This window comes from Catellatospora tritici (assembly GCF_019083965.1).
GTDB classification, from domain to species: domain Bacteria; phylum Actinomycetota; class Actinomycetes; order Mycobacteriales; family Micromonosporaceae; genus Catellatospora; species Catellatospora tritici.
This window is the reverse complement of record NZ_JAHRCY010000004.1, coordinates 484,419-540,215: the sequence shown is the minus strand read 5'-3', so window position 1 is coordinate 540,215 and position 55,797 is coordinate 484,419. Positions and strand designations below refer to the sequence as shown.

Genomic DNA, 55,797 nt, shown 5'->3' with positions numbered 1-55,797 from the left:
TGCGCGGGCTGGTCATCGCCACCGGGCGCCTCGAGCTGCTGCAGCTGTTCCAGCGCATGTTCGCCGGGCCGCCCGAGGCCGCCCGCCGCCGCGGAGAGGAAGGCTGACCATGGCCGCGCAGGTACGCATCCTCAACGGCAACACCTACGTCGTCAGCGACGAGCGCGGCGACATCGAGGCGACCTCCGCCGACCCGTCCGGTTTGTTCTCCTGGGACACCCGGTTCCTGTCCACCTGGGTGCTCACCGTCGACGGTCAGCGCCTCAGCCCGCTGTCCACCGACGACCTGCAGTACTTCCAGACCACCTATTTCCTCGTGCCGGGGACCGGGACCGTGTACATCGACGCGAAGCTGTCGGTGATCCGGAGCCGTTCGATCGACACTGGGGTCACCGAGTCCATCATGGTGATCAACCACGGCGACGGCCCGACCGACCTCACGATCCGCATCGACGCGGGGTCAGACTTCGCCGACCTCTTCGACGTCAAGAACGACCAGAAGAAGAAGGGAAAGCTCTACCGCAAGGTCGACGGCGACAAGCTCGTCTTCGGCTACCAGCGCGAGACCTTCCACCGCACCACCACCATCAGCGCCCAGCCCCGGGCCGACCTCGACGAGCACGGCCTGACCTGGACCGTCCGGCTGCAGCCGCAGCAGAACTGGTCCACCACGATCCGGGTCACCCCGACCGTGGTCGGCGCCAACGGAAAGCCCGCCAACCTGGCCCTGGCGGAGCCGCCCGACCTGGCCGGCGACCTGGACCGGTGGCTGGCCGAGGCGCCGCGGCTGGAGTGCGACTGGGAGCCGCTGCGCAGCACCTACCGCCGCAGCCTCATCGACCTGGCCGCGCTGCGCTTCTCGCCGTTGACCTCCGGTGGGCGAGCTCTGCCCGCCGCCGGGCTGCCGTGGTTCATGACCATGTTCGGGCGGGACAGCATCTTCACCAGCCTGCAGGCCCTGCCGTTCGCACCCGACCTGGCCGCCACCACCCTGCGCGAGCTCGCCGAACGCCAGGGGACCCGGTTCGACGACTTCCGCGACGAGGACCCCGGCCGCATCCTGCACGAGATCCGCTACGGCGAGACCGCGGCGTTCCTGGAGCAGCCGCACACCCCTTATTACGGCAACGCCGACGCCACCGCCCTGTTCGTGGTGCTGCTCGACGAGTACGAGCGCTGGACAGGGGACAAGCGACTCGTGCAGGACCTGGAGATCGAGGCGCGCGCCGCGCTGCGCTGGGTGCACGAGTACGCCGACCTGCTCGGCAACGGCTACGTCTGGTACCGCCGCCGCAACGAGAAGACCGGCCTGGAGAACCAGTGCTGGAAGGACTCCTGGGACTCCATCTCCTACCGCGACGGCCGCCTGCCGGGCTTCCCGCGCGCCACCTGCGAGCTGCAGGGCTACGCCTACGACGCCCGGGTGCGCGGCGCGCGGCTGGCCCGCGAGATCTGGCGCGACCCCGACTACGCCCAGGAGCTGGAGCGGCAGGCCGCCGACCTGAAGAAGCGGTTCAACCGCGACTTCTGGGTCGCCGACGGGCAGTACTACGCCCTGGCGCTGGACGCCGAGGGCGGGCAGGTCGACGCGTTGTCGTCCAACATCGGCCACCTGCTGTGGAGCGGCATCGTCGACAAGCCCCGGGCCAGGGCGCTGGCCAAGCACCTGCTCGGGCCGCGCCTGTTCTCCGGCTGGGGCGTGCGCACGCTGGCCGAGGGGGAGCGGCGGTACAACCCGATCGGCTACCACGTGGGCACGGTGTGGCCGTACGACAACTCGTTCATCGCCTGGGGGCTGCGCCGGTACGGCTTCAAGCGGGAGGCGGCGCAGATCGCCGCGGGCATCCTCGACGCGGCCGAGTACTTCGACGGACGGCTGCCGGAGGCGTTCGGTGGCTATCCGCGCGAGGCGACCCGCTATCCGGTGCAGTATCCGACGGCGTGCAGCCCACAGGCGTGGTCGACCGGGGCGCCGCTGCTGCTGCTGCGTACCATGCTCGGCCTGCAGCCGCTGGGCGACAGCCTGGTCGTCGATGCGGCTCTGCCCGAGGGCATCGGCCGGATCGAGCTGCTGGACATCCCCGGCCGGTGGGGACGGGTGGACGCGTTCGGGCGCGGCCGGTTCAAGGTCGAGACGCCCAGCCACCTGCGCCGGGAGCTCGGCACCTTCCGCCGCTGACCGTGCTGACCGAATCGCCGGTGGCACCGCCGCCGCGGACCTACGATGCAGATACGCGGCGGCGTGAGCGCGCCGGACGCCACGGGGGGCGAGATGAAAGACATCGAGGAGATGGGCCCGGTCGACTACCTGGTCCTGGAGTTTCCCGGCAACAGGATGACCGGCGAGGGGATCCCGCTGCTGCTGGACCTGGTCGACCGCGGCATCGTCCGCATCCTCGACCTGGCCTTCATCCGCAAGGAGACCGACGGCACGATCACCGCGGTCAAGGTCGAGGATATGGACGCCGCGGGCGCCAAGGACTTCGAGGTGTTCGTCGGCGCCTCCTCGGGGCTGCTCGGTCAGGAGGAGTTCCGGGAGGCGGCCGAGGTCATCGAGCCGGGCAACTCGGCGGGCATCCTGATCTACGAGAACACGTGGGCCGCGCCGCTGGCCGTGGCCTGGCGCAAGGGAGGCGCGCAGGTCATCGCGAACGGGCGGATCCCGGTGCAGGCCCTGGTCGCCGCGGCCGAATCCGGGACCGGGATCGGCACCTGAGCCAATCGAGACGGGGAGTGATCATGGGACTTCTACGGGGAGTCGCGCGCACCGCGGTCATCGCGGGCACCGCGACGGCGGTCTCCAACCGCGTGTCGCGCCGCCAGGCGGGCCGGTGGGCCGAGCAGGAGCAGGCGGAGGCCTACCAGCAGGAACAGCAGGCGCAGCAGCAGGCCGCGTACGCGGCACCGCCGCCGCCCCCGGCCGCCGCACCGGCTGCCGGCGGGGACCCGATGACGGCCAAGCTGGACCAGCTGAAGACCCTCGGCGACCTCAAAGCGCAGGGCATCCTGACCGAGGCCGAGTTCGAGCAGCAGAAGAACGCGATCCTGGCGAGCTGATCCGTACCTGACGACGGGAGCGGCGGGCCGGTGCCAACGGCCCGCCGCTCCCGTCGTGTACGCCCGGACCCGGGCAGTGACCGATCGCAGCTGTCGGTTTGCGGTGGGTCTTCGCATATCCACTACGGGTGTTAGGTGCCAGGAATATGTTGTTCTAACCGGTACACCGTCTAAGACTGTCTAGTCAGATTTGCCGTTATTGTCAGCCCACGGGCGGTCCGGTCACCAGAAAGCGAGCGGCCATGGAGCTGGACCGGGAGGCCGGTGCGGGAAACCTGGCGCTGTGGTACAGCCGTGGCGCCGCGGACGTCGCCCAGTCGTTCGAGGTCCAGCCTGAGCGCGGCCTCACCGCCGCGCAGGCCGCCGAGCGGCTCGCCGAGCACGGGCCGAACCGCCTCGCGGGCGGCAAGAAGGAGTCGGCGTTCGCCGCCTTCATCCGCCAGTACCGCGACTTCATGCAGATCGTGCTGCTCGCGGCGGCCGTGGTCAACCAACTCGTGACCCGCGAGTGGGGCACCACCCTGGTGCTGGTCGGGCTGACCGTCTTCAACGCCGTGGTGGGCCTGCGCCAGGAGGCCAAGGCCGAGGAGAGCGTCCGCGCGCTGGCGCAGATGCTCAAGACCGTCGCCCGGGTACGCCGCGACGGCCAGGCTGTCGAAATCGACGCCGAGCAGCTGGTCCCCGGTGACATCGTGCTCATGGAGGCCGGCAACCGCGTCCCCGCCGACGGCCGCATCACCGTCGCCGCCACCCTGGAGATCGAGGAAGCCGCTTTGACCGGGGAGAGCCTGCCGGTGGCCAAGAGCGCCGACCCGGTCCCCGGCGGCGACGTGCCGCTGGGCGACCGGACCAGCGTGGCGTACATGAACACCTCGGTCACCCGCGGCCGCGGCGAGATGATCGTGACCGCGACCGGCATGGGTACCGAGATCGGCCACATCGCGCATCTGCTCGCCGGGACCGAGGCCGACAAGACGCCGCTGCAGAAGCAGCTCGACAGCCTCTCGAAGATCATCGCGACGATCGCCGGCATCGCGCTGGTGCTGGTCATCCTGATCGGCCTGGCCCGCGGCGAGTCGTTCGACACCCTGTTCATCACCGGTGTCGCGCTGGCTGTGGCGGCGATCCCGACCGGCCTGCCCGCCGTGGTCACCGCGCTGCTGTCCATCGGCACCCGCGAGATCGCCCGCCGCAACGCCATCGTCAAGCGGCTGCCCGCCGTGGAGACCCTGGGCTCGACGTCGGTGATCTGCTCCGACAAGACCGGCACGCTGACGCTGAACAAGATGACCGCCCGGGAACTGGCCATCCCCGGCAAGCACCGGTTCACCGTCACGGGCGAGGGCTACCGCACCGAGGGCGAGATCAAGCACGTCGGCGGGCTGCGGATCGACCTGGACCCGTACCTGCTGCCGATGGTGCTCTGCGCCGACGCGGTGCTGGACGGGGAGAGCCTGATCGGCGACCCGACCGAGGGTGCCCTGATCGTGCTCGGCGCCAAGGGCGGCCTGGACCTGGACGACACCCGCGCCGCGTACCCGCGCATCGCCGAGGTGCCGTTCGACTCCGACTACAAGTTCATGGCCACGTTCCACCGGATGACCGGCGACGGCGGGCAGCCGGTGATCCGCTGCTACGTCAAGGGCGCTCCGGACGTGCTCATCTCGCGCAGCGGCTCGTACCGCGACCCCGACGGCACGATCGTGCCGGTCACCGACGACAACCGGCAACTCGCCCTGGACGCCAACGACCGCATCGCCGCCGCGGGCGAGCGCGTGATGGTGGTGGCCCAGCGCGACTTCGACCCGGCGGCGTTCGACCCGGCGGCGAACCTGATCGAGCAGGTGCGCGAGCTGACCCTGCTCGCCATGGTCGGCATCGTCGACCCGCCGCGCCCGGAGGCGAAGACCGCGATCGGGCAGTGCCGCAAGGCGGGCATCCGGGTCCGGATGATCACCGGCGACCATGCCACCACCGCCGCCGCGATCGCCACGGAGCTGGGCATCGAGGGACGCGCGGTGACCGGCACCCAGTTCGCGGCGATGAGCGACGAGGAGCTGCTGGCCCAGCTGCCGCAGATCGGCGTCATCGCGCGGGTGGCGCCAGAGGACAAGCTGCGCCTGGTCCGGCTGCTCAAGGCCAGCGGCAACGTGGTGGCGATGACCGGCGACGGCGTCAACGACGCACCCGCGCTCAAGGCCGCCGACATGGGTGTGGCCATGGGCATCACCGGGACGGAGGTCTCCAAGGAGGCCGCCGTCATGATCCTCACCGACGACAACTTCGCCACCATCGTCAGTGCCGTCGAGTACGGCCGCTCCCTCTACGACAACCTGCTCAAGTACCTGCGGTTCCAGATGTCGACGCTGGTCGCCTACATTGCGATCTTCATCGGGGCGGGCATCCTGAACATCGCCGCCGGGGCGCCGCTGAACCCGCTGCAGATCCTGTGGCTGAACATGGTCATCGACATCCCGATCGCGATCGCGCTCGGCTTCGACAACCCGACCGGCGGGCTGATGGACCGCCCACCGCGGCCGGTCGGTGCCCCGGTGCTGTCGGCGGCGAACTGGGTGCGGCTGTGCATCCAGGGTGCGGTGATGACGGTCGGGTCGCTGGCGGCGTACCAGATCGGGCACGGCCACGGCGGGCCGGTCGTCGGCGCGACCATGCTGCTGACCACCCTGTCGTTGTTCCACCTGGTCGGCGGGCTGCTCTCCCGCGACCAGGTCAACACGATCTTCGACCGGGACGCGGTCCCGGGCATCGCGCAGCTGCGCCGCTACGGCTTCGCCCTGCTGGCGATCATCGCGGTCACCGCGCTGGAACCGCTCCGCAGGATCTTCGGCACCAGCTGGCTCAACCTCAACCAGTGGCTGATCTGCATCGCCATCGCGCTGACGCTGCTGGTCGTCGAGGAGCTCATCAAGCTGGTGCTGCGGCGGCGCGGCGCCCACCACACGCTGCCGGTCCCGGTCGAGCCGGCGCAGGCACCGGCCTAGCCGGTCGAGGAGGCACTCGCCATGGCGTTCAACCTGCGCAACCGCAGCTTTCTCAAGGAACTGGACTTCACCCCGGCCGAACTGCGCTATCTGCTCCAGCTGTCGGCCGAGCTGAAGGCGGCCAAGCGCGGCGGCTATGAGCAGCCCCGGCTGCGCGGCCGGGAGATCGCACTGATCTTCGAGAAGACCTCCACCCGCACCCGCACCGCGTTCGAGACCGCCGCCCACGATCAGGGCGCCCAGGTCACCTACCTGGAGCCGACCGGTTCGCAGATCGGCCACAAGGAGTCGATGAAGGACACCGCCCGGGTGCTCGGGCGCACCTTCGACGGCATCGAATACCGGGGCTCAGCCCAGGAGCACGTGGAGACCCTGGCCGCGTACGCGGGGGTGCCGGTCTACAACGGGCTCACCGACGAGTTCCACCCGACCCAGATCCTGGCCGACATGCTCACCATGACCGAGCACAGCGACAAGCCGCTGCACGACGTCGGGTTCTGCTACCTGGGCGACGCCCGCAACAACATGGGCAACTCGCTCATGGTCGGCGGCTGCAAGTTCGGCATGGACGTGCGGCTGTGCGCGCCCGAGCACCTGTGGCCGCGCGAGGACCTGGTCAAGACCTGCCACGAGATCGCCGCCGAGACCGGCGCCCGGCTGACCCTCACCGCCGACGTCGACGAGGGCGTGCGCGGCGTCGACTACCTCTACACCGACGTGTGGGTGTCGATGGGCGAGGACCCCGGGGTGTGGGGTGAGCGGATCGAGCTGCTCAAGCCGTACCAGATCAACATGGACGTGATCGGCCGGACCGGCAACCCGAACGTGCGGTTCATGCACTGCCTGCCCGCGTTCCACAACCGCGACACCAAGGTTGGCGAGCAGATCTACCAGCAGTTCGGCCTCGACGCGCTGGAGGTCACCGACGAGGTGTTCGAGTCCCGGCACTCGATCGTGTTCGACCAGGCCGAGAACCGGCTGCACACCATCAAGGCCGTGCTCGTGGCCACGCTGGGCGACTGATCATGCGGATCGTGGTGGCCCTGGGCGGCAACGCGCTGCTGCGCCGGGGTGAGCCGATGACCGCCGACGCGCAGCGGGCCAACGTCCGCGCCGCCGCACCGATGCTGGCCGCACTCGCTCGCGAGCACCAACTCGTGCTGACCCACGGCAACGGCCCGCAGGTCGGGCTGTTGGCCCTGCAGGGCGCCGCGTACGCCGGGGGCGAGCCGTTCCCGTTGGACGTGCTCGGCGCGCAGACCGAAGGCATGATCGGGTACGTCATCGAGCAGGAGCTCGGCAACCTGCTGCCCGAGCAGACGCCGCTGGCCACGATTCTCACCATGATCGAGGTAGACCCGGCCGACCCGGCGTTCGGCGACCCGACCAAGTTCGTCGGTCCCGTCTACGACCTGGACCAGGCCAAGCAGCTTGCCGCCGACAAGGGCTGGACCGTCAAACCCGACGGCGACCGGTGGCGGCGCGTCGTGCCATCCCCCGAACCGAAGCGGATCTTCGAGATCCGGCCGATCCGGTGGCTGATCGAACGCGACGTGGTGGTCATCTGCGGCGGCGGCGGTGGGGTGCCGACCATGTATGCCCCTGGCGGCCGCACCCTCACCGGCGTCGAGGCTGTCATCGACAAGGACTTCGCCGGGGAGCTGCTGGCCCGCGAGGTCGACGCCGACCTGTTCGTCATGGCCACCGACGTCGACGCCGTCTACCTCGACTGGGGCACCGACCGGCAGCGCCGCCTCGGCCAGGTCACCCCCGGTGAGCTGTCCCCACAGGCGTTCGCCGCCGGGTCGATGGGCCCGAAGGTCGCGGCGGCGGTGCGGTTCGTGGAGCACACCGGCAGGCGCGCGGCGATCGGCAGCCTGGCGCGGATCGAGGACGTCGTGCACGGCCGGGCGGGCACCCAGGTGGTCGCCGCGGGCACGGCCACGGAAGGAGCGGGGTGAGCATGGAAGGCTTCGGAGTCCACTCAGAGGTCGGCACGCTGCGCAAGGTCCTGGTGCACCGGCCGGACCTGAGCCTGCGGCGGCTGACCCCGTCCAACCATGACGACCTGCTCTTCGACGACGTGCTGTGGGTCGAGCGGGCGCAGTACGAGCATGACCAGTTCGTCGCCCGCCTGCGCGAGCGCGGTGTCGAGGTCTTCCACCTGCAGGACCTGCTCGGCGAGACCCTGGCCGCCAGCGAACCGGCCCGGCAGCGGATGATCGAGCTGTCGGCGTCGGAGTACACCGTCGGCCTGTCGCTGGTCGACGCGGTCCGCGCCGCCCTGGACGCGCTGCCACCACAGGAGCTGGCCCGGCACCTCATCGGCGGCCTCACCGTCGGTGAGGCTCAGCTCGACCTGAGCCTGTTCCGCGGCACCTCGCTCGGGGCGGCCGCCGCCGAGGACGACAGCGCGTTCATCCTGCCGCCGCTGCCGAACACCCTGTTCACCCGCGACTCGTCGTGCTGGATCTACGGCGGGGTGTCGGTCAACCCGATGTACTGGCCCGCCCGGCGCCCGGAGGCGTACAACGTCGCCGCGGTCTACCGGGCGCACCCGATGTTCGCCGACGCCAAGTTCGACTACTGGTATCCGGAGCTGGGCGACGACGGCCGGTTCAACGTGGTCGACTTCGGCCGCGCCACCCTCGAAGGCGGCGACGTGCAGCCGATCGGCAACGGTACGGTCCTCATCGGTATGAGCGAACGCACCCAGGCCCGCATGATCGAGGAGCTGGCGCGGGCGCTGTTCGCCCGGCGCGCCGCCGACCGGATCATCGCGGTGGTCATGAGCAAGGACCGGGCGCACATGCACCTGGACACCGTCATGACGATGCTCGACCGCGACGCCGTCACCGTCTACCCGAAGGTCGTCGAGACCGTACGGGCGATCAGCCTGCGGCCCGGCCGCCGCCCCGGCAGCTTCCATGTCACCGAGGAGCCGGACCTGCTCACGGCGATGGCCGACGCGCTCGGCGTCGGGCGGCTGCGTGTGGTCGAGACCGGCGGTGACGTCTACCAGCAGGAACGCGAGCAATGGGACGACGGCAACAACGTGGTGGCGCTGTCACCGGGCGTGGTCGTGGCCTACGAACGCAACACCCACACCATCGCCAAGATGCGCGCGTTCGGCATCGAGGTGATCACCATCGAGGGCTTCGAGCTGGGCAAGGGCCGCGGCGGGGGGCACTGCATGACCTGCCCGCTGCTGCGCGACCCCCTGTGAGGAGCGCCGCGATGCCCGACTTCCGGCGCGTGTTGCTGATCATCGTCGCGATCCTGGCGATCTTCATGCTGATGGCGTACGCCCGCGGCATCGCCCACCACCACGGCTGGCAGATCAACGGCCGGCTGAGCCAGCCCACCGCGACGGACTCCCACCATGGTTGACGGTCCCGAGGCGGCGCTGCCGCACCGGCCGATCCGGCCGCCGACCCTGCTCGACGCGCTCGCCCCGGTCGTGGTCCTGATCGCGCTGCTGGCCACCACGATCGTGCTGTTCGGCGTCGGCGCGACCGACGGACCGCTCCAGGTGGCGCTGCTGTTGGCCGCCGCGTTCGCGAGCCTGGTCGCCTTCAAGAACGGCCACACCGTCGCCGCGGTCGCCGACGCCGCCGTCGGCGGGGTCACCTCCGCCATCGGGGCGGTGTTCATCCTGCTCGCGGTCGGGGCGCTGATCGGCACCTGGAACATGGCCGGGACCATCCCGACCGTCGTCGACTACGGCATCAAGCTGGTCAACCCGGCCTGGTTCTTCTTCACCACCGCGCTGGTCTGCGCCGTGGTCGGTATGGTCACCGGCAGTTCCTGGACCACGACGGGCACGCTCGGGGTCGCGTTCGTCATCATCGGGCTGCGGACCCGGCCCGAGACCGCCGCCGGCACCGCCGCCGCCGAGGACGCGCTGGAACGCTCGTACCGAGTCTCCGTGATCTGCCTGCTGCCCCTGGCTTTGCTGGTCTACTTCGCGGTACGCCGCTACCCGCCGTTCCTGGCCATCCTCGGCTCGGCCCTGTTCGCGGGCGTGCTCGCCCCGTTCACTCAGCCCGCGGCGGTGCGGGCGTTCGTCGACGACCCGTCGCTGGGCACAGTCGCGACCGGCGTCAAGGCCGTCTTCGGCGCCATGGCCACCGGCTTCGTCAGCAACACCGGCGCCCCCAAGGTCGACCAGCTGTTCTCGCGCGGCGGCATGGCCAGCATGCTCACCACCGTCTGGCTCATCCTCGGTGCCCTGTCCTTCGCCGCGATCATGGAGCACGCGGGGTTCCTGCAACGGCTGACGGCACCGGTCGTGGCGCGGGCGCGCCATCGCGGCTCGCTGATCCTGGCGGCCAACGCCAGCGGCGTCGGCCTCAACGTCATCGCCGGCGACCAGTACGTCGCCGACGTGCTGCCCAGCCGCATGTTCCGCGACGAGTTCGCCCGGCGGGGGCTGGCCCCGCAGGTGCTGTCGCGGGCCGTGGAGGACTCCGGCACGGTCACCTCGGTGCTGGTGCCGTGGAACACCTGCGGGGCGTACATCTCCGGTGTGCTCGGCGTGCCGACGGCGGCGTACCTGCCGTTCTGCTTCTTCAACATCCTCAGCCCGCTGCTGGACATCGCGTACGGGTTCCTCGGCTTCAAGGTGCCGACCGCCGACCCGGAACCGGTTCCGGCACCGTCCGGCGGCGCGCTCGGCACGGCTCCGGCGGGAGGCGGCGATGACGACACAGAGCACTGACCCGGCCGTACCGGCGGGCAGGCGACGTAAATTCACCCTGCCCTCGGCGTACACGATCCTGTTCGCGCTGATCGTGCTGATGGCGGTCGCGACCTGGCTGGTGCCCGCGGGCACCTACGACCTGGACCCCGACGGCAATCCCATCCCCGGCACCTATCACCCGGTCCCGGCCAGCCCGCAGCGGATCATCGTCGACTCGCTGACCGCGCCCATCAACGGCCTCTACGGCATCGAGGACGCCGCCGGGAAGATCAGCTACTACCACTCCGGCGTGCTGTTCGGCGCGATCGACGTGGCGCTGTTCATCATCGTCATCGGCGGCTTCCTCGGCGTAACGATGCGGACCGGCGCCATCCAGGCGGGCATCGGCCGGCTGGTGCAGCGGCTGCACGGCCGCGAACGGTGGATGATCCCGATCCTGATGGCGGTGTTCGCCCTCGGCGGCACCACCTTCGGCATGGCCGAGGAGAGCCTGGCGTTCTACACCCTGGTCATCGCGGTGCTGGTCGCCGCGGGCTACGACACCCTCACCGGCGCGGCAGTGCTGCTGCTCGGCTGCGGGATCGGGGTGCTCGGCTCCACCATCAACCCGTTCGCCACCGGCATCGCGTCGGGCTTCGCGGGCATCCCGATCAGCCAGGGCTTCCTACTACGGCTGATCATCCTGCTGGTGTGCCTGGCCGTCGGCACCGTGTTCGTGCTGCGCTATGCCGACAAGGTCAAACGCGACCCCGCCGCCTCGGCCGTGTACGACATGAAGGCCGACAACGACGCCCACTTCCACCTGTCCGACGAGGCGTCCACCGCCGCGCTGACCGGCCGCCACAAGCTGATCCTCGGCGTGTTCGCGCTGGCCTTCATCGTGATGATGTACGGCGTCATCCCCTGGTCGGATCTGGGCATTCCGTTGCCGACCCTGTGGTGGTGGTTCCCGGAGATGACCGCGTCGTTCCTGCTGTTCGCGATCCTGATCGGGCTGCTGGGCCGGATGCGGGAGGGGGAACTGACCGAGGCCTTCGTCGACGGCGGCCGCGACCTGCTCGGCGTGGCCCTGATCATCGGCATCGCCCGCGGCATCACCGTGATCATGAACAACGGCCAGATCACCGACACCGTGCTGCACTGGGCGGAACTGGCGCTGGGCGACGTCGGCGAGGCTGCCTTCTCGATCGTCATGTACCTGCTGTTCCTGCCGCTGTCGTTCCTCATCCCCTCGTCGTCGGGGTTGGCCACGGTCGCGATGCCGATCATGGCGCCGCTGGCGTCGTTCCTGGGTGTCCCACAGGACCTGGTCGTCACCGCGTACCAGAGCGCCTCCGGGCTGATGAACCTGTTCATCCCCACCTCGGCGGTGGTCATGGGAGGGCTCGCGATCGCGCGGGTGCCGTACGGCCGCTACCTGCGCTGGGTGTGGCCGTTACTGGCGGTCCTGGCCGGGATCACGGTCGTGCTGCTGGCCCTGGCGGCCCTGCTGACCTGACCGGGCCGAGTTCCCAGCGCTGCGCGATCGGCGCCGCCGACAGCCCGTGCGCCAGGACGCTCAGCAGCACCGTCGCCGTGATCAGCACGGCCGTGAGCGTCGCGGCGGGCCCACGCAGCTGCTCCACCGCCAGCAGCGTGAAGATCACGCTGGGCAGGCCGCACGGGCCGAGCCAGCCCAATAGCAGCACCTCTCGCCGTGGCCGGTGCGACCCGACCAGGCTGGCCGCCACCGGCAGCATCCGCACGACGGTCAGGCTCAACAGCGCGTACCCCACCACCCGCCAGTCCAGCGCCGACAGCGACCGCCACACCAACGACCCGAACACGAACCACACCCCGGCCGACAGCAGCGTCACCACGTCGTGGACGGTCTGCAGACGCACTGCGGGCAGGTCCCGATCCACGGCCCGCACCGCCAGGCCCGCCACGAACCCGGCCACGATGCCGTTGCCGTGCAGCGCGTGCACCGCCTCGAACGCGAGCACCCCCACCGCCAGGTACGCCAGCCGCTCGGCGGTCACCGTCGACCACGCCCGCTTGCGCGCCCACCGCAGCAGGTGCCCGGCGCCTACCCCCACGGCCACACCCACCACCAGCGCGATCGCCAGTTCCCGCAGCGTGTGCGACAGCAGCGGTGCCGTGCCCTCGTCGTGCCCGGCGGCCAGCGCCCCGGACAGGAAGAACAGGACCAGCGGCGCCGCCAGGCCGTCGTTGCACCCGCTCTCGACCTTGACCGCCAGCCGCACGTCGTGCGGGATCCGCTCGTCGTGCACCGCCGCCTCGGCCAGGCTGGCGTCGGTGGCCGCCACCGCCGCGGCCACCAGGGCGATCACCCAACCGCTCGCGGCCGGGAACAGCAGCGCCCCGACGGCGTACCCGAGCAGGACGGTCAACGGGAACGCCACCAGCAGCAGTCGCAGCGGCAGGTGCCCGGCCCGGCGCAGCCGCCCCAGCGTGATCCCGGTGCCGTCGGCGAACAGGATCAGCGCCAGCGTCGCCTGCAGCGGGTGCTGCAACGCGGTCGAGCTGGTGTCCAGCGACACCAGCGGCGCGGAGCCGCCCGCCAGCAGGTGCCCGGCCAGCATCAGTGCGATCGGGACGGTGATGCTGAACTGGGCCGCCCGCCCGGACACCGCGGCCCAGGCGATCAGGACCACGCTCAGCCCGATCAGCTCATACACGGCTCAGCCCGGACCAGGGCCGCGGCTCATCACACCGTCGATTGTGTCACCGGACAAGCAGCGCACATCGGAAACCAGCGCCACCTCACCTGGCCGCCGCGTCCAGCGCCGCCTGCAGCGACGTCAGATACGCCTGGCTGGTGACGGTCGCCCCCGTCACCGTGTCCACCTCGGCGCTCTGCGCCGCCAGCACCGCGTCGTGCAGCAGCGGCAACGCGTAGTCGTTGAGTTCGAGGGAGTGGCCGTGGATGTCGTGCACCTTCAGCGGCACCACGTCGACCAGGCGCGGGCCGTCGAGCACCACTCTGACCTGTACCGTGCCGAACTCCGTGGTGATGACCGGGCCATCGACGTCATGCGCGCCCGGCGGCCACGACGGCAGCGGGGACGCCGACGGCGATCCGGACGGGCCGGGGGAGGGCGGCGCCGTGGCGGCCGGAACCGGCAGCGCCTCGCCGCGGCTGGTGCGGTAGCTGACCAGCGCGACCAGCCCGGCGACCGTTCCGATCAGGAAGAACGCGATCTTACGCATGGGTCACCACCCGAACCGCTCGCTGTGCACGCGGCGGGCGGGCACCCCCGCCGTACGCAGCGCCGCCCGGGCCGCGTCCATCCACGGTGGCGGCCCGCACAGGAACACGTCCCGCTCGGCCAGCCCCGGCACCAGGTCGGCCAGCACCTCGTGGTCGGCCCGCCGCGCCGCCAGTTCGGCGGTCAGCCAGGACACCCGACCCGGCGGGGGAGAGCCGGGCAGGTACACGATCGCCGCGCCGCGCCGGGCCGCGATCTCGTCCAGCTCCGCGCGCAGCACCAGCTCCTGTTCCGTGCGGGCCCGGTAGATCAGCGTCAGCTCACCGTCGACTGTCATGCCCTCCAACAGCGCCCGCATCGGCGTGATGCCGATTCCGGCGGCCATCAGCAGCACGCCGCCGCCGTGGCGCCGGTCCTCGGTCAGCCTCCCGAACGGCCCTTCCACCAGCACCGCCGTGCCCGGCTTCGCGGCGGCCAGCCGTGCCCCGTCGTCGCCGCCGGACCGGAACGTGAACCGCAGCCGGTCCGCCCGGGGCGCCTCCGACAGTGAGAACGGGTGCGCCCGGGTCCAGCCCCGGCCGGTGCGCAGCCGCCACAGCAGGAACTGCCCCGGCCTGGCCGCGAGCCGGTCCAGGCGCCGCCCGGACAGGTACACCGAGTACACGTCGGAGGCCTCGTGCACGACCCGGTCGACCCGCAGCCGGTGCCGGTGGCTGCGCCACCAGGGCAGCGCCAGCCGGAACAACAGCACCGAACCGGCCGCCGCCAGGTACAGCGTCCACCAGTACGCGCGGGCGGCCGGGCTGGTCACGAACTCGGTGCCGTTCCACAGCTGGTGCGGCAGGGCCAGGCCGATGCCGAGGTAGGCGTACAGGTGCAGCAGGTGCCAGTTCTCGTACCGCAGCCGCCGCCGCGCCGCCCGCACCGACAGCACCACCACCGCCAGCAGCAGTCCCGCTCCGGTCGCCGCCAACAGCATCCCCGGATAGGTCAGCACCAGCTCCACGAACCGGTCCACCGGACCGACGGTGGCCGTCACCGCGTATCCGACGCTGATCAGCACCAGGTGCGCCAGGAGCAGCCACACCGAGGCGAACCCGGTCAGCCGGTGCCAGCGCGCCAGCCGGTCCTGCCCCCAGGCGCGTTCCAGCCACGGCACCCGCGCCATCGTGAACACCTGGAGCAGCAGGAGATCCGCGGCCAGCAACCCGGTCAACCGACCGGTCGAGACGTACGGCTGCCCGGCCAGTTCGCCGAGGCCGCCCCGGGCGAGCCACAGCGCGGCGGCGGCGCCGACGGTGGCCGCGCCCATGAGGGCGGTCAGGCCGCGCGCGAGCGCGGCGGGGGAGTGGGGTCGAGTCACGCCCCACACGAGTCCTGGCTGTCGGGTGAGGTTCCGGGGAACTTTCCAGATTCCTAGGACGCTGTAGCTGTGGTGACCGCGCCGCCATAACCGTCCGATTCGCGCTCGGCGACCGTATCGTGACGATATGGCGCAACCGGCGGTGGCACCGTCCCCAGAAGACCTGGTCCGGCGCCCCGACTACCTGCGACTGATCGCGCTGGCGGGAGTGCTCGGCGTGCCGGTGTCGCTGGCCGCGTTCGGGTTTCTGGCCGCCATACACCAGTTGGAGCACTGGGCCTGGGAGACGCTGCCGCACGCGTTGACCGGCGGGAACCCCTGGTGGTGGCCGGTTCCGTTGCTGCTGGTCGCGGGTCTGGCCGTCGGTGCGGTGGTGCGGTTCCTGCCGGGCCACGGCGGCCACGTGCCCGCCGACGGCATGGGCGCCGGGGTCTGCCCACCCGTCGAACTGCCCGGGGTGCTGCTCGCGGCGTTCGCGAGCCTGCCGCTGGGCGCGGTGCTCGGACCCGAGGCGCCGCTGATGGCGCTGGGCAGCGGCCTGGCCGCCTGGGTGGCGGGCGGCCTCGGCATGGGGCAGCGGCGGGCGACCGTGATCGGAGTCTCCGGAGCCGCCGCCGCTATCGCGACGGTGTTCGGCAGCCCCGTCGTCGCGGCCATCCTGTTGATGGAGATGGTGCAGCTCAGTGGACTGGCGCTGTCATTGGTGATCCTGCCGTGCCTGATGGCGGCGGGCATCGGCGCGGTCGTCTTCACCGGTCTGGGCGCCTGGACCGGGCTGCCGATCGCTCACCTGAGCCTGCCGCTGCCGCCGGGCGCGATCCGCCCCGATCCGGCGGATCTGCTGTGGAGCGTCCCGATCGCCCTGGTCGCGGCGTTGGGTGTCCGCTGGGTACACGGCCTGGCCCGTGCCGTCGCCCCGGCGGTCGCCGCCCGGCCCCTGACCCGCACCCCGCTCGCCGCGCTGGCGGTCGCCGCCTGCGCCTGCGCTTACGCGCTGCTCACTGGACGCGACCCGGCCGAGGTCGCCTCCTCGGGCCAGCAGACCCTGGCCGCCGTCGCCGCCGCGCCGCAGAGCTGGACCACGGCCGCGCTGGTGCTCCTGCTGCTGACCAAGGGCCTCGGCTACGCCCTGTCGCTGGCGTCGCTGCGCGGCGGTCCGGTGTTCCCGGCGATCTGTCTCGGTGGGGTGCTCGGGGTGCTGGCGGCTCCGCTGCCGGGACTGGGCCTGGTCGGCGGTCTGGCGGCGGGGATGGCCGCGGCGACCGTCGCCGCGCTGCCCGCCCCGGTCAGCGCGACCGTGCTGGTCCTGCTGCTGCTCGGCGGCTACGCCGTAGGCATGGCACCGGTGGTGCTGGTCGCGGTCGTGGTCGCGTTCGTCGCCGAGCACATCTTCACCAACGGCCTGAACCGTGATCCGCTGCCGGACAGCAGGTGAGGCGTCCGGGTCAGGAGTTCCAGCGGAGCAGGACCGGCGTCTCCCGCTCGTAGCCGAGCACGCTGACCGTGCCGGTCTCCAGCCGGAACAGCGCGCCGTCGGCCGGTGGCAGGCCGAGCCAGCGGGCGGTGAGCACACGCAACTGGTGCCCGTGCCCGACCAGCGCGACGTCCCCGGTGGCCAGCATGGTCCGGGCCCGGTCCAGGACACGGTCGGCACGGGCGCCCACCTGCGTGGCGGTCTCGCCGCCGAGGCAGCCGTGCTGCCACAGCGTCCACTCGGGCCGCTCCTGCCGGATCTCCACCGTGGTCCGGCCCTCGTAGGCGCCGTAGTTCCACTCCAGCAGGTCGTCGTCGGTGGCGGTGATGTCCAACCCGGCCAGCCCCGCGGTGCGTACGGCGCGCTGCAGGGGAGAGCAGAGCACAGCCGCGAACGCCCGCCCGGCCAGCTGCGACGCCAGTTTCCCGGCCTGCCGCTCGCCCTCGGCGGTCAACGGCAGGTCGGTGAAGGAAGTATGGCGCCCGTTGGCGCTCCACTCGGTCTGCCCGTGCCTGATCAGCACGATCTCACGCATGAGCACACGTTAGCGGCGTTCGGCACCGAGCGGGCGTTATCGGCCGTCGAGTTCAATTCCTAGCGTCCTAGGATTGCCTAGCGGATGGGCTCCGCCTCACAAGACTCAATGAGGACGCCCTTCGGGCGACGACATACCGGAAGGGCCGGGTCAGGTCGGCCGGTGCGCTCACAGAATGGAGCTGTGACCGACGAGCCGCTCATCCCGCACTACGCCGGGGTGGACCGCAGCCCGGCGGAGGTGAGGGCACGGTTGGCGGCGTATCTGGAGTCGGCGGCGGCGCATCCGACGATCGCGCGTATCCGCGAGGTGGCCGCCGACGCGATGCGGCTCGCGCCCGGTCAGCGCGTACTCGATGGCGGGTGCGGGCTGGGGGAGGCGGCTTACCCGCTGGCGTTGCGGGTCGGGCCGGAAGGCTCGGTCGACGGGGTCGACAAGTCGCAGAGCATGCTCGCCTTGGCCGACCGGCGGTACGCGGTGTGGCTGCGGGCCCATCCGGGGGCGGCGGCAGTGCGGTTCACGGCCGGTGACCTGACAGGGCTGGATTTCGCCTCGGGCAGCTTCGACGCGGTGCGGTGCGAGCGGACGTTGCAGCATCTGGACGACGCGGAGTCGGTGATCGCGGAGCTGGTGCGGGTGACCCGGCCGGGTGGCCGGGTGTGCCTGGTGGACACCGACTGGGAGTCGCTGGCGTTCGAGGGGATCGCCTACGAGGTGTTGACGCCGATGTTGTGGCGGATGCGGCAGCGGACGGTGATGAGCAACCCGGCGATGGGGCGTACGCTGCGCAACCGGCTGCGGCAGGCGGGGGTGGTGGGGGTCGAGTGCCATCCGGTGACGGTGCACTTCACCGACCCGGAGGAGGCCCAGCATGTGGTGCCGTACTTCAAGCGGGACCTGCTGCTGCAGATCGTGGGGCCGGGCGGGGGCAACGACGAGATGGTGCAACGGTGGCTGGCGGCGGTGGCCGACGCGGCCGAGCGGGACGAGTTCCTGGTGGCGTTGACGATCTGGGTGGTGGCGGGGACGGCCCCGACACACGTGACGGGCGCCCGCTGAAACCTCGCGGGCGCCCGTCACGTGTGTGCTGGTCAGGCCTGGATCTGCTGCTCCTCGAGCTGCTTGCGCCACCACTTCTGGCCCGACTCCGGCAGGGTGTCGATCGGGTCGTAGTAGGCGTAGCGCTTGGCGAGCACGTCGCTGTCCTGCTCGGCCTCGATGGAGGTGCGGTAGTTCTTGGTCCAGTACGAGATGCCGTTGTCGCGGTCGTACTCGGTGAGCATGTGCACCCAGCGCTTGCCGACGAACGGGACGTCGCAGACGATGCGCGGGGTGGCGTAGCCGGGCAGGTAGCCCATGATGTCGTGCTGCAGGGCCTGGGCGTGGGCGACGGAGACGCGCCAGTGCTCGGCGTTGGGGATCATGTCGCACATGTAGAAGTAGTACGGCAGGATGTTGGCCTCGCCCTGCAGCGCGAAGCACAGGTCGAGCAGGTCGGGGCTGGTGGCGTTGACGCCGCGCATGAGCACGCCCTGGTTGCGCACATCGCGTACGCCGACCTCCAGCGCCGTCTTGGCGGCGCGGGCGACGGTCGGGGTGATCGAGTTGACGTGGTTGACGTGGGTGTGGATGGCCAGGTTGACGCCGCGGCGGCGGGCGGTGCGGGCGACCCGCTCCAGGCCCTCGACGACGTCGGGCTGCAGCCAGTGCTGGGGCAGGCCCATGAGCGCCTTGGTGGCCAGCCGGATGTCGCGGATGGTGTCGATCTCCAGCAGCCGCATCAGGTACGACTCGAGGTTCTTCCAGGGCACGTTGGCCACGTCGCCGCCGGAGACGACGACGTCGCGTACGCCCGGGTGGGCCTTGAGGTAGGCGATGTGGGCGTCGTAGCGGTCGACTGGCTTGAGCTCGAGCTTGAGCTTCTCCACGGCCGGGGTGGAGTTGCCGACGAGGTCCATCCGGGTGCAGTGGCCGCAGTACTGCGGGCAGGTGGACAGCAGTTCGGCGAGCACCTTGGTGGGGTAGCGGTGGGTGAGGCCCTCGGCGACCCACATGTCGTGCTCGTGCAGGCTGTCGCGGCTGGCGTGGGGGTGGCTGGCCCATTCGGTGAGCCGGTCGGAGGCTACGGGGATCATGTAGCGGCGGACCGGGTCGGCGTAGAACGCCTCGGTGGTCAGTTCCTCGCGCGCCATGGTGTTCATCATCTGCGGCGGGACCAGCATGGACATGGTGGCCATGGCCTTCTGGTCGGCCTCGAGGTCGGCGTAGAAGCGCTCGTCGACGGTGTCACCGAGGAGGGCGCGCAACTGCTTGATGTTCTTGACGCAGTTGACGCGCTGCCACTGTGCGGACTCCCACTGTGCGGGGGTGACGTTCCGCCAGCCCGGGAACCGGGTCCAGTCGGGTTCGACAAGTTCCACGCGGCGGTACTCGTAGGGCTGCCCAGCGTTCATCGGTGGCCTCTCCTTTGCGGTCCAGATGACCATACTGGAACTTCTTCGGCTCACCAACTATTCTGCCGTAGAATTTCCCGCGAGCGCTAACTTAGGCAGCAGATTTGCCTTGGTGATCGCGGGAGAGCGTCACTTTTTGAGGGAGAACCGGACAATGACGTCACCGATCGGGCTGCACCGGGTGCTGGAGCCGAAGGGCGTACTGCCCCAGGCGGCACTTCGGTTGGACAATTCGGCGGAGATCGGGCAGGACGAGGTCCGGATCTCGGTCGAGCGGCTGAACCTCGACGCCGCGAGCTTCCGGCAGCTGGAGACCAAGCACGCGGGCGACGGCGCCGCCGTACGCGCCGAGGTGCTTGACATCATCGGCAGCCGCGGCAAGATGCAGAACCCGGTCACCGGCTCGGGCGGCATGCTCATCGGCACCGTCGAGGCGGTCGGCCCGCAGTCGCCGCTGGGCCTGAGCGTCGGCGACCGCGTCGCGACCCTGGTCTCGCTGACGCTGACCCCGCTGTCGGTCACCGATGGCCTCAAGCGCTGGGACGGCCGCAGCGAGCAGGTCCCGTGTGAGGGTCACGCGATCCTGTTCGCGCGTTCGATCGCCGCGGTGCTGCCCGCCGACCTGGATCCGGAGCTGTCCCTGGCGGTGATGGACGTGTGTGGCGCCCCGGCGTTGACGGCCCGGGTGGTGCGCCAGCACGCCGAGCGCGGCAACGCCCCGTCCGTGGCGGTGATCGGCGGGGCGGGCAAGAGCGGTTCGCTGTCGCTGGCCGCGGCTCGGGCGGCGGGTGCGGCCCGTACGGTCGGGATCGTGCCGGTGGAGCGCGAGCGGGCGCTGTTGGAGCCGACGGGCCTGGCCGATGTGGTGGCTCTCGCGGATGCCCGGGACCCGGTGGCGCTGGCGGACGCGGTGTCGGCGGCGTTGGGTGGTGCGGCGGACGTGACGGTGGTGTGCGTGGACGTGCCGGGTTGTGAGCACGGGGCGATCCTGTCGACGGCCGACGGCGGCACGGTGATCTTCTTCTCGATGGCGACGAGTTTCGCGGCGGCCGCGTTGGGTGCCGAGGGTCTGGCCGCGGATGTGACGATGCTGGTGGGTAACGGTTACGTGCCTGGTCATGCGGCGTACGCGCTGGGTCTGCTGCGGTCGGTGCCGGCGGTTCGGGAATTGTTCGAGTCCCGGCTGCGGCAGGAGTCCTCGGCGGGTGCGCCGGACACGGCACACTGACCTCATGCAGACTTCGGTGACCCCCCTGCCGGCGGAGCCCACGACGCTGTGGTGCAACGCTGTGGTTCGCAGTCCCGCTGATCCGGCGGCGACGGCGATGTTGACGCGCGGTCAGACGATCGTGTGGCTCGGCCCCCTGTCCGACGCGCCGAGCGCGGATGTTCGGGTGGATCTCGGTGGTGCGTTGGTGACGCCGGCGTTCGTGGACGCGCATGTGCATGCCACGGACACGGGTCTGGCCTTGGCGGGCCTGGATCTGTCGGCGGTGCGTAGCGCGACGGACCTGTTGAAGGCGGTGTCGGGGTTCGCCGACGGGCTGGGCCAGGACGCGGTGGTGCTGGGCCACGGGTTCGACGAGAGCACCTGGGGTGCGGCGCAGACCCCGCCCACGGCGGTGGAGCTGGATCGGGCGGCGGGTGGGCGCAGCGTGTACCTGTCGCAGGCGTCGATCCATTCGGCGCTGGTCTCGTCGGACCTGCTGGCGCTGGCGGTCGGGGTGCCCGGCTACGACGCGTCCGGCTGGGTGCGTCGCGACGCCCATCATGTGGTGCGGGAGCGGGCGTTCGGGCAGATCACGACGGTGCAGCGGCAGCAGGCGCAGGTGACGGCCCTGCGGCATGCGGCGTCGCTGGGTATCGCGGCGGTGCACGAGTGCGGCGGCCCGGGGACGTCCAGCGAGACCGATTTCACGGATCTGCTGCGCCTGTCCGGCCAGGGCCTGCCGGAGGTGTACGGGTTCTGGGGCGAGCTGCTGGGCGCGGCCAAGGCCCGGGAGCTGGGTGCGGTCGGTGCGGGCGGGGACCTGTACGCCGACGGGGCGCTGGGTTCGCGGACCGCGCACGTGACGAAGGCGTACCTGGACGGGGAGCAGGGCTGCGGCCACGGTTACGTCACCGCCGAGCAGGTGCGTGACCACCTGTTGGACTGCCATGCGCACCGGATGCAGGGCGGCTTCCACGCGATCGGCGACGAGGCGATCTCCACGGTGGTGGCGGGGTTCGCGATGGCGGAGCAGAAGCTGGGCGTGGACGCGATCCGTGACGCCCGGCACCGGGTGGAGCATGCCGAGATCATGGACAAGCGGCTGATCGCGGCGTTCGTGGAGTTCGGGATCGTGGCGAGCATGCAGCCCGCGTTCGACCGCCTGTGGGGTGGCACCGGGCAGATGTACGCGCAGCGGCTGGGTGTTGAGCGCAGCCTGGCGTCCAACCCGATGGGGCAGATGCACAACACGGGCGTGGCGCTGGCGTTCGGCTCGGACAGCCCGGTGACGCCGCTGGATCCGTGGGGCAGTGTGCGGGCGGCGGTGTGGCACTTCAATCCGCAGCAGCGGATGAGTCCGAAGTCGGCGTTCGCCGCGCACACCCGTGGTGGTTGGCGGTCGGTGCACCGTGACGGCGAGGGGGTGCTGGTGCCGGGGGCGCCGGCGACGTTCGCGGTGTGGCGTGCCCCGGCTGGTCTGGCGGGAACCCTTCCGATGCTTGGGCAGCATGATGAGCTGCCGGTTTGTGTCCGTACCGTCCTTCGTGGAGAAACGATCTATGCACAGCAATAAGCTGCATCTGGACCCGGAGCTGGTCGCTCGTGCTCGTGCCTTGGCGGCGCGGGCCGGGCGCCCGGTCGTGGAGTTGGCCCGTTCGCACACCACCGTGTCGGTGGAGCGGGCGGTGTTGCGGTTGGCCGGGATCACCGGCGCCGACGCCGACGGTATTCCGTGGGTGAACCGCCTGGTCGACGCGGTGCGCGCCGATGTGGGGTTGGGGCACGGGGTGGCGTTGCCGGTGTTCCACGCGGTGGCCGAGCATGGCCTGTCCGGGTCGGGTGCGGACCTGACGTTGTTGGCGCAGAAGGCTGCGTCGGGGTCGTTGCGGTTCGACCTGCCCCGCGGCAAGGCGGTCACTGCGGCGCGCAAGGCGTCGCGGCGGTCGGTGGCCGCGGGGATCAGGCAGGTCGACCGTAACCGGGTCGAACGCGACAAGATGATCAAGAAGTATGGGGATCCGAAGCAGCGGCCGTGGATCTACCTGATCGTGGCGACCGGTGACATCTACGAGGACATTCCGCAGGCGCAGGCCGCCGCCCGCGCGGGCGCCGACGTGATCGCGGTGATCCGCTCCACCGGCCAGTCGCTGCTGGACTACGTGCCCGAGGGCGCGACCCGGGAGGGTTTCGCGGGCACGTACGCCACGCAGGAGAACTTCCGGCTGATGCGCGCGGCCCTGGACGAGTCCAGCCGGGAGCTCGGCCGCTACGTGCGCCTGACCAATTACGCGTCGGGTCTGTGCATGCCGGAGATCGCGACCCTGGCGGGGTTGCAGCGGCTGGACATGATGCTCAACGACTCGATGTACGGGATCCTGTTCCGGGACATCAACCCGATCCGTACGTTCGTCGACCAGCGGTTCAGTCGCCAGATCCACGCCCGTGCCGGGATCATCATCAACACCGGTGAGGACAACTACCTGACGACCGCCGACGCGGTCGAGGCCGCGCACACGGTGACGGTGTCGCAGCTGCTCAACGAGTACTTCGCGCACGAGGCCGGGTTGGCGGACTGGCAGCTGGGCCTCGGCCACGCGTTCGAGATCAACCCGGAGCTGCCGGAGTCGTTCCGCCTGGAGTTGGCGCACGCGCTGTTGGCGCGGGAGCTGTTCCCGCACGCGCCGCTGAAGTGGATGCCGCCGACCAAACACATGACCGGTGACGTGTTCCGCGGCAACCTGCTCGACGGTTTCTTCAACCTGGTCGGCACGCTGACCGGGCAGGGGATCCTGTTGGTCGGGATGATGACCGAGGCGGTGGTGACGCCGTGGCTGTCCGACCGTGACATCGCGCTGCAGAACGTCCGGTATGTGCTGGGTGCGGCCGGGAACCTGCACGAGGACTTCGTGCCCGCCCCGGGCGGGTTCATCCAACAGCGGGCGCATCAGGTCCTGGACGAGGCGATCGACCTGCTGGCCCGGATCGAGGACGACACCCTGCTGAACGCGATCGCCGACGGCACGTTCGGGATCATGAAACGGCCCGCGAACCGGGGCAAGGGCCTGGACGGGGTCGCCGCGCACGAGGACGGCTACTACAACCCGGCCACCGACATCCTGGAGGCGCCGGCCAAGGGGGAGCAGCAGTGAGCACGGTCATCCGCCCGTACGGCGACACCACCGGCGACGGCATGACCCAGGTCAGTTTCACGCTGCCGCTGCCGCACGACAAGAAGGCCGAGGGTGCGGCGCTGCAGCTGGCGGCGAAGATGGGCCTGGACCCGGCGATGCTGGTGCACGCCAAGCAGATGGGTGACGGGTTCACCTTCTTCGTCGTGTACGGGTCGGTGCGGCACCTGGTCGAACTCGACAAGGTGCAGGTCATCGAGCGTGACTTCCCGCTGCTGGGCGCCAAGGAGGTCAACACGGTCGTCAAGCAGAAGCTGCGCCGCAAGCTGTCGGTGGTCGGGGCGACGATCGGCACCGACGCGCACACCGTCGGCATCGACGCGATCCTCAACCTCAAGGGCATCGCCGGCGAGAAGGGCCTGGAGTACTACCGGGAGCTGAAGGTCGTCAACATGGGCGCCCAGGTGACGGTCCCGGAGCTGGTCGCCGCGGCGAAGGCGGAGAAGGCCGACGCGGTGCTGGTGTCGCAGGTCGTGACGCAGCGCGACGCGCACCTGCACAACACGCGGGAGATGTCGGCGGCGTTCCGGGAGGCGATGCCGGCCGACAAGCGGCCGCTGCTGATCGTCGGCGGGCCCCGCTTCGATGAGCTGATGGCCGGTGAGCTGGGCGTGGACCGGATCTTCGGCCGGGGCACGACGCCACGTGAGGTCGCCAGCTACCTGGTGCACGCTTTGATCACCCAGCGCGCCGAGCGCAAGAAGGAGAAGGCAGCCGCATGAGCGAGCGAAGCGAGCGAATCATGGAGTGCAGCGCGGAAGTGCCCCGTGCCGAATACGCGCGAAGCGGGGTTTCGGCATGAGCGTCGGACTGAATGTGACCCACCGCCGGTATGTGCCGTACAGCCACGCCCACTACGCGGGCAACCTCGTCGACGGCGCGTACGCACTCGCCGCGTTCGGGGATGTCGCGACCGAGGTGTGCATCCGCACCGACGGGGACGAGGGCCTGTTCGCGTCGTACTCCGATGTGCAGTTCAGGGCGCCGATGCGGGCCGGGGACGTGCTGGAGATCTCGGCGACGGTGACCCGGATGGGCACCCGCAGCCGCACCATCGACTTCGAGGCGCGGGTGGTGTGCCGGGGCCGCCCGGACGTGTCGGAGTCGGCGGCGCAGGTACTGGACCCGCCGGTGGTCGCGGTGACCGCGACCGGCACCGTGGTCGTGCCGCCCAAGGCGTGACGTGCTGATCTGCTGCGTCGACGTCGGGTCGACGTTCACGAAGGCGGCGCTGGTCGACACCGGCGACGGGCGGCTGGTCGCGACCGGGTCGCACCGCACCACCGTCGGCACCGACGTGCTGCACGGCCTGGACGCGGCCGTCGCGGCGACCGGGCACACCCCCGACGGGCTGCTGGTGTGCTCGTCGGCGGGCGGTGGACTGCGCCTGGCCGTGATCGGGTACGAGCGGCTGGTCACCGCGCAGGCCGGGCACCGGGTCGGGTTGTCGGCCGGGGCGAGGGTCGTCCACGTCGCCGCCGGAGTCCTGGACCGTGACGGCCTGGCCGCGCTGCGGGCCGCCCGACCTGACGTGGTGCTGCTGGTCGGCGGCACCGACGGCGGTGACGTCGACACGATCACCGCCAACGCGACCCGGCTGGCCAAGGCCCGGTGGCGGGTCCCGGTGGTGCTGGCGGGCAACGCCGACTGCCGTGAGGAGCTGTTCGCGCTGCTCACCGGGGCGGGGGTGCCGACGGTGGCGGTGGCCAACGTGCTGCCCGCGATCGGGACCCTGGAGCCGGGGCCGGCGCGGGCGGCGATCCGGCAGGTGTTCCTGCAGCACGTCATCGGCGGCAAGAAACTGTCGCGGGGGCCCCGGTTCGCGTCGCTGGTGCGGGCGGCGACCCCCGACGCGGTCCTGTCGGGGGTCGAGCTGCTGGCGTCGGACCTGGGTCAGGATCTGCTGGTCGTCGACGTCGGTGGGGCCACCACCGACGTCTATTCGGTGCTGATCCCCGACGCCGAGCAGCTGGCCGGGGTCCGCGACGAGGTCGCCGGGACGATGTGGGCGGCCCGTACGGTCGAGGGGGACCTGGGGATGCGCTGGTCTGCGCCCGGGGTCGTCGCCGCGGCGGTGGGGGAGAAGCTGCTGCCCCACGACGACACCCACGCGCTGCAGCAGGCCGCGGATCTGCGGGCCGAGCATCCCGGGTTCGTCGCCGACAGTGCCCTGGAGCAGGCCGTGGACTGGCGGCTGGCCGAGCTCGCGGTGGCGGTGGCGCTGCGCCGCCACGCCCGCGGCGAGGCCGTCGTGGTCGGCGGGCCGCGCCGCGGTGGCCGTGACCTGCGTGACGTGGCGCTGGCGATCGGGTCCGGCGGGGTGCTGCGGCACAACCCGCCGCTGGTCGCCCAGCGGATCATGGCGGCGGGGCTGGGTGACAGCGCGGGCGGGTGGCCGCTGCCGCGCGCGCCGCGTACGGTCGTCGACGCGTCCTACATCCTGGCCGCGGCCGGACTTCTGGCCGCCGAACATCCGGCCGCCGCGGCGGCCCTACTCGCCGCTGAGCTGCGCTGACGAGTCCCCGGACGGGTAATGGTCACGCTGCGTACACGCATGCTGAAATTGACCCGGCGGTGGGCTCACGCGTACCGTCGTAAGGTCCTCCGCCGCAACGATCGGCTCGATGTTTTCGGTTCGATGGTGCGGCAGGCGGCAGGCGGTGGCCAGTAGACAACGACCCGACGCCCGGCAGCCGGCCAGGCGCGGATCGGCCCGAAGGTCACCGGCCGCGGCCGCTTGCAGGAGTTGGGGAGTGCGGGGCGCGGCCGTCGGCCGCGCCCCGATTCTTGTGTAGCCTGTGCAGCACCCCGGGTGTGATCTTCGGTCGGGGTGGCGCGACGCGCCCGGCTGCGACAGATAGGTGATGTGGTGACGGTGCAGACCCTCGCCCCCACGACCCCGCCCGGCCCGCCCGCCCCTGTGCCAGGTGGCGGTCCGCGGCTGTGGACCGCGCTGGTGCTGGCGGTGGTGTCGGGGCTCGCGCTGCTGGTGTCGTTCCCGCCGTACGGCCTGTGGTGGGCCGCGCCCGTCGGGGTGGCGGGCCTGGCGGTGGCGGTGCATGGGCGGCGGCTGCGCGCCGGTGCCGGGCTGGGCCTGGTCACCGGGCTGGTGTTCTTCGCGCCGCTGCTGGCGTGGACGAACCTGCACGTCGGGTACGCGCCGTGGCTGCTGCTGGCCGTGTTCCAGGCCACCTACCTGCTGCTGCTGGGCCTGGCCCTGGCGTGGGTGAGTCCGCTGGCGACCCGGCGGCCGGGCCTGTGGCCGCTGGCGGTGGCGCTGCTGTGGGTGGCGCAGGAGGCGCTGCGGGACCGGGCGCCGTTCGGCGGGTTCCCGTGGGGCAGGCTCGCGTTCAGCCAGGCCGACGCCCCGACCCTGATGCTGGCCCGCCTCGGCGGCGCACCGCTGGTCACGTTCGCGGTCGCGCTGGCCGGTGGCCTGCTGGCCGCCGCGTGGCTGGCCCTGCGCCCGGTCCGGCTCACCGAGGCAGTCGCGGACCCGGCGGCCGGTGCCGTCGCGTCCGGGCGACGCTGGGGGGCTGTCGCGGCGTACACGGGTGCGGCGCTGGTCGTGGTGGGTGTCGGGCTGGCCGTGCCCACCGCCGAGCCGAACGGCAGCCCGGTGACGGTCGCGATCGTGCAGGGCAACGTGCCCCGGCTGGGGCTGGAGTTCAACGCGCAGCGGCAGGCGGTGCTCAACAACCACGCCCGCGCCACCACGGATCTGGCCCGACGGGTGGCCGCCGGTGAGGTCGCCCGGCCGGACCTGGTGATCTGGCCGGAGAACGCCTCCGACATCGACCCGCTGCGCAACATCGACGCCGCCGCCGCGATCGACGCGGCCGCCACCGCGATCAACGCCCCGATCCTGGTCGGCGCCGTGCTGTCCGGGCCCGAGGCGGGGCAGTCGCGCAACGCGGGCCTGGTGTGGCTGCCGCGCCAGTCGGCGTACGGGCCGCCGTCGCAGATGTACCTCAAGCAGCATCCGGTGCCGTTCGCCGAGTACCTGCCGCTGCGCCCGATCGTCGAACCGATCGCGCAGGCGATCACCAACCAGGCGAAGCTGCTGCGCACCGACTTCGTCGCCGGGACCGCCCCCGGGGTGCTGACGTTGGGTCCGGCGAAGGTCGGCGACGTGATCTGTTTCGAGGTCGCCTACGACGACGTCGTCAACGCCACCGTCCGGTCGGGGGCGCAGCTGCTGGCGGTGCAGACCAACAACGCGACGTTCGACATCGCCGAGGCGACACAGCAGCTGGCGATGGTGCGGCTGCGGGCCGTCGAACACGGCCGGGACAGTCTCATGGCCTCAACCGTCGGTGTGTCCGGTTTTGTAACTGCTGACGGTTCTGTGCATGATGCAACTGATTTCAATACCGAAGCGGTGGTGGTACGGCAGCTGCGGCTGAGCACCGGGTCCACGCTCGCGACCAGGGTCGGTGCGTGGCCTGAGGCCGCCGCGGCGCTGGCCGCGGCGCTGGTGCTGGTCGCGGCGGGTGTGCTGCGCCGGCGCCGGAAGCGCGGAGCGTGACCGGCCGGACGTGAGGGAGGCCCCCGTGGGCGATCGAGACGGCGACGACGGCTATCCGGGCGTGGGCCGGGTCCTGGTGATCATCCCGACGTACAACGAGAAGGAGAACATCGTCTCGATCGTCGGCCGGGTCCGGGCGGCGACCCCGCAGGTCGACATCCTGATCGCCGACGACAACAGCCCTGACGGCACCGGTGTGATCGCCGACGCGATGGCCGCGGCCGACGCCCGGATCAAGGTGCTGCACCGGCCCGGCAAGCAGGGCCTCGGGGCGGCGTACATCGCCGGGTTCGGGTGGGCCGACGAGCACGGCTACGACGCGGCCGTGGAGATGGACGCCGACGGCTCGCACGCCCCCGAGCAGCTGCCGCTGCTGCTGGACGCGCTGCGTGGCGCCGACGCGGTGATCGGGTCGCGGTGGACCAAGGGCGGCAAGGTCGTCAACTGGCCGCTGCACCGGCTGCTGCTGTCGCGGGGCGGCAACCTGTACACCCGTACCGTGCTGGGCATGGGGGTGCGCGACGCGACCGGAGGCTACCGGGCGTACCGCACCGACGTGCTACGCAAGATCGAGGTCGAGTCGGTGGCGTCGCAGGGCTACAGTTTCCAGGTCGAGCTGACCTGGCGGACGTTCCGTCACGGCTTCCGGATCGTGGAGGTCCCGATCACCTTCGCCGAGCGCGAGCACGGCGCGAGCAAGATGAGCGGGTCTATCGTGAAGGAGGCGCTGTGGCGGGTCACCGTGTGGGGTGCCCAGGCTCGGCGGGACGCGCTGCGTCGCGCGTTCAAGCCCGGCGACCGCTGGCCGTGAGGTCGGCGCGGAGGTGAACTGGATTTGCGCAGGCTGCGGTGGGTTCCGGCGGCTGTCCTGTTGGTCGGGGCGGTCGAGTTCCTGATCTTCCTGTGGCTGTCCGCGCAGATCGGGCCGTTGCGGGCGGTGCTGCTGGTGGTGGCCCTGTCGGTACTGGGCATCGTGCTGATGCGTCGTGAGGGGATGTCGGCGTGGCGGCGGCTGCGGGCGGCCCGGCAGGGCGGCGACCCGCGTGGCGAGCAGGCCCTGGACGCGCTGGTCGGGTTGGCCGCGGCGCTGCTGCTGGTGATCCCGGGGCTGCTGACCGGCCTGCTGGGGCTGCTGTTGCTGATCCCGCCGGTGCGGCGGGCGGTGCGGGCGCGGGCCCGGGTGGCGACGGAGAAGCGGATCCCGGCGGGTACGGCCAACAGCGTGTTCGGGCCGCGTCGGGTGCGGGTGAGCACGACCACCCCGCCGCACCACCCGCCCGTGCAGACCCCTGGTCCGGTGTCGAACGCCGGTTCGGGGCCGTCGGAGGTCATCGAGGGTGAGATCGTCGACTGAAGCGGATCATGCCGAAAGGGCGCCCCGGATGTCCGGGGCGCCCTTTCGCTGTTCGGGACGGGGTCAGCGGCCGCGTTTGGTGCGGACCTCGGCCAGGCGCTCGTTGAGGATCTCCTCGAGCTCCTCGATGGAGCGGCGCTCCAGCAGCATGTCCCAGTGCGTACGCGGCGGCTTGACCTTCTTCTGCTCCGGCTCGGTGCCGTCGACCAGGCGGGCGACGCTGCCGTCGAACTTGCACTCCCACATCGACGGGACCTCGGCGTCGACGGCGAACGGCACCTCGAAGCGGTGGCCGTTGGCGCACTGGAATTCGCGGGTCTGCCGGGGCGCGAGTTCGGTGTTGCGGTCCGACTCGTAGCTGACGGCTCCCAGTCGGCTTCCCCGCAGCATGCGCTCGCCCATACCAGCTCCTCACGTTGAGAACGACTACCCGGTGGTGCAACACGCCGCACCGTTTCAAGATTCCCTCTTTGGTGACGCAGCGTGTCGTAGAACTGTAGCGGTATCGGATTCGTGAGACCGCCTCACCCGTACCCCCGACCGCGATATCGTCCGATTGGAGAAGTTTTGCGGGGAACATCACATCCGGGGAGACGCGATGGCCACCACCACGGCACCGGCCGCCAAGCCGGTCAAGACCTGGATGGGCCACCCCGGCGGGCTCGTCGTGCTGTTCCTCACCGAGATGTGGGAGCGGTTCAGCTTCTACGGCATGCGGGCGATCCTGACCCTGTTCCTGGCCGCCTCGGCGACGGCCGGCGGCTTCGGGATGACCGCCGCGTCGGCGGCGGTGCTGTACTCGATCTACAACTCGATGGTCTACTTCATGGCGCTGCCGGGCGGCTGGATCGCCGACCGGCTCCTGGGCACCCGCCGCAGCGTCCTGTACGGCGGCATCGTCATCGCGCTGGGCCACTACAGCCTGGCGGCCGGTTCCAAGGCGATGTTCTACCTCGGCCTGGTGCTCATCGTGCTGGGCACCGGCCTGCTCAAACCCAACATCTCCGCCATGGTCGGCGAGCTGTACGACAAGCACCCCGAGATGCACGAGTCCCGCCGCGACGCGGGCTTCACCCTGTTCTATCTCGGCATCAACCTGGGCGCGTTCTTCGCCCCGCTGCTGACCGGCTTCTTCGCCGCCAAGAACGACTGGCACCTGGCGTTCGGCATCGCCGCGGTCGGCATGACCCTGGCCGTCATCCAGTACCTGTTCGGCTACCGGCGGCTGGAGGGTGTCGGCCTCAAGGCGCACAAGCCGCTGCAGGCCCATGAACGCAACAAACTGCTCAGGATCGCCGCGGTCGTGGTGGCGATCATCGCGGTGCTGCTCATCGCCGACATCGCCGCCGGGACGTTCAAGGCCCAGCACGTCATCGCCGCGTTGACCCTGATGGCGCTGATCGTGCCGGCGGCGTACTTCCTGATGATGTTCCGCGACAAGTCGCTGACCACCCAGGAACGTTCCCGGGTCAGCGCCTACGTGTGGATCTTCATCGGGGCGGCGCTGTTCTGGATGATCTATGACCAGGCGGGCAGCCTGGTGAGCCTGTTCACCGAGAACGACGTCGACCGGCAGGTCGGCAGCTTCGAGATCCCCACCGCCTGGTTCCAGTCCATCAACCCGGTGCTGATCCTGCTGCTCGCGCCGGTGTTCGCGTGGATGTGGACCCGGCTGGACCGGCGCCAGCCCGGCACCCCGGTCAAGTTCTCCTGGGCGCTGCTGGGCATCGGCCTGTCGTTCCTGGTCATGGGTGCCGCCGGGGCCGCCGCGGGCCGTGGTCTGATCTCCCCGTGGTGGATCGTGCTGGTCTACTTCATCCAGACCTGCGCCGAGCTGCTGCTCAGCCCCGTCGGCCTGTCGGTCACCACCAAACTCGCGCCGCTGCGCTACGCCAGCCAGGTCATGGGCCTGTGGTTCCTGGCCTCCTCTGCGGGCAACGCCCTCAACACCTGGGTCACCCCGCTGGCCGAGAAGCTGCCCGCCGGCGTCTACTACGGCGGCCTGGGCCTGCTGGCGATCGCGGTCGGTATCTGCTTCTGGTTCGGCTCGCGCAGGATCGGCCAGCTGATGCACGGCGTGCACTGAGGAGACCCGACCCGATGAGCCACGACACCGCCACCCTGGACCTGCGCCGCGACACCGGCGACGAGGCCATGGCCCGGCTGCACCGCGACCTGACCGACCTGGCCCGCCGCTACCCGGCCGAACCGGTCACCGCCGTGGCCGGGCAGCTGCTGGAGACCCAGGAACTCGGCTTCACCGCGCTGGAGTCCGGACCCGACCCCGACCGGGACCGGCACCGCTACGCCCTGGTCGCGATCGCGACCGGGCTGATGGCCCACGTCGGCCACGACCTGGGCCGCGCCCACCAGGCGATGGCCTTGGCCCGCACCATGCACGCCTGCGCCGACAACGCCGACCATCCGTGCCTGCGCGCCTGGGCCCGGGGCATGCAGAGCCTGATCGCGTTCTGGGCCGGGCGCCCGCAGGAGGCGGTCCGGTTCGCCGAGTCCGGCGCCGCCCTGGCCGCCGAGACCACCGGCACCGTCACCTGCTGGCTGGCCGGCGCGCAGGCGCGGGCCCAGGCGATGCTCGGCGCCGTCGAACCGACCCGCCTGGCCCTGGTCCGCGCCGACGACCTGCGCGAACGTCACGCCAGCGATGACCTCGACGCCGTCGGCGGGCAGCTGACGTTCAGCCCGGCCCGGCAGCACTGCTACGCCGCGCAGGCGTACGCGCTGCTGCCCGAATGCGCCCCGCAGGCCGCCCACGAGGCCACCCGGGCTCTGGCCCTGTTCGGGTCCGGCCCGGCCGAGCAGCGCTCCTACCGTGACGAAGCCGCGGCCAGGTGCGCGCTGGCGCTGGCGCGGGTGCACACCGACGAACCCGACGGCGCCCGCGACGCCCTGGCCCCGGTGCTCGCCCTCGACCTGCCCCGGCGGGTCACCGAGGTCATGGTCAGCGTCGACCGGGTCTACACCGCCCTGCGCGACCGCCGCTACGCCGACGCGCCCGTCGCCCGCGAACTACGCGACGAGATCGAGTTCTTCGCCCAACGCCCCGCCTCGGCGCTCACCAACTGACGATCCCGCGCCGCCGCGGGCCGGATCGTTGCTGCAGTTTCGGGGAAAATGCGGCAATAGCGGCATGTCTTCGTGCACCATCCCCGAAACTGCGGGTACATCGGGCCTGCGACGGCACCGGGCGGGCCCTACCCGGCGCGCCGGGCGGGGCCTGGCCGGTGTACCCCGCATGGCGGCCCGGGAGCGGCGGGTCAGGTGGCGCGGCTCAGGCGCAGGACCGCCGCATGGGCGTCGGCGACGACGTCGGCGTCCGGCCGGTGTCCGTGCAGCACGCGGGCCGCGTCACCGGCGGCGATCAGCGCCAGCACCGGCACACCGAGGCCGTCGGTCAGGTCGGCCCACTCGTTCCACGTCGGCCGATCCTCACCCCACCACAGGTAGCCGCCCGGCGACGCGGGCCAGAACCGCTCGCGGTAGCGCAGCAGGACCTTCTCCGCCTGCCCGGTGCCGATCCGCGCCAGGGCGAACGCGTGCCCGTCGGGCAGCGGCGGGTCCAGCGCGAGCGTCGGCAGCACCGCCAGCGGCACCGCGAGCACGGCCCGGTCGGTTCGCAGCCGACCCCAGGCTCCGTGCACGGTCACGCCGCCGGGGTCGGACGTCACGCCGGTCACCGGGTGGTTCAGCGCCACGTCGAGGCCGTCGGCGAGCGCGTCGCACAGCCGGGACAGGCCCGCGGGCACCCAGCGGTCGCCTTCGCCGACGCCGGGTTCGCCGAACGTGCCCCGCGCCGAGGCGGTGGTGAAGTCCAGCCCGGACTCCAACGTGATCGCGGCGGCCACCGCGTAGTCGAGCACCCGTACGCGTGCCGGGTCCAGCCGTGCCCGGTGCGCGGCAAGGACCTCGGCCACGGTCGTGTCGGCGTCGGCGGTGCGGGCGGCGGCGTGCTGGCGCAGTGCGGTCAGGGCTTCGTCGACGCCGGAGACCGGGCCGTCGGACGACAGCGGCAGCGGCGCGGCGAAGTCGGTCGCGACCGTGCTCAGGCGCAGGGCACGGGCCACGCGTGCCAGGGGATTGCGCGGGTACTGCTGCAGCCAGGCCGCGCCCAGGTCGGCGGTGACGCCGCCCAGGTCGACGCTGCGGATCCGGCCGCCGATCCGGTCGCGGGCCTCCACCACCCGCACCCGCTGGCCGTGTTCGTACAGCAGCCGGGCGGCGGCCAGTCCGGCGATGCCTGCCCCGACCACGGCGACGCTCTGGCCGGGGCGGGCGGTGCTCATTAGGTGCGCGGCGGCGGTACGGCCGGACTCGTACGCGCCGTGCACCATCGCGGGGCTGGTCGGGTGCACGCCCTCCCCGGCCAGCACCACGCGTTCGTCGACCGGGGCGGCGAGTTTCGCCCGGTCGGCGGTGGTGCCGCCGAGCAGCAGGCCGGTCCAGGCGCCGCGCGCGTACGGGTCGGTGCCCCAGCGCGACACCGCCCACGCCACCGGCCCTTCCACGGCGCACCTCCTTCCGCCAGTGTGCCGGGTGGACGGGTCAGCTCGGAGCCGTGGTCAGCCAGGTGGTGCCCAGGTCGTCCAGCCCCTGGCGCTGGGCGGCGGTCAGCGTGGTACGTCCCGTCGCCGCGCGCAGCAGACCCGGACGGTCGGTGGCCAGCAGCGACGCGACGGTGTCGGCCTGCGGGCCGAACAGCAGCCCGGCGACGACGTCGGCGGCCCGCGGGGTCAGCCACGGGGCGACGCCCAGCGCGTCGGACAGGTCGAGGCCGTGCACGGCCAGTTCCACGACCCGGGTCACCTGGAAGTCGGTCAGCCGCATCGGGTCGCCGTGGCGGGTGGTGACCAGGCGCGGCGCCGTCGCGGCGACGCGGGCGGCCACTGCGGCGCACTGCTGCTCGCACCAGTCGATCAGCTGCGGGCCGGTGCGGGCGGCGGCGAACTCGTGCGCCAGGTCGACGCGGGCGTTGTCGGCCTCGGGGGCGAACCGGGCGTCGGGGGCGTAGTAGCGCGGGGTGCTGATCGGCACGGCTCGCGGCGGGTCGGCGTCGAGCATGTCCAGGGTCCGGGACACCGCGATCGCGGTGTGGGCGAGTTCGTCGCGCACCGACCAGGGCGGGCAACAGGTGGGCCGGTCCAGGTCGGCTTCCGGTACGGCGCGTAGCCCCGCCACCAGTGCCGCCGCCTCGGCGGTCAGTGCCGCGTTGACGGTCGCCGCGTCGGGGATCAGTGACACCAGCCGGAACCGGTCGGCCACGCAGACGGTGTCGTCGTCGACGGTGAACCCGGGATCGCCGAGGTGGGCGCGCATCTGCTCGCCGTGCCAGAACCGTTCGTGGCCGGCGCGCCACTGTGCGACGGTCTCGTAGCCCTCGCCTTCGGCGATCGCGTGGACGAGGTCGACGTCGGCGAGCCGGATCAGCCGTACGTCGGTGTGCTGCAGGATCGCCAGGGGTTCGCCCGCCGAGTCGATGAGCACGCTGCGCTCGCCGGGGCGCGGCAGGGGTTCGCCCTCGTGTTCGTATTCGGTGCGCAGGCCGGTGGAGGAGGTCTTGTGCCCGGCGAGGATCGCGGCGACGAGCTGGTCGCGCAGCGGTCCGGGGAACGCGAACTCGGCCGGGGGCAGGTCGGCATAGGTCACGGCGCTGAGCCTAGACCGGCGCCGGTGATGGCGGCCGGATCACCGGCCCTTGACCGCGCCTACTACGCGCTGCGATGCTACGCGGAACGTAGTAGAGACGAGGTGGTGTCGTGGCCGGACTGTCCGACCTGGGGCGGTTCTCCGAACCGGCGATGTATGTGCTGATCAGCCTCGCCGAAGGTCCCAAGCACGGGTACGCGATGCAGGACGACATCGGCGCGCTCACCGGCGTCCGGCCCGGACCCGGCACCCTCTACGGCGCGGTCCGGCGCCTGGAGGAGCACGGCTACATCGAGGCGCTGCCCGAACGGGACCGGCGCAAGCCGTACCGGCTCACCGACACCGGCCGCGCCGCGCTGACCGCCGAACTCAACCGCATCCAGCACCTGGCCGGCACCGGCCTGCGCCGCCTGGCGGTGGCCTGATGCGCCGCCGCCTGAGCACGCTCGTGCTGGCCCTGTACCCGCGCCGCATCCGTGACCGCTACGGCGACGAGATCGCCGACCTGCTGCGCGACTCGCCCCGCCCGTGGCGGGATTTGGCCGACGTGACCTGGTGCGCCCTCGGCGACCGGGTCAGCCACCGAGCGGAGACGATCACGATGGCCCGAGTCCGCACCACCGCGCTGCGCACCGCCTGGCTGCTGGCGTCCCCGGCCGCGCTGACCGCGGTACTGGTCGCGTTCATGGCCATGACCGGCCCGGCGCTGTTCCTGACCGAACGGTTCACCCGCGTGGACCAGCAGGCCGTCCAGAGCGCGTACGCGGCGATGGTCCTGCCCGCCGCCGTGCTGGCGGGGCTGCTGGGCGCCTGGACCGGCCGCCTCGGCGTGGCCAGGCCGTGGTTGGCCGTACCCGCCGCGATGGCCGTGGGCCTGGTGGCGATCGCCGCGGTGCCCGACGCGGGGCAGATCCTCGGCGAGCACACCGGCGCCAGCGCGACCGCGATCGTGCTGTGGGCGGCGGGCACGGCCGCGCTGGCCCGCCTCGACCTGGCCCTGCGCGAACGCGGCGGCCCGCGCTGGGCCGCCCGCACGGTGGGTGCCCTGGTCGTGCTCGAACTGGCCACCATGACGTACGTGCTGGTCAGCCTCGACCCGGTCCGCGCACCCCGGCAGCACGCCCTGCTGTGGTACCCCTCGGCCATGACTGCCCTCGACAGTGGCCTGGTCGACGGCGCGTACCTGCAACTCGCCGACGTGATCAAGGTGCTGCCCGCGATGCTGACGATGTGCACGGTGTTCGCCCTGACCGTGACCGCCTGGACGCGCGAATCGGCCCGCACCGCGCCGCAACCGGCTTGACCCTCACGTAACGGCAGGCCGCAGCCTTGACCGCGGAAGGGAGAGAACCGTGGCCTACACCGTGGGAAAGGTCGCCGAACTCGCCGCAGTGACCGTGCGTACGCTGCACCACTACGACGAGATCGGCCTGCTGTCGCCAAGTGGGCGCTCGCACAGCGGCTACCGCCGCTACGACGACGCCGACCTGGAACGGCTGCAGCAGATCATGTACTACCGGGAGCTGGGGTTCTCACTGGAAGAGATCGCGACCATCCTCGCCGATCCGCAGTCCGACGCGACGGCGCACCTGCGCCGCCAGCACGAACTGCTGACCGGGCGCATCAAACGGATGCAGGAGATGGTCACCGCGATCGAGTTCGCGATGGAGGCAAACAAAGTGGGAATCCAGCTCACCCCCGAGGAGCGCTTCGAGGTGTTCGGGGAGTTCGACCCCGACGCGCACGCCGAGGAGGCGCAGCAGCGCTGGGGCGGCACCGACGCCTACCAGGAGTCGGCCCGGCGTACCGCGCGGTACAGCAAGGACGACTGGCTGCGGCACAAGGCCGAGAACGAGGACTGGGGCGGACGCTTCACCAGCCTGATGGACTCCGGCGCGGCCGCCGACAGCCCGGCCGCGATGGAACTGGCCGAGGAGCACCGGCAGATCATCAGCCGCTGGTTCTACGAGTGCTCGTACGAGATCCACACCGGTCTGGCCGACATGTACCTGGCCGACGAGCGGTTCACGGCCACGTACGAGGCGATCAAGCCGGGGATGGCGCAGTTCCTGCACGACGCCATCCACGCCAACGCGGTCAACCGCGCGTAGGCGCCCCTGACCGGTCTGCGGTCCCGCGCACCCCGCGGGACCGCAGACCGGTCAGTTGTCGGACTTGATGTGGGTGTCCGGGCCCGGGTAGAGCAGGCCCTCGTGCTGGTCGTCCTCCCAGCGCACCGTGTACGGCGGGCTGCCGTCCTCGTGCGGCACCGCGATGATCACACCGATGCGGCGGTGGTCACCCACGTGCGCACCCTCGACGATGATCGTGTCCCCGATCTTGGCCTTCATGGGGCTCACCTCCTCGTCCATTGTCCGGTCGGGCGGGCCGGTACGCAGGTCAACGCCGCCAGGCCGTCGGCAGCTCGTACTCCCAGCCGGGCTGCCACGCGAACGGCGCCGACACCAGCCGGTGCAGATCGGCGCCCTCCAACAGCACCGCCAGCGCGTGCCGGTTGGCCGAATGGGCGATCAGCACCAGCCGCTGCCCGTCGTGCCGGTCCGCGAGCTCCTCGAGCAGCTCGGCGGTACGGTCCACGACCTGCCGGTAGGACTCCCCGCCGGGAAACGGCGTGTCCACCCGCTGCGGCCGCTCCCGGTCCAGGCGGTGCACCGGCATCCCGTTGAGCTGCCCGTAGTCACATTCGCGCAGCCGGGCGTCCAGGCGGATCCCGATACCGCGGGCACCGAACGCGAGCTGCGCGGTCTGCACGGCCCGGTGCAGGTCGGAGCAGTAGACCAGGTCGACGCCGTCGTCGCGACGGCGTCGCGCCAGGTCGGCGGCGTCGCGCAGGCCCCGCTCGGACAGCTGTCCCGGCAGCCAGCCGGTGGCGATACCGGCCTCGTTGTCGGTGGTCGTGGAGTGGGTCTCGTACACCAGGCGCACGCTCATACCGTCTGCACGCCGACGCCACGGCGCCCGGTTCGCAGCCGGGTCAGGCCAGCTCGCGCACCCAGCGCAGCGGCGAGGTCGCGGTGAAGCCGAGCCGGGCCAGCACCGCGGCGCTGGGCGGATTGTCGAACTCCAGTTCGGCCACGACCCGCCGCGCCCCCGCCGCGGCGGCGGCCTCGACCAGCGCGGACGCGGCCTCGGACGCGTAACCGTGGCCGCGGGCGGACTCGGCCAGCCCGTAGCCGATCTCGACGGTGCCGTGCTCGTCGGGGGCGCCGTGGTAGCCGACCCCGCCGACGAACAGGCCGCTGTCGCGGACCTGGATCGCGTACGGCACCCACAGCCCGCCCGGCGCCCCGGCCCGCAGGTACATCCGGGCCGTGTCCTGGTCGCCCGCGAACGGGAAGTCCGGCGCCCAGCGCGGGTCGCGGGGCTGCCCGTCGGCGATCATCGACGCCAGGATCGGGGTGTACGGGTGCAGCACCAGCCGCGCGGTCTCGATCACAAGCACCGCAGCCTACCCGCGCGCGGGGGACAGCACGCGGGCGCGCCGTCGGCGAGGATGGCAGCCATGACGTGGACCGCCCCGCAGATCACCCGCACCGACGAACCGTTCATCGGCTCCGAGCGCACCATCCTGGACGGATACCTCGACTGGCACCGCACCACGCTGCTGCACAAGTGCGCCGGGCTGACCGGCGAGCAGCTGTGCCAGGCTTCGACACCGCCGTCGAACCTGACCCTGCTGGGCCTGGTCCGGCACATGACCGACGTGGAGCGGGGCTGGTTCCGCCGCCGCGTCGCCGGGCAGCAGATCGAGTCGCTGTACTCCCACACCGACGGCCGAGGCGGTGCCTCGTTCGACCTGATCGACCCCGCTGACGCCGCCGGTGACCTCGACCGGCTGGTGCAGGAGTGGCAGCACTGCCGCGACGCCGTCGCCGACCTCGACCTGACCGCCGAGTTCGTCCACGAACGCAGCGGCGCCAGGATGTCGCTGCGCTGGGTGTACGTCCACATGATCGAGGAGTACGCCCGCCACAACGGCCACGCCGACCTGCTGCGTGAACGCATCGACGGCACCACCGGCGCCTGAACCGAAAGAACCGACTTCCGAAACCTCCCGGACCTGCCTTTCGTCAGGTGCGCGGCTGTTCGGCCTGCGGGATCGTGGGAACTGCCGGTGCTCGCACCGCCACCGGCAGCCCCGCACCCAGCAGGGCGGCGGCCGCGACAGCGGCTACCACCGGGGCCCGCACTCGACCTACTGCGCGATCGTGGTCAAGGCCGCCCCGGCCCGCTGAAGCCGACGCCGGTACCTCTCCACCGGCGTCACGCACCCGGGCCGCACGCCTCGCGGCCCGGGTGCACTCATGCGGTGACCTGCGCGACCGTACCCGTGGGGGCGTACGTCATGTCCCGTACGCGGCAGACCCGCTACGCTTCGCAGTGTGGACCGCCGCGACCGACGCGCCGCGGCCGCGCCGCAGCAGGCGCGGCCGGGTCGTCGTGCTGTCGTCGTGTCCGACCTCGACGAGCTGCGCGGCCCGACCGGCGGCGTGGTCGAGCTGCCGCACCGGCTGTTCTGGCAGCCCGACCGTGGCGTCGACCTCGCCGACACGCACCTGCTGACCTGGTTGTACGAGACCGTGCTGCGCGAGGCCCGCACCGGCGCGGAACTGCGCACCTGGCTGCACGGGCCGACCCTGGTCCGGCTGTGGCCCGACCTGTTCCTGCCCCGCGGCATCCGCCGCGCCTGGGAGGAACGCCACCCGCAACTGCGCACCCAGGTTCCCGCGTCGTGACCGGCGGCGCGCAGGCGCTGCAGCACGACGTCGCCCGCATCGCCCTGTCGGTGGCACGCGCCCACGGGTTCGCCCTCGGCGGCGGGCACGCCCTCAACCTGTACGGCATCGTCCACCGCGGCACCGAGGACGTCGACCTGTTCACCGACGTCGACGGCGGGGTCCGTGCCGCCGGGGCCCTGGTCGCCGCCGCGCTGGCCGACGCCGGACTGCACGTCACCACCTACGGCGACGACCTGGGCGAGGTGTTCGACGGGCTCGACGACGAGCTGGTCGAATTCGAGGTGACCCGGGGCGCGGCGGTGATGCGGCTGACCCTGGCCCGCTTCGACCGCGAACGCGGCCCGGTCGTCATGGACGTCGGGCCGGTGCTGCACCTGGACGACGTACTCGGCGGCAAGGTCGCCGCGCTCGCGGCCCGCGCCGAGCCCCGCGACTACGTCGACGTGGCCGGGGCGCAGCGCCGCTACGACCGGCAACAACTCATCGAACTGGCGCAGCGGGCCGACCCGACGCTGACCGGCGACGACTTCGCCGCCGCGATGCGCCGCCTGGACCGCCTCGACGACTCCGTCTGGCAGCACCTGTACGGCCTGAGTCCGCAGGCGTGCGCGGCCGTGCGGGCCGCGTTCGCCGACTGGCCGCGCTGACCGGTCCGGGCACCGCGCTCGCAGGCCCGGACCGTGGCCTTACCGCCAGCGCGAACGAGAAGCCACCGGCGATCGCCGCGACCCGGGCCAGGCCGCTCACCGCCCGTCCAGCGGTACCACGGCGGGTTCGGCCTGGCCGAACCGTTCGCGGCGGTGCTGCGCCAGGTCCTGCGGGGCTGAGCGGCCTCGGCCCGACCGCGGCTGCTTGGATGGACGCCATGACCGAGCAGCCGCGGTCGGCGGACGAGATCCTCGACATCGTCGACGAGCACGACCAGGTGGTGGGCCAGGCCCGCCGCGCCGACGCGTACGCGCGCAGGCTCATCCACCGGTGCGTGTTCATCCTGGCCACCGACGCCGACGGGCGGATCTTCGTACACCGGCGCACCGCGCAGAAGCTGGTCTTCCCGTCCTGCTACGACATGTTCGTCGGCGGTGTGGTCGGTGCGGGGGAGTCCTACGACGAAGCCGCGCGCCGCGAGGCGGGCGAGGAGTTGGGCGTGGTCGACCTGCCGCGGCCGGAGTACCTGTTCAAGTTCCTGTACGAGACATCCGAGCACGCGTGGTGGTCGGCGGTCTACCGGGTGACCGTGCCCGGACCGGTCGATCCGCAGGTCGAGGAGGTCGCCTGGCACGCGTTCCTCACCCGCGACGAGCTCGACGCGCGGCTGGCGCGGTGGGAGTGGGTGCCCGACGGCATGGCCGCGTGGCGGAAACTGGCCGCCCGCGCCTAGATCGGCTCCACCCCGGTCGGCAGGCGGCTCCACGCCGACTCCTCGTGCAGGTATGCCAGCAGCACCTCCCGCATCGCCCGCGCGGCGTGGGTGGGGGTGACGTCGCGACGGTGCGCCAGCGCGATGGTGCGCTGCACCCCCGGTGGGGCCAGGGGAGTGGACCGCAGCCGGGTCCGGCCCGACAGCACCATCGACGGTACGAGCGCGACCCCGAGCCCGGCCTCGACGAACCCGAGCACGGCGTCCATCTCGCCGCCCTCGATCGCGAACGACGGATCGAACCCGGCCCGGCGGCACGCCTCCAGGGTCGTGTCGCGCAGGTCGTAGCCGGGACGGAACATCACCAGCGGCTGGTGCTCCAGCTCCGGCAGCGTGAGCACCGGCGACTCGGTCGGCGCGGGCAGGGTGATGGCCGACGCGACGACCAGGCTCTCGCGCAGGATCGGCTCGGCCCGCAGCGCCGGATCGGTGCCCTGGTCGGGCAGCACGATCAGGGCCAGGTCCAGGCCGCCGCGGGCGAGTTTGCCGACCAGGTCCTGCGAGCCGCCCTCCTCCAGCAGCAGCCGTACCCCCGGGTAGCCCTCCTGGTAGCGGCGCAGCACCGGCGCGACCAGGCTGGTGCACAGACTCGGGGTGGCGCCCAGCCGCAGCCGCCCTCGGCGTACGCCGATGAGTTCCTGCACCTCCAGGCGGGCGGTCTCGACGTCGGCGAGGATGCGCCTGGCCCGGGGCAGCAGCGCCTCCCCGGCCGGGGTCAGCGTGATGTTGCCACGCGAGCGGGTGAACAGCGGCGCGCCCAGTTCGGTCTCCAGCACGTGGATCTGCTTGCTCAGCGACGGCTGGGTCACCCCGGCCTGCTCGGCGGCCTGGGTGAAGTGGCGCGTCTCGGCGACCGCGACAAAGTACTTGAGCTGCTGCAACTGCACACCCATAGCGTAGGGCCATCGTCGGAGCCCCGACGATGGCCGCGGCAACCGCCGCCGGCTGCCGCTGTCTAGGATGGCGCCCGTGCGGCAGCAGACCCGGGTCACCTATGACGGCATCGCGTGGGCGTTCGTGTGGGCGGGGTTTCCGCTGGCCGGCGCCGGAGTTGGCTGGCTGCTGCGGGCGGTGGCCGGTTGGGTGGCGGGCCTGGCCTGGGCGCCGCTGCAGGGCCCGTTCCGGCTGGTCGCCTCGATCCGCGAGCCGTACGGCACCCTCGCCGCGGTCGGCGTCGGCGCGCTGCTCGGTCTGGGCGTGGCGCTGCTGGCGACCCTGGAGGTGCTGGTCCTGGTCATCGACGACGATGCCGTGGCGCTGCGTCGGGGCGGGGTCGAACGGGCCCGGTTCGGGCGACCGGCGGTACGCGGCGTGTTCATCGACCTCAAGCACCTGGTCCTGCTCGGTGCCGATGGTGCCGAACTGGACCGGCAGGAGTGCGACCTGGACGTCGAGCGGGTTCGGGCGGCGTTCGAACGGCACGGCTACCGGTGGCTGCCCGGCGATCCGCACGCGGCGCACTACCGGCGCTGGGTGGACGGCGACCCGGACCTGACCGGTCCCGCCGGTGCGTTGCTGCGGGCCCGGCAGCGGGCCGTCGACCGGGGTGAGGACCGCGACCGCGACGAGTTCCGGGCCGAACTGGCCAGGTTGGGCGTGGTGGTGCGGGACGAGGGCAAGCGGCAGTACTGGCGCTCGCAGGGACAGTGAGTTTTCCCACCTGCTGAGGTGTGCCTCACAGGCCGGTGACGCGTTGCGGCGGCGAAGCGGCATCTGGGGACCCTGAATGCACGCTGAAAGATCAATTGAAGCTGTTTCAGTATGGCGTACGGCTATCGACTGGGCCCGTGTCATGCATTGGACGCCTGATCCACAGCGTCCTAGCCTGCGAGACGTGGCAGTAGCGAATCAGACCCTCGCCCGACCTGGACTTCTGCGGTCCACGGTCGGCCAGAAGGTGATCATGGCGGTTTCGGGAGCACTCCTGGTGCTCTTCCTCCTCGCGCACATGATCGGCAACCTCAAGATCTTCTTTGGCGCGCAGACGTTCGACTCGTACGCGCACTGGCTGCGCGAGATCGGCGAGCCGATGCTGCCGTACTCGGCGTTCCTGTGGATCCAGCGCGTCGGCCTGCTGGTCGCCATCGTCGCCCACATCTGGGCCGCGACGGTGCTGACGATCCGCGCCAAGAAGGCCCGGCCGGTCAAGTACGCCCACCGCAAGCCCGTCCAGGGCTCCTACGCCGCGCGCACCATGCGCTGGGGCGGTGTGATCATCGTGCTGTTCGTGGTCTACCACATCCTCGACCTGACCACCCGCACCATCAACCCGGTCGCCGACACCAGCAAGGCCCACGCGGCGGTCACCGCCGACTTCGCCCCCGACCGCTGGTATGTCACCGCGTTCTACGCCCTGGCCGTGCTCACCCTCGGCTTCCACCTGCGGCACGGCATCTGGAGCGCGCTGCAGACCCTGGGTGTCAGCAACGACCGCCGCGAGAAGGCCCTCAAGGGCGTCGCGCTGGCCGTGGCCGCGGTGATCGTCGCCGGGTTCCTCTCCGTCCCGTTCGCCGTACTCACAGGGCTGGTGAAGTGACCATGTCGGACTACTACACCCTCGGCGACCCGGTCGCCGACACCAAGGCGCCCGAGGGCCCGATCGAGACCCGCTGGGAGCAGCGCCGCTTCGGCGCCAAGCTGGTCAACCCGGCCAACAAACGCAAGCTCACCGTCATCGTGGTCGGCACCGGCCTGGCCGGCGGCTCGGCCGCGGCGACCCTGGGCGAGCTCGGCTACCAGGTCAAGTCGTACTGCTACCAGGACTCCCCGCGTCGCGCCCACTCGATCGCGGCCCAGGGCGGCATCAACGCGGCCAAGAACTACCGCAACGACGGCGACAGCGTCCACCGGCTGTTCTACGACACCGTCAAGGGCGGCGACTTCCGCAGCCGCGAGTCCAACGTACACCGCCTGGCGCAGATCTCGGTGCAGATCATCGACCAGTGCGTGGCCCAGGGCGTCCCGTTCGCCCGCGAGTACGGCGGCCTGCTCGACACCCGCTCCTTCGGCGGCGCCCAGGTGTCGCGGACCTTCTACGCCCGGGGTCAAACGGGCCAGCAGCTGCTGCTGGGCGCGTACCAGGCCCTGGAGCGCCAGATCGCGGCCGGGACTGTGCAGATGCACGACCGGCACGAGATGCTGGAGCTGATCATCGTCGACGGCCGCGCCCGCGGCATCGTCGTACGCGACCTGGTCACCGGTGAGATCAGCACCGAGTTCGCCGACGCGGTCGTGCTCGCCTCCGGCGGCTACGGCAACGTGTTCTTCCTGTCCACCAACGCCAAGGGCTGCAACGTCACCGCGTCGTGGCGGGCGCACCGCAAGGGCGCGCTGTTCGCCAACCCGTGCTACACGCAGATCCACCCGACGTGTATCCCGGTCTCCGGCGACCACCAGAGCAAGCTCACCCTGATGTCGGAGTCGCTGCGCAACGACGGCCGGGTGTGGGTGCCCAAGGCCAAGGGCGACGCCCGGGTCCCGGCCGACATCCCCGAGGACGAGCGCGACTACTACCTGGAGCGCATCTACCCGGCGTTCGGCAACCTGGTGCCCCGTGACATCGCCTCGCGCGCGGCCAAGAACGTCTGCGACGAGGGCCGTGGCGTCGGCCCCGGCGGCCTGGGCGTGTACCTGGACTTCGCCGCCGCGATCAACCGCCTCGGGCGTGACGCGGTCGAGGCCAAGTACGGCAACCTGTTCGAGATGTACCAGCGCATCACCGGCGAGGACCCGTACACCACGCCGATGCGCATCTACCCGGCGGTGCACTACACGATGGGCGGGCTGTGGGTCGACTACGACCTGCAGTCGACCATCCCGGGCCTGTTCGTGATCGGCGAGGCGAACTTCTCCGACCACGGCGCCAACCGGCTGGGCGCCTCGGCGCTGATGCAGGGACTGGCCGACGGCTACTTCGTGCTGCCCAACACCATCGGCGACTACCTGGCCGCGGGCCCGTTTCCGAAGCTGGACGGCGAGAACTCGCAGGTGGCCGAGGCCCGCAAGCAGGTCGAGGAGCGCATCGAGAAACTGCTGTCGATCAACGGCGACCGCACCGTCGACTCGTTCCACCGCGAGCTGGGCCGCATCATGTGGGAATACTGCGGCATGGAGCGCACCGACGCCGGGCTGCGCAAGGCGATCAGCGAGATCCGTGAGCTGAAGGCCGAGTTCTGGCAGCGGGTGAAGGTCCCCGGCGACGGCGAGGGCCTCAACCAGTCGCTGGAGCGCGCCGGCCGGGTGGCCGACTTCTTCGAGCTGGCCGAGCTGATGTGCATCGACGCGCTGCACCGCGAGGAGTCGTGCGGCGGGCACTTCCGGGCCGAGAGCCAGGACGCCGACGGCGAGGCCCAGCGCGACGACGAGCGGTTCAGCTACGTCGCCGCGTGGGAGTTCACCGGCGACAGCCCGGTCCTCCACAAGGAGGACCTGACCTTCGAGTACGTACACCCGAGTCAGCGGAGCTACAAGTGACCCAGAAGTCGATGAGCCTGAAGCTGCGCATCTGGCGGCAGGCCGACGCCCAGGAAAAGGGCGCCATGGTCACCTACCAGCTGCAGAACGTCTCCCCGGACATGTCGTTCCTGGAGATGCTCGACGTGCTCAACGAGCGGCTGACCCTCGACGGCGAGGACCCGGTCGCCTTCGACCACGACTGCCGTGAGGGCATCTGCGGCATGTGCAGCCTCGTGATCAACGGTGTGCCGCACGGGCCGGAGAAGGCGACCACCACCTGCCAGCTGCACATGCGGCATTTCAAGGACGGCGAGACGATCGACATCGAGCCGTGGCGGGCCAAGGCGTTCCCGGTCGTGAAGGACCTGGTCGTCGACCGCCGCGCGTTCGACAAGATCATCCAGGCGGGCGGGTACATCTCCGCGCCGACCGGCTCGGCCCCCGACGCGCACGCCGCCCCGGTGCCCAAGGCCGACGCCGACGCCGCGTTCGAGGCCGCGACCTGCATCGGCTGCGGCGCCTGCGTGGCCGCGTGCCCCAACGGCTCGGGCATGCTGTTCACCGCCGCGAAGATCACCCACCTGGGTCTGCTGCCGCAGGGCCAGCCCGAGCGCGACACCCGCGTCATCGACATGATGCACGCGCACGACGAGGCCGGGTTCGGTGGCTGCACCAACACCGGCGAGTGCACCTCGGTCTGCCCGAAGGGCATCCCGCTGCAGGCCATCGCCCAGCTCAACAAGGACTTCCGGCACGCCCTGCGCGCCGCGTCCTGACCCGTACGGCCGACACAGGGCCGCGCCCGTCCGGTTGACGGGCGCGGCCCTGCGCACATCCGAGGCGGGCCTCAGCCGGGTTTGCGGCCCGACCAGACACCCGTGGTCCGCCGCAGGACCCGGTCGTCTTCGGCAAGCTCCAGCACCCCGCGGTAGAACTCCTGCCGCCGGTCGTCGGGCAGGGCCTCGATGAACGCCCGGTAGCCGTGGCTCATCGCCCACTGCCACAGCATCTCGCCGTCCCGGAACGTGATCGCGACCTGCGCACTGTCCTCGCGCAGATCCACGAAGCCCGCCTCCTCCAGCAGGTCGGCGGCGTCGACCGGCCGACCCATGCCCGCGTCCGGGTCCAGGTAGGCCGCGAACCGCCCGAACAGGCCGTTCAGGCGGCTGCCGAGCGAAGTCTCGTCGGCGACCGACGGTGCGCCACCTCCGCCGCCGGTACGGGCGCTGCCTCCGGTGAACGCGAAACGCCCACCCGGGGCCAGCACGCGGTACGCCTCGGCGACTCCGGCGGCCGGGTCGTCCAGGACGTGGATGACGAACGAGGAGCCGACGAGATCGAAACCTCCCTCCGGCAGCGCAAGCGCCTGCACATCCATCACGTGCGCCGTCACTGCCGGGTAGGCCGCGGTCAACCGCTTGACCATCGCCGGTGACGCGTCGACGGCCGTCACGACACAGCCCCGCGCCAGGGCCGGTGCGGTCAGCGCACCCCGCCCGGAACCCAGGTCCAGGAACCGGCACCCGGCGGGAGGATCAAGCACCTCCATGATGGCGGTGCCGAACTCGGCGAAGAACGGGGCCACCTGGTCGTACTCGTCGGCGACCCGGTCGAAGAGCTTCCATGCTGGTTCTGCCACGGCAGGCAGTCTCACGACGACGCCGCATCCGCGCAAACGCTTTTCCGCGCGTTTCGGGGTGTCGAGAATGCGGCGCCGGCTCCGTCCCGGGTATATCAGTGGCACGACAGGCCACGCGACGAAGAAGGAGCACCACCGTGACGATTCAGCGGATGGACAACGTCGGCATCGTCGTCGACGACCTCGAGGCCGCGATCGCGTTCTTCGTGGAACTCGGCATGGAGGTCGAAGGCAGGGCGCGGATCGAGGGCGGCTGGGCGGACCGCACCGTCGGACTCGACGGCATCCGCTGCGACATCGCGATGATGCGGACCCCGGACGGGCACGGGAAGCTGGAGCTGGCGAAGTACCGCAACCCCGAGGCGATCGGCGCCGAGCCGAAGAGCCCGCCGCCCAACACCGTCGGCCTGCACCGGGTCATGTTCGCCGTCGACGACATCGACGACGTCCTCGCCCGCCTGCGCGGCGCCCACGGCGCCGAACTGCTCGGCGAAGTGGCACGGTACGGGGACAGCTACCGGCTCTGCTACCTCCGCGGCCCCGAGGGGATCATCGTCGCGTTGGCCGAGCAGCTCAGCTGACGGCCCGGCGCGACCGTTCGGGTGAAAATCCGCCCGGAAAACGTCGCGGCGGCATGTCGAGAAACCACGTGCGGCTCCGTCCCCGGTGGTGAACACGGCCACAATGGGTCGTACCGCACCAAGGAGGAACATGATGGCCAAGTACCTGCTGCTCAAGCACTACCGGGGCGCGCCGGCGGCGGTCAACGACGTGCCGATGGACCAGTGGGCGCCGGAGGAGGTCGCGGCCCACATGCAGTACATGCGGGACTTCGCCGCTCGGCTCGAGGGCACCGGTGAGTTCGTCGACGGCCAGGCACTGTCGCCGCAGGGGACGTTCGTCCGCTACGACGGCGAGGGGCGGCCGCCGGTCACGGACGGCCCATTCGCGGAGACCAAGGACCTGATCGCCGGCTGGATGGTGATCGACGTCGACACCTACGAGCGGGCGCTCGAGCTGGCCGGCGAGCTGTCCGCGGCGCCGGGTGCGGGTGGCAAGCCGATCCACGAGTGGCTCGAGGTGCGCCCGTTCCTGTCCGAGGCGCCCACGGTGACCGAGTGAACGAGTCGCTGCTGCGGGAGCTGGTGCCCGCGGTGATCGGAGTCCTCGTCCGCCGCGGAGCCGACTTCGCGGCGGCCGAGGACGCCGTCCAGGACGCACTGCTCGAGGCCGTACGCGGGTGGCCGGACGACCCGCCGCGCGACCCCAAAGGCTGGCTGGTCACCGTGGCCTGGCGGAAGTTCCTCGACGTCGCCCGCGCCGACGCTTCCCGGCGACACCGTGAGATACGCGTCGAGGTCGAGCCCATGCCCGGCCCGGTCGAGGCGGTGGACGACACGCTGCGGCTCTACTTCCTGTGCGCGCACCCGTCCCTGACCCCGGCCTCGGCCGTCGCGCTCACGCTGCGCGCGGTCGGCGGCCTGACCACGCGTCAGATCGCCTTGGCCTACCTCGTGCCGGAGGCGACCATGGCGCAGCGCATCAGCAGGGCCAAGCGGACCGTCTCGGGCGTCCGCTTCAACCAGCCCGGGGACGTCGCCACGGTGCTGCGCGTGCTCTACCTGGTCTTCAACGAGGGCTACTCCGGCGACGTCGACCTCGCCGCCGAGGCGATCCGGCTCACCCGCCAACTGGCGGCCAAGACCAACCACGAGGAGGCCGCGGGGCTGCTCGCGCTCATGCTGCTGCACCACGCCCGGCGCCCGGCCCGGATGAGCTCCGACGGCAGGCTCGTGCCCCTCGCCGAGCAGGACCGCGGCCGGTGGAACACCCGGCTGATAGCCGAGGGCGTCGACGTGCTCCAGGCGGCCCTCGCCCGCGACCGGCTGGGCGAGTTCCAGGCCCAGGCCGCCATCGCGGCGCTGCACGCCGACGCCCAGGCGGCCGAGGAGACCGACTGGGTGCAGATCGTCGAGTGGTACGACGAACTGGTGCGCCTCACCGACAGCCCGGTGGCCCGTCTCAACCGGGCTGTCGCCGTCGGCGAGGCCGACGGCCCGCGGGCCGGTCTGGCCGCGTTGGCGCTGCTCGACCCCGCGCTGCCCCGCCACACCGCGGCCGCGGCGTACCTGCACGAGCGTGACGGTGACCCGGTCACCGCGGCACGGCTCTACGCCGAGGCCGCCCGATCGGCGCCCAACCTCCCCGAACGCGACCACCTCACGCGACAGGCCGCACGGCTCAACGCGCAGCTGCGCACGGGTTGACCGGAACGCCCGAAACCCGTCCCGGCCTCAACCATTGACATTGGTCGCTACGGTGGGCAGCCATGGAGCGGCAGTCACGGTTCGGACCCGGCGCCGAACTCGCGGTGATCTCCGTCGTCGCCCTCGCGGGCTTCACCGGCCGGCTGCTGTGGCAGCTCGGCGAGCAGCCGCCGCCCAGCGACGGCAAGTGGGTGCCGATCGTCGGCTACCTGCTCTTCGGCGTGCCTCTGCTGTGGTTCTGGCTGATCCGGCTGCTGCGCTGCGCGCTGTCCGTGCTGGCGGCACCGCGCCGGCTCACCGTCCGCGCGATGGTGTGCACGCCGACCCGGGTCGGCGTGTACAGCGGGTACCTGCGGGTGCACGACACCGATGGCGACGTCTACTACCAGCGCGTCGTCTACGAGCCGTGGTTCCTGCGGGTGGGCTCGGCGCCGCGGGAGGCCACCGTGCGCCGCTGCCCCGGCCTGAAGTCGATGTTCGTGGTGGACGTGCCCGGATTCGGGCGGCTGTGGCCCGCCACCGCGGCGGGTCGGGGGCTCAACCCGCTGTTCACGACGCTGTACGAGTTCCCCGCCGTCACCGACCGCGGCTGGACCTGGCGCTGGCTGGTGCCGGCCCTCGCGGGGATCACGATCATCATCTGCCAGCTGGACGAGCTCGGCGGCCCCGTCGCGCTGGTGGCCATGGCGTCGCTGTTCCCGGCCCTGTGGATCTGGGGCGGCGGCGTCCCGCCGACGAATCCGTGGCCCGCGCCCGGTGAGGTGCCGCGCGACCCCTGGTGGCTGCAGTAGTCAACAGGATCCGGCAGGGCCGGCGTGTATGCCCTCATCCGCGGGCGGGCGGTCGACCCCGCGCGTCAGCGCACCCAGCTGTACCCGGCCCAGGCGAGCAGGCCGAGCAGGAGCAGGCCGCCGGCGCGGCGGGTGTGCAGGAACGCGATCGGCGCCCACCACAGCGGCCATACCGGGTTGTCGGCGGGCGGCTCGGCAGGCACCGGCCGGTTGAACGCGGCCACCACCTTCACCAGCATCGGTACCGCGAGCAGCACCAGCAGCGCGGTCCACGGCAGCGCCCGGACCGCGACCAGCACCGCCACCCCGACGTAGAACGCGATCATCATGGCCTGGGTGAGCCGCTTGGCGGCGGGTTCGCCGATCAGCACCGGGAACGTCCTGGTGCCCGCCGGGCCGTCATACGGCAGCTTGTCGATGTGCTTGGCCATCAGCACCGTCGTGGGCAGCAGCGCGTACACGGTCGCGGCGGCCAGGACCTGCCACGGCAGCGTGCCCGTACCGGCGTAGTACACCCCGCCGACCATCAGCGGGCCCCAGGTCAGCAGCACGTCCAGCTCACCGAGGCCGATCTTCTTCAGCCGCAGCGGCGGCGCGGTGTACGCCCACGACAGGAACAGCCCACCCAGGGCGAACGCGACGATCCACCAGTCCTGCCGCACCACCAGCGTGACCATGATGGCCAGGTCCAGCACCTGACACAGCAGGATGCCGACGACGAGCTGCTTCCTGGTGACCAGCCCGGCCAGGATCGGATGCGGGGCGTACAGGGTGCGCGGATAGTTCTCGGTGTCGTTGCCGACGGCCGTGTCGGCCAGGTCGTTCATCAGGTTGTTGGCCAGGTGCGCGACCACGATGCCGACCACGGCCAGGGTCACGTTGAGCCAGTCGACGCGCACATCGGCGATCACGGCCAGCAGCACCGCCAGGATCCCCGAGGTCAGTGTCATCGGCAGCACCCCGGCTCGGGTGACGACCAGCCAGCGGGTGACGCCGTCGACGACACCCTGCTCCGGCGGGTTGGTGGTGAGGAACGCGTACCGCCAGGCCGCCAGGCGGGCCCGCAGCGCGAGGGAATTCGTCTGGGCTGCCACGGCCGCACTGTACCGCCATCCGGGACGGCCGGAGTCCGCCCAGCGGATCATCTATCGTCTCGGCCATGCCCGCCGCCCGCACCGCCCTCGAAGCCGCGTACCTGCACGCCCGCGAGCTCGACGACCGGGCCGAGCTCGCCGCCGCCCTCGGCCCCGGCGACCCGGACCTGACCGCGCGCGCGGCCCAGGCCCGCGACCGGGTCCGGGCGGACCTGGTCGCGCTCGGCGGCACCGACGACCCGGCGGTGGCCGCGATGCTGGCGTGGGCCGGGCCCGCGTCGGGCGGCGGCGGTGAGGACCTGGCCGAGATCGAGCGGGCGTACGCGCGTGAGCAGGGCGCCGTGCACGTCGGTGGGCAGCGGCTGACCCGGCTCGCGGTGCTCGGACTGCTCGGCCGGGAACCCGACCCGCACACGCGCCGGGACCTGTTCCTGGCGCTGCGGCCGGTATGGGCCGCGATCGACGGCGACGGCGACGACAGCCCGTACCGGCGGATGCTGCCGGACAGCGCCCGCCGGTGGGCCGGCGGCGGCCCGGTCGCCGCCAACGCGACCGCGCTCGGCCTGGACCCGGCGTCGGTCGAACCGGACCTGGTCGCCGTCCTCGACACGTGGCGGCAGGTCAGCGCCGCCCGCGACCCGATCGAACCCTGGGACTGGTGGTACGTCCACGGCACCACCGCCCGCGTGCTGCGTGAGGCCACCCCGGTCGGGCGGCTGCGGCCGCTGTCCGACGCCTACCACGCCGCGCTCGGTGCCGACCCGGCCGCCCTCGACGTTCGCTACGACACCGCACCCAGGCCCGACCGGCCACCGGTCCCGGTCGCCTACACGACGTTCGGTTCCCGGCCCCGGCCCGGCCGCCGCGCCCAGCCGTGGGTGCTGGGCACCTACACCGCGGGCGGGCTGGGGGAGTTGACCGAACTGGTGCACGAAACCGGGCACGCCCTGCACGTCGCCGCGATCGACACCCGCCCCGCGTACGCCGACTGGCCCGACAGCGACGCGTTCACCGAGGCCGTCGCGGAGCTGACCGCGCTGGACACGGCCGAACCGGCGTGGCAGCGCCGCTGGCTGGGCGGCGAGGTGCCCGAGCCGGTGTCGCTGCGCGACCGCTACGCCGACGTCATGCTCGACGTGTGCTGGGCGCTGCTGGAGATCCGGCTGCACGCCGACCCCACCCGGCGCCCCAACGACGTGTGGGCTGAGCTGACCTCGACCTACCTGGGTGTCGTGGCGCATCCGGAGCTGTCCTGGTGGGCGATGCGGGGCCAGCTCGTCCAGGAACCCGGCTACATGGTCAACTATGCGCTCGGACCGATCATCGCCGCCGACCTGCGCGCGGCGGTCCGCGCCGTACGCGGTGACTGGACCGGCGGTGATCCCGGCTGGTACGGCTGGGTCAGCGCACACGTCTACCGGTGGGGCCTGTCGCGTGGCTGCGGTCAGGTGCTGCGTGACGTCCTGGGCCGCGCCCCGTCGGCGACGGCGCTGCTGGCGCAGCTGCGCCGGGCCGGGTAGCTCACACCAGGTCCGGTTCGAGCAGCAGCCCCAGCCAGTCGGCGACCTCACCGCCGTACTCGGCCAGCGCCGCGTCGTCGACACCGTCGAGCGAACGCCGCCACGACACCGCCCGGCTGACCTTCGCCCCGGCCAGCGCCGATGTCACGTCCTGACGCAGCCGGGCCGGGTCGGCGTGGCCGGTCCACGGCTGCAGGTACGCGTCGCGCAACCGCCGCAGCACCGGGTCGCCCGGTGGCAGGCCGTACCGGTCGGCGGCCACCCGCAGCGCGACCAGCAGCACCCCGAACGGGTGGCCGACCGACGCGTCGCCCCAGTCGAAGAACCGCCAGCCGTCGCCGACCAGCACGTTGCCGTCGTACAGGTCGTCGTGCTGCACCGACGCCGGGACCGGGCTGTCACCGAGCCGGGCGCACGCCTCGGCGAACAGCGGTTGCCGCGCCCGCAGCGCGGCCAGCCGCGCCGCGGGCATGGTCGCGCGCACGAGCGGATCGTCCAGCAGCGCGGCCAGGTGCCCCGGCAACCGCTCGGGACGCATGTCCGGCACGCCCAGCGCCAGCATCCGCCCGGTGTGGCCGGTGAGGTCGCGTTGCAGCTCGGCGTGGCGGGTCAGCATCGGCGCCCAGTGCCCGGGGTCGTCCGGGGCGGCCCGGCGCAGCGTCGTGCCGCCGTCGGGCAGCAGCGACCAGCCGCGCTCCGGCTCGACCGCGATCGGTTCGAGCACCCGGCCCGGTGCCCAGCGGGCCAGCGCCGCCATGAGCGCGGCCTCGTACGTCGAGCAGGGGCCGTTGGCTTTGAACCACAGCTCGGTGCCGTCGACGGGTACCCGGGCCAGCAGTGACCAGGGCCGCACCCGGGTCTGCGCGACGGGCCCGGTCCGATGCCGCCCGCCCGCCGCCAGTGCGGTGTCGATCCAGCTCAGCGCCGCGTCCCAGTCGGGGACCACCGTGTCGGGCATGCCGGTCACGGTACCGGCCGGGTCACAGGCCGACGATCAGCAGCGCGGAGATCAGCAGTGCGGCCAGGTGCAGGGCCTGGTCGGCGGCGTACATGCCGCTGACGGGGGTGGTCAGTTCGGCGAAGCGGGGCGAGCCGGTGGCGCGCAGGATCGCCCGCACCGGCCAGCGCCGGTCCAGCAGTCCGTGCGTGGCCAGCGAGAAACCGAGCCCGGCGCCCAGTCCGGTCCACGACAGCGGCAGACCGAGCAGGGTGGTGGTGCCCAGCAGCAGCACCAGCAGGGTCAGGTGGTAGCCGAACAGGTGCCCGGCCATGGCCCGCCAACCGCGCCCGCCGGCCTCGGCCTTGCCCTCGGCCTGGTGGTCGGTCTGGGCCACATGGTCGCCGACCTGGTGCCCGACGTACAGCACGAGCAGCACGACAGCGAAGGTCGCCGCGCGTGCGACCACGAGCGGTTCGGTGAGCAGCTGCTCGGCTGGGGATGACATGTGTCAATGGTGGACCGGTCGGGGCCTGCGGCGCTGCGAGGCAGCCGACAGTTTGGCTGTGGCGTGCACTACGCGACACTCGCGGGTGTGACGGGCGCCGCGGGCAGCAGCCACAGTCCGGCGGCCGCGACCGCCGCCACGGCGAGGCTGAGCAGGTTGAGCACCAGCGCCAGCCCGGCCCCGGCCACCGCCGTGGCCAGCAGCGCGCCGGTGACCAGCGCGACGGCGTCGCCGGCGTAGAACGCGGCACTGACCCGGCCCAGGACCCGGTCCGGGGTGTGCCGGGGCAGCGCGGTCTGCACGGTCACCCCGGCGACCGCGCCCGGGACACCGGCGGCGGCCGCGGCGAGCGCGGCGACGACCAGGTTCGGGGCGTTGAACAGCACCAGGAACGCCGCGGCGACGGCCGTGTACGCGGTGACCAGGACCGTGCGGGTCGGCAGGTGCGCCACCTTGCGGCTGAGTGCCGCCCCGGCCAGGTAGCCCGCGCCCAGCCCGCCGATGAGCCAGCCCAGGTCCGGGCCGGGCCGGTGCAGCAGCCGCACCAGGTACGGCACCAGCAGTGCGCTCAGCGCCGCGTTGAGCATCCAGAACGCCCAACTGGTCGCCAGCAGCCCACGCAGGATCGGGGTCGCCGTGACGTAGCGCAGCCCGGCGGCCAGGGCGC

Annotated in this window: 56 protein-coding genes and 2 pseudogenes (2 of these 58 running past the window's edge); 40 read left to right on the top strand and 18 right to left on the bottom strand. The window is 71.8% G+C overall.

What is annotated here, in order from left to right:
- From KUA19_RS12200 to KUA19_RS12150, 11 genes are all read left to right on the top strand, one after another.
- Positions 1 to 107, top strand: partial view of an SCP2 sterol-binding domain-containing protein gene (locus tag KUA19_RS12200; RefSeq protein WP_217396300.1) — the 3' end only. 262 nt of this gene lie to the left of the window's left edge; 107 of the gene's 369 nt are visible here — the last part of the coding sequence; its start codon lies beyond the left edge, outside the window; the stop codon is at positions 105 to 107.
- Between the two features lie 2 nt (positions 108 to 109).
- On the top strand, positions 110 to 2,179 hold the full coding sequence (locus KUA19_RS12195) for an amylo-alpha-1,6-glucosidase (protein WP_217396299.1): 2,070 nt from the start codon (positions 110 to 112) through the stop codon (positions 2,177 to 2,179).
- 93 nt (positions 2,180 to 2,272) lie between these two features.
- Positions 2,273 to 2,716 carry a DUF6325 family protein gene (locus KUA19_RS12190; protein WP_217396298.1) on the top strand — a complete coding sequence of 148 codons (444 nt, stop codon included), beginning with the start codon at positions 2,273 to 2,275 and terminating at the stop codon, positions 2,714 to 2,716.
- A gap of 23 nt (positions 2,717 to 2,739) precedes the next feature.
- Positions 2,740 to 3,057, top strand: a complete 318-nt coding sequence (locus KUA19_RS12185; protein ID WP_217396297.1) for an SHOCT domain-containing protein — start codon at positions 2,740 to 2,742, stop codon at positions 3,055 to 3,057.
- 242 nt (positions 3,058 to 3,299) lie between these two features.
- A complete protein-coding gene (locus KUA19_RS12180) occupies positions 3,300 to 6,059 on the top strand; it encodes a cation-translocating P-type ATPase (RefSeq protein WP_217396296.1) in 2,760 nt (919 codons plus the stop codon).
- 21 nt (positions 6,060 to 6,080) lie between these two features.
- On the top strand, positions 6,081 to 7,082 hold the full coding sequence (gene argF / locus KUA19_RS12175; protein ID WP_217396295.1) for an ornithine carbamoyltransferase: 1,002 nt from the start codon (positions 6,081 to 6,083) through the stop codon (positions 7,080 to 7,082).
- A gap of 2 nt (positions 7,083 to 7,084) precedes the next feature.
- The gene (gene arcC, locus KUA19_RS12170; RefSeq protein ID WP_217396294.1) at positions 7,085 to 8,020 is read left to right on the top strand and encodes a carbamate kinase; all 936 of its coding nucleotides are present in this window, start codon (positions 7,085 to 7,087) and stop codon (positions 8,018 to 8,020) included.
- Between the two features lie 2 nt (positions 8,021 to 8,022).
- Positions 8,023 to 9,285, top strand: coding sequence for an arginine deiminase (locus KUA19_RS12165; protein WP_217396293.1), 1,263 nt, complete (start codon positions 8,023 to 8,025; stop codon positions 9,283 to 9,285).
- A gap of 11 nt (positions 9,286 to 9,296) precedes the next feature.
- Positions 9,297 to 9,449, top strand: coding sequence for a hypothetical protein (locus KUA19_RS12160; RefSeq protein WP_217396292.1), 153 nt, complete (start codon positions 9,297 to 9,299; stop codon positions 9,447 to 9,449).
- Complete coding sequence (locus KUA19_RS12155; protein ID WP_254549202.1) at positions 9,442 to 10,779, top strand: Na+/H+ antiporter NhaC family protein; 1,338 nt, start codon at positions 9,442 to 9,444, stop codon at positions 10,777 to 10,779. The genes KUA19_RS12160 and KUA19_RS12155 overlap by 8 nt, the downstream gene beginning before the upstream one ends.
- The gene (locus KUA19_RS12150) at positions 10,760 to 12,259 is read left to right on the top strand and encodes a YfcC family protein (RefSeq protein WP_217396291.1); all 1,500 of its coding nucleotides are present in this window, start codon (positions 10,760 to 10,762) and stop codon (positions 12,257 to 12,259) included. The genes KUA19_RS12155 and KUA19_RS12150 overlap by 20 nt, the downstream gene beginning before the upstream one ends.
- Here the strand turns inward: KUA19_RS12150 and KUA19_RS12145 are convergent.
- The 3 genes from KUA19_RS12145 to KUA19_RS12135 all read right to left on the bottom strand — a co-directional run bounded on the left by KUA19_RS12145 (position 12,219) and on the right by KUA19_RS12135 (position 15,336).
- Positions 12,219 to 13,442 carry a cation:proton antiporter domain-containing protein gene (locus tag KUA19_RS12145; RefSeq protein ID WP_217396290.1) on the bottom strand — a complete coding sequence of 408 codons (1,224 nt, stop codon included), beginning with the start codon at positions 13,440 to 13,442 and terminating at the stop codon, positions 12,219 to 12,221. The genes KUA19_RS12150 and KUA19_RS12145 overlap by 41 nt on opposite strands.
- A gap of 85 nt (positions 13,443 to 13,527) precedes the next feature.
- Entirely contained in the window at positions 13,528 to 13,974 is a 447-nt protein-coding gene (locus KUA19_RS12140) for an FMN-binding protein (protein ID WP_217396289.1), read from the bottom strand.
- Positions 13,975 to 13,977: 3 nt separating this feature from the next.
- The gene (locus KUA19_RS12135) at positions 13,978 to 15,336 is read right to left on the bottom strand and encodes a ferredoxin reductase family protein (RefSeq protein ID WP_308167431.1); all 1,359 of its coding nucleotides are present in this window, start codon (positions 15,334 to 15,336) and stop codon (positions 13,978 to 13,980) included.
- A 127-nt stretch (positions 15,337 to 15,463) separates the two neighbouring features.
- On the opposite strand from KUA19_RS12135, the gene KUA19_RS12130 reads away from it, so the two are divergent.
- On the top strand, positions 15,464 to 16,771 hold the full coding sequence (locus KUA19_RS12130) for a chloride channel protein (protein WP_217396288.1): 1,308 nt from the start codon (positions 15,464 to 15,466) through the stop codon (positions 16,769 to 16,771).
- Positions 16,772 to 16,781: 10 nt separating this feature from the next.
- Here KUA19_RS12130 and KUA19_RS12125 read toward each other — a convergent pair whose 3' ends face one another.
- Positions 16,782 to 17,345: a histidine phosphatase family protein gene (locus KUA19_RS12125; RefSeq protein ID WP_217396287.1), complete on the bottom strand. Its 564-nt coding sequence runs from the start codon at positions 17,343 to 17,345 to the stop codon at positions 16,782 to 16,784.
- A gap of 183 nt (positions 17,346 to 17,528) precedes the next feature.
- On the opposite strand from KUA19_RS12125, the gene KUA19_RS12120 reads away from it, so the two are divergent.
- Positions 17,529 to 18,404, top strand: coding sequence for a methyltransferase domain-containing protein (locus KUA19_RS12120; protein ID WP_217396286.1), 876 nt, complete (start codon positions 17,529 to 17,531; stop codon positions 18,402 to 18,404).
- 32 nt (positions 18,405 to 18,436) lie between these two features.
- Here KUA19_RS12120 and KUA19_RS12115 read toward each other — a convergent pair whose 3' ends face one another.
- Positions 18,437 to 19,798 (bottom strand): KamA family radical SAM protein, encoded by a 1,362-nt coding sequence (locus tag KUA19_RS12115; RefSeq protein ID WP_217396285.1) that lies wholly within the window; start codon positions 19,796 to 19,798, stop codon positions 18,437 to 18,439.
- Between the two features lie 154 nt (positions 19,799 to 19,952).
- Here KUA19_RS12115 and kdd point away from each other — a divergent pair, with 154 nt between their 5' ends.
- The 9 genes from kdd to KUA19_RS12070 all read left to right on the top strand — a co-directional run bounded on the left by kdd (position 19,953) and on the right by KUA19_RS12070 (position 30,078).
- Positions 19,953 to 21,026, top strand: coding sequence for an L-erythro-3,5-diaminohexanoate dehydrogenase (gene kdd, locus KUA19_RS12110; RefSeq protein ID WP_217396284.1), 1,074 nt, complete (start codon positions 19,953 to 19,955; stop codon positions 21,024 to 21,026).
- A gap of 4 nt (positions 21,027 to 21,030) precedes the next feature.
- On the top strand, positions 21,031 to 22,581 hold the full coding sequence (locus KUA19_RS12105) for an amidohydrolase (RefSeq protein WP_217396283.1): 1,551 nt from the start codon (positions 21,031 to 21,033) through the stop codon (positions 22,579 to 22,581).
- On the top strand, positions 22,568 to 24,157 hold the full coding sequence (gene kamD, locus KUA19_RS12100; RefSeq protein ID WP_217396282.1) for a lysine 5,6-aminomutase subunit alpha: 1,590 nt from the start codon (positions 22,568 to 22,570) through the stop codon (positions 24,155 to 24,157). Before KUA19_RS12105 ends, kamD begins: the two co-directional genes overlap by 14 nt.
- Positions 24,154 to 24,918 carry a lysine 5,6-aminomutase subunit beta gene (kamE, locus tag KUA19_RS12095; protein ID WP_308167430.1) on the top strand — a complete coding sequence of 255 codons (765 nt, stop codon included), beginning with the start codon at positions 24,154 to 24,156 and terminating at the stop codon, positions 24,916 to 24,918. The genes kamD and kamE overlap by 4 nt, the downstream gene beginning before the upstream one ends.
- Before the next feature lie 76 nt (positions 24,919 to 24,994).
- Positions 24,995 to 25,378, top strand: a complete 384-nt coding sequence (gene kal / locus KUA19_RS12090) for a 3-aminobutyryl-CoA ammonia lyase (RefSeq protein WP_217396281.1) — start codon at positions 24,995 to 24,997, stop codon at positions 25,376 to 25,378.
- A 1-nt stretch (position 25,379) separates the two neighbouring features.
- A complete protein-coding gene (locus KUA19_RS12085) occupies positions 25,380 to 26,711 on the top strand; it encodes a glutamate mutase L (protein ID WP_217396280.1) in 1,332 nt (443 codons plus the stop codon).
- Between the two features lie 405 nt (positions 26,712 to 27,116).
- Complete coding sequence (lnt, locus tag KUA19_RS12080) at positions 27,117 to 28,724, top strand: apolipoprotein N-acyltransferase (RefSeq protein WP_308167434.1); 1,608 nt, start codon at positions 27,117 to 27,119, stop codon at positions 28,722 to 28,724.
- A gap of 25 nt (positions 28,725 to 28,749) precedes the next feature.
- Positions 28,750 to 29,535, top strand: coding sequence for a polyprenol monophosphomannose synthase (locus KUA19_RS12075; protein WP_308167429.1), 786 nt, complete (start codon positions 28,750 to 28,752; stop codon positions 29,533 to 29,535).
- A 24-nt stretch (positions 29,536 to 29,559) separates the two neighbouring features.
- Positions 29,560 to 30,078, top strand: a complete 519-nt coding sequence (locus KUA19_RS12070; protein WP_217396277.1) for an FxsA family protein — start codon at positions 29,560 to 29,562, stop codon at positions 30,076 to 30,078.
- Between the two features lie 63 nt (positions 30,079 to 30,141).
- On the opposite strand, the gene KUA19_RS12065 is transcribed toward KUA19_RS12070, so the two are convergent.
- The gene (locus KUA19_RS12065; protein ID WP_217396276.1) at positions 30,142 to 30,480 is read right to left on the bottom strand and encodes an RNA polymerase-binding protein RbpA; all 339 of its coding nucleotides are present in this window, start codon (positions 30,478 to 30,480) and stop codon (positions 30,142 to 30,144) included.
- Positions 30,481 to 30,676: 196 nt separating this feature from the next.
- Here KUA19_RS12065 and KUA19_RS12060 point away from each other — a divergent pair, with 196 nt between their 5' ends.
- Positions 30,677 to 32,164, top strand: coding sequence for a peptide MFS transporter (locus KUA19_RS12060; RefSeq protein ID WP_217396275.1), 1,488 nt, complete (start codon positions 30,677 to 30,679; stop codon positions 32,162 to 32,164).
- 14 nt (positions 32,165 to 32,178) lie between these two features.
- The gene (locus tag KUA19_RS12055; protein ID WP_217396274.1) at positions 32,179 to 33,162 is read left to right on the top strand and encodes a hypothetical protein; all 984 of its coding nucleotides are present in this window, start codon (positions 32,179 to 32,181) and stop codon (positions 33,160 to 33,162) included.
- Positions 33,163 to 33,353: 191 nt separating this feature from the next.
- Here the strand turns inward: KUA19_RS12055 and KUA19_RS12050 are convergent, their stop codons facing one another.
- The 3 genes and pseudogenes from KUA19_RS12050 to KUA19_RS42650 form a co-directional block, all read right to left on the bottom strand.
- Positions 33,354 to 34,601, bottom strand: coding sequence for a flavin monoamine oxidase family protein (locus KUA19_RS12050; protein ID WP_217396273.1), 1,248 nt, complete (start codon positions 34,599 to 34,601; stop codon positions 33,354 to 33,356).
- Between the two features lie 37 nt (positions 34,602 to 34,638).
- Positions 34,639 to 35,283, bottom strand: a pseudogene (locus KUA19_RS42655) (maleylpyruvate isomerase N-terminal domain-containing protein); the annotation flags it as partial.
- A gap of 39 nt (positions 35,284 to 35,322) precedes the next feature.
- Positions 35,323 to 35,739 (bottom strand): annotated as a pseudogene (locus tag KUA19_RS42650) (ASCH domain-containing protein); the annotation flags it as partial.
- A gap of 110 nt (positions 35,740 to 35,849) precedes the next feature.
- On the opposite strand from KUA19_RS42650, the gene KUA19_RS12040 reads away from it, so the two are divergent.
- The 3 genes from KUA19_RS12040 to KUA19_RS12030 are packed head-to-tail and all read left to right on the top strand — an operon-like array spanning position 35,850 to position 37,850.
- Positions 35,850 to 36,164, top strand: coding sequence for a PadR family transcriptional regulator (locus KUA19_RS12040; protein ID WP_308167428.1), 315 nt, complete (start codon positions 35,850 to 35,852; stop codon positions 36,162 to 36,164).
- Positions 36,164 to 37,042 (top strand): hypothetical protein, encoded by an 879-nt coding sequence (locus KUA19_RS12035; protein WP_217396271.1) that lies wholly within the window; start codon positions 36,164 to 36,166, stop codon positions 37,040 to 37,042. Before KUA19_RS12040 ends, KUA19_RS12035 begins: the two co-directional genes overlap by 1 nt.
- Positions 37,043 to 37,091: 49 nt before the next feature.
- Positions 37,092 to 37,850 carry a MerR family transcriptional regulator gene (locus tag KUA19_RS12030; protein WP_217396270.1) on the top strand — a complete coding sequence of 253 codons (759 nt, stop codon included), beginning with the start codon at positions 37,092 to 37,094 and terminating at the stop codon, positions 37,848 to 37,850.
- A 51-nt stretch (positions 37,851 to 37,901) separates the two neighbouring features.
- Here KUA19_RS12030 and KUA19_RS12025 read toward each other — a convergent pair whose 3' ends face one another.
- Genes KUA19_RS12025 through KUA19_RS12015 form a run of 3 tightly spaced genes read right to left on the bottom strand, consistent with a single transcriptional unit; the run spans position 37,902 to position 39,202 of the window.
- The gene (locus KUA19_RS12025; protein ID WP_217396269.1) at positions 37,902 to 38,090 is read right to left on the bottom strand and encodes a DUF1918 domain-containing protein; all 189 of its coding nucleotides are present in this window, start codon (positions 38,088 to 38,090) and stop codon (positions 37,902 to 37,904) included.
- A 49-nt stretch (positions 38,091 to 38,139) separates the two neighbouring features.
- Positions 38,140 to 38,691 carry a histidine phosphatase family protein gene (locus KUA19_RS12020; protein WP_217396268.1) on the bottom strand — a complete coding sequence of 184 codons (552 nt, stop codon included), beginning with the start codon at positions 38,689 to 38,691 and terminating at the stop codon, positions 38,140 to 38,142.
- A 43-nt stretch (positions 38,692 to 38,734) separates the two neighbouring features.
- Positions 38,735 to 39,202: a GNAT family N-acetyltransferase gene (locus KUA19_RS12015; RefSeq protein ID WP_217396267.1), complete on the bottom strand. Its 468-nt coding sequence runs from the start codon at positions 39,200 to 39,202 to the stop codon at positions 38,735 to 38,737.
- A 60-nt stretch (positions 39,203 to 39,262) separates the two neighbouring features.
- On the opposite strand from KUA19_RS12015, the gene KUA19_RS12010 reads away from it, so the two are divergent.
- The 4 genes from KUA19_RS12010 to KUA19_RS11995 all read left to right on the top strand — a co-directional run bounded on the left by KUA19_RS12010 (position 39,263) and on the right by KUA19_RS11995 (position 41,880).
- Complete coding sequence (locus tag KUA19_RS12010) at positions 39,263 to 39,787, top strand: DinB family protein (protein ID WP_217396266.1); 525 nt, start codon at positions 39,263 to 39,265, stop codon at positions 39,785 to 39,787.
- 355 nt (positions 39,788 to 40,142) lie between these two features.
- Positions 40,143 to 40,496 (top strand): hypothetical protein, encoded by a 354-nt coding sequence (locus KUA19_RS12005; RefSeq protein WP_217396265.1) that lies wholly within the window; start codon positions 40,143 to 40,145, stop codon positions 40,494 to 40,496.
- Positions 40,493 to 41,146 carry a nucleotidyl transferase AbiEii/AbiGii toxin family protein gene (locus KUA19_RS12000; protein ID WP_308167427.1) on the top strand — a complete coding sequence of 218 codons (654 nt, stop codon included), beginning with the start codon at positions 40,493 to 40,495 and terminating at the stop codon, positions 41,144 to 41,146. The genes KUA19_RS12005 and KUA19_RS12000 overlap by 4 nt, the downstream gene beginning before the upstream one ends.
- 218 nt (positions 41,147 to 41,364) lie before the next feature.
- A complete protein-coding gene (locus tag KUA19_RS11995; protein WP_217396264.1) occupies positions 41,365 to 41,880 on the top strand; it encodes an NUDIX hydrolase in 516 nt (171 codons plus the stop codon).
- Here the strand turns inward: KUA19_RS11995 and KUA19_RS11990 are convergent.
- A complete protein-coding gene (locus tag KUA19_RS11990; RefSeq protein ID WP_217396263.1) occupies positions 41,877 to 42,812 on the bottom strand; it encodes a LysR family transcriptional regulator in 936 nt (311 codons plus the stop codon). The genes KUA19_RS11995 and KUA19_RS11990 overlap by 4 nt on opposite strands.
- A gap of 76 nt (positions 42,813 to 42,888) precedes the next feature.
- On the opposite strand from KUA19_RS11990, the gene KUA19_RS11985 reads away from it, so the two are divergent.
- The 4 genes from KUA19_RS11985 to KUA19_RS11970 all read left to right on the top strand — a co-directional run bounded on the left by KUA19_RS11985 (position 42,889) and on the right by KUA19_RS11970 (position 47,150).
- On the top strand, positions 42,889 to 43,569 hold the full coding sequence (locus KUA19_RS11985) for a YqeB family protein (RefSeq protein WP_254549200.1): 681 nt from the start codon (positions 42,889 to 42,891) through the stop codon (positions 43,567 to 43,569).
- A 184-nt stretch (positions 43,570 to 43,753) separates the two neighbouring features.
- Positions 43,754 to 44,455, top strand: a complete 702-nt coding sequence (locus KUA19_RS11980) for a succinate dehydrogenase cytochrome b subunit (RefSeq protein WP_372451792.1) — start codon at positions 43,754 to 43,756, stop codon at positions 44,453 to 44,455.
- Positions 44,456 to 44,457: 2 nt separating this feature from the next.
- Entirely contained in the window at positions 44,458 to 46,392 is a 1,935-nt protein-coding gene (locus KUA19_RS11975) for a fumarate reductase/succinate dehydrogenase flavoprotein subunit (RefSeq protein ID WP_217396260.1), read from the top strand.
- A gap of 11 nt (positions 46,393 to 46,403) precedes the next feature.
- Complete coding sequence (locus KUA19_RS11970; RefSeq protein WP_217396351.1) at positions 46,404 to 47,150, top strand: succinate dehydrogenase/fumarate reductase iron-sulfur subunit; 747 nt, start codon at positions 46,404 to 46,406, stop codon at positions 47,148 to 47,150.
- A gap of 71 nt (positions 47,151 to 47,221) precedes the next feature.
- Here KUA19_RS11970 and KUA19_RS11965 read toward each other — a convergent pair whose 3' ends face one another.
- The gene (locus KUA19_RS11965) at positions 47,222 to 48,013 is read right to left on the bottom strand and encodes a class I SAM-dependent methyltransferase (RefSeq protein ID WP_217396259.1); all 792 of its coding nucleotides are present in this window, start codon (positions 48,011 to 48,013) and stop codon (positions 47,222 to 47,224) included.
- Between the two features lie 137 nt (positions 48,014 to 48,150).
- Here KUA19_RS11965 and KUA19_RS11960 point away from each other — a divergent pair, with 137 nt between their 5' ends.
- From KUA19_RS11960 to KUA19_RS11945, 4 genes are all read left to right on the top strand, one after another.
- Positions 48,151 to 48,594, top strand: coding sequence for a VOC family protein (locus tag KUA19_RS11960; protein WP_308167426.1), 444 nt, complete (start codon positions 48,151 to 48,153; stop codon positions 48,592 to 48,594).
- 133 nt (positions 48,595 to 48,727) lie between these two features.
- Positions 48,728 to 49,135 (top strand): YciI family protein, encoded by a 408-nt coding sequence (locus KUA19_RS11955; protein WP_217396349.1) that lies wholly within the window; start codon positions 48,728 to 48,730, stop codon positions 49,133 to 49,135.
- A complete protein-coding gene (locus KUA19_RS11950; RefSeq protein ID WP_217396258.1) occupies positions 49,132 to 50,280 on the top strand; it encodes an RNA polymerase sigma factor in 1,149 nt (382 codons plus the stop codon). Before KUA19_RS11955 ends, KUA19_RS11950 begins: the two co-directional genes overlap by 4 nt.
- Before the next feature lie 62 nt (positions 50,281 to 50,342).
- Positions 50,343 to 51,071: a hypothetical protein gene (locus KUA19_RS11945; protein WP_217396257.1), complete on the top strand. Its 729-nt coding sequence runs from the start codon at positions 50,343 to 50,345 to the stop codon at positions 51,069 to 51,071.
- Positions 51,072 to 51,136: 65 nt separating this feature from the next.
- On the opposite strand, the gene KUA19_RS11940 is transcribed toward KUA19_RS11945, so the two are convergent.
- Positions 51,137 to 52,165, bottom strand: coding sequence for a prenyltransferase (locus tag KUA19_RS11940; RefSeq protein ID WP_217396256.1), 1,029 nt, complete (start codon positions 52,163 to 52,165; stop codon positions 51,137 to 51,139).
- 65 nt (positions 52,166 to 52,230) lie between these two features.
- Here KUA19_RS11940 and KUA19_RS11935 point away from each other — a divergent pair, with 65 nt between their 5' ends.
- Positions 52,231 to 53,685 carry a gluzincin family metallopeptidase gene (locus tag KUA19_RS11935; protein WP_217396255.1) on the top strand — a complete coding sequence of 485 codons (1,455 nt, stop codon included), beginning with the start codon at positions 52,231 to 52,233 and terminating at the stop codon, positions 53,683 to 53,685.
- Position 53,686: 1 nt separating this feature from the next.
- On the opposite strand, the gene KUA19_RS11930 is transcribed toward KUA19_RS11935, so the two are convergent.
- The 3 genes from KUA19_RS11930 to KUA19_RS11920 all read right to left on the bottom strand — a co-directional run.
- The gene (locus KUA19_RS11930; RefSeq protein WP_217396254.1) at positions 53,687 to 54,643 is read right to left on the bottom strand and encodes a phosphotransferase; all 957 of its coding nucleotides are present in this window, start codon (positions 54,641 to 54,643) and stop codon (positions 53,687 to 53,689) included.
- A 22-nt stretch (positions 54,644 to 54,665) separates the two neighbouring features.
- Complete coding sequence (locus KUA19_RS11925) at positions 54,666 to 55,130, bottom strand: DUF3307 domain-containing protein (RefSeq protein ID WP_217396253.1); 465 nt, start codon at positions 55,128 to 55,130, stop codon at positions 54,666 to 54,668.
- 68 nt (positions 55,131 to 55,198) lie between these two features.
- On the bottom strand, positions 55,199 to 55,797 hold the 3' portion of the coding sequence (locus KUA19_RS11920) for an MFS transporter (protein WP_217396252.1). Its footprint extends 586 nt past the window's final position; 599 of the gene's 1,185 nt are visible here — the last part of the coding sequence; the start codon falls outside the window, past its right edge — the gene reads right to left on this strand; the stop codon is at positions 55,199 to 55,201.

Bases quoted from the DNA above. Each gene is read 5' to 3' on its own strand.
- KUA19_RS12195 (WP_217396299.1), top strand. From the start codon at position 110: ATGGCCGCGCAGGTACGCATCCTCAACGGCAACACCTACGTCGTCAGC.
- KUA19_RS12190 (WP_217396298.1), top strand. From the start codon at position 2,273: ATGAAAGACATCGAGGAGATGGGCCCGGTCGACTACCTGGTCCTGGAG.
- KUA19_RS12185 (WP_217396297.1), top strand. From the start codon at position 2,740: ATGGGACTTCTACGGGGAGTCGCGCGCACCGCGGTCATCGCGGGCACC.
- KUA19_RS12180 (WP_217396296.1), top strand. From the start codon at position 3,300: ATGGAGCTGGACCGGGAGGCCGGTGCGGGAAACCTGGCGCTGTGGTAC.
- argF (WP_217396295.1), top strand. From the start codon at position 6,081: ATGGCGTTCAACCTGCGCAACCGCAGCTTTCTCAAGGAACTGGACTTC.
- arcC (WP_217396294.1), top strand. From the start codon at position 7,085: ATGCGGATCGTGGTGGCCCTGGGCGGCAACGCGCTGCTGCGCCGGGGT.
- KUA19_RS12165 (WP_217396293.1), top strand. From the start codon at position 8,023: ATGGAAGGCTTCGGAGTCCACTCAGAGGTCGGCACGCTGCGCAAGGTC.
- KUA19_RS12160 (WP_217396292.1), top strand. From the start codon at position 9,297: ATGCCCGACTTCCGGCGCGTGTTGCTGATCATCGTCGCGATCCTGGCG.
- KUA19_RS12155 (WP_254549202.1), top strand. From the start codon at position 9,442: ATGGTTGACGGTCCCGAGGCGGCGCTGCCGCACCGGCCGATCCGGCCG.
- KUA19_RS12150 (WP_217396291.1), top strand. From the start codon at position 10,760: ATGACGACACAGAGCACTGACCCGGCCGTACCGGCGGGCAGGCGACGT.
- KUA19_RS12140 (WP_217396289.1), bottom strand. From the start codon at position 13,974: ATGCGTAAGATCGCGTTCTTCCTGATCGGAACGGTCGCCGGGCTGGTC.
- KUA19_RS12130 (WP_217396288.1), top strand. From the start codon at position 15,464: ATGGCGCAACCGGCGGTGGCACCGTCCCCAGAAGACCTGGTCCGGCGC.
- KUA19_RS12125 (WP_217396287.1), bottom strand. From the start codon at position 17,345: ATGCGTGAGATCGTGCTGATCAGGCACGGGCAGACCGAGTGGAGCGCC.
- KUA19_RS12115 (WP_217396285.1), bottom strand. From the start codon at position 19,798: ATGAACGCTGGGCAGCCCTACGAGTACCGCCGCGTGGAACTTGTCGAA.
- kdd (WP_217396284.1), top strand. From the start codon at position 19,953: ATGACGTCACCGATCGGGCTGCACCGGGTGCTGGAGCCGAAGGGCGTA.
- KUA19_RS12105 (WP_217396283.1), top strand. From the start codon at position 21,031: ATGCAGACTTCGGTGACCCCCCTGCCGGCGGAGCCCACGACGCTGTGG.
- kamD (WP_217396282.1), top strand. From the start codon at position 22,568: ATGCACAGCAATAAGCTGCATCTGGACCCGGAGCTGGTCGCTCGTGCT.
- kal (WP_217396281.1), top strand. From the start codon at position 24,995: ATGAGCGTCGGACTGAATGTGACCCACCGCCGGTATGTGCCGTACAGC.
- KUA19_RS12065 (WP_217396276.1), bottom strand. From the start codon at position 30,480: ATGGGCGAGCGCATGCTGCGGGGAAGCCGACTGGGAGCCGTCAGCTAC.
- KUA19_RS12060 (WP_217396275.1), top strand. From the start codon at position 30,677: ATGGCCACCACCACGGCACCGGCCGCCAAGCCGGTCAAGACCTGGATG.
- KUA19_RS12055 (WP_217396274.1), top strand. From the start codon at position 32,179: ATGAGCCACGACACCGCCACCCTGGACCTGCGCCGCGACACCGGCGAC.
- KUA19_RS12035 (WP_217396271.1), top strand. From the start codon at position 36,164: ATGCGCCGCCGCCTGAGCACGCTCGTGCTGGCCCTGTACCCGCGCCGC.
- KUA19_RS12025 (WP_217396269.1), bottom strand. From the start codon at position 38,090: ATGAAGGCCAAGATCGGGGACACGATCATCGTCGAGGGTGCGCACGTG.
- KUA19_RS12020 (WP_217396268.1), bottom strand. From the start codon at position 38,691: ATGAGCGTGCGCCTGGTGTACGAGACCCACTCCACGACCACCGACAAC.
- KUA19_RS12010 (WP_217396266.1), top strand. From the start codon at position 39,263: ATGACGTGGACCGCCCCGCAGATCACCCGCACCGACGAACCGTTCATC.
- KUA19_RS11995 (WP_217396264.1), top strand. From the start codon at position 41,365: ATGACCGAGCAGCCGCGGTCGGCGGACGAGATCCTCGACATCGTCGAC.
- KUA19_RS11990 (WP_217396263.1), bottom strand. From the start codon at position 42,812: ATGGGTGTGCAGTTGCAGCAGCTCAAGTACTTTGTCGCGGTCGCCGAG.
- KUA19_RS11975 (WP_217396260.1), top strand. From the start codon at position 44,458: ATGTCGGACTACTACACCCTCGGCGACCCGGTCGCCGACACCAAGGCG.
- KUA19_RS11970 (WP_217396351.1), top strand. From the start codon at position 46,404: ATGAGCCTGAAGCTGCGCATCTGGCGGCAGGCCGACGCCCAGGAAAAG.
- KUA19_RS11955 (WP_217396349.1), top strand. From the start codon at position 48,728: ATGGCCAAGTACCTGCTGCTCAAGCACTACCGGGGCGCGCCGGCGGCG.
- KUA19_RS11945 (WP_217396257.1), top strand. From the start codon at position 50,343: ATGGAGCGGCAGTCACGGTTCGGACCCGGCGCCGAACTCGCGGTGATC.
- KUA19_RS11935 (WP_217396255.1), top strand. From the start codon at position 52,231: ATGCCCGCCGCCCGCACCGCCCTCGAAGCCGCGTACCTGCACGCCCGC.
- KUA19_RS11930 (WP_217396254.1), bottom strand. From the start codon at position 54,643: ATGCCCGACACGGTGGTCCCCGACTGGGACGCGGCGCTGAGCTGGATC.
- KUA19_RS11925 (WP_217396253.1), bottom strand. From the start codon at position 55,130: ATGTCATCCCCAGCCGAGCAGCTGCTCACCGAACCGCTCGTGGTCGCA.